Raw genomic sequence first — 47,274 nt, forward strand, 5'->3', positions numbered from 1 at the left:
GAGGCAAAAGCCGTCAGCAACGCGAGCCGCCCGGCGGCTCGGGCCGTGTCGGGCAGATCCGAGACCGGCCCGTCGAGCCAGGCCCGGCTCGGACCGGGCGGGCGCCTGTCCCAGCCCGCAAGCCGTTCGAACACCACGCGCCGCACAACTTCCGGCACGGCCGTCATCCCGGCCGCGTCGATGGCCGCGCCGGCCCGGGCCAACGCCCCCGCGACATGCTCGGTTCCCGCCGCCCAGCGCAGGTCCTCGGGCAGCGCGGCGGCCGGCAGCAGCGGGAGCGAGTCGCCGGGGCGTCGGTCCTGATTGGACAGTGTCGCGGCGAGCCGGGTCAGCAACCGCTTCACGCCATTGCGCACGAACACGGGTACGCCGCCCGGCAGGGGTGAATCGGTGAGGAAGACATTGGTCACGCGGTTCAGGTAGTGAAACGTCACCGCCACGCCGATGAGCTCCGGTACGGCCGGGCCTTCGCGCAGAGCCGTCTCGCGTTCACCGGCGGCTCCGGCCCAGCGCGCCACGGCGTCGAGCTCCGGCCGGGCGGACAGGTCCAGGCCACCGGCGGTCACGACGCGGCTGGACAGCAGGCCGTCGAGGGCCGAGCCGTGCACCTCTACGCAATAAGGGCACCGGTTGGCCAGCGATACCGCGGTCGCGACGGTTTCCTTGGTCTCGCGCGGGGCCGCACCGCACACCAGCAGAGTCTCTCGCAGCATGACCCAGCTCGCGGCGAGCGTCGCCGGCGCCGGCGCATGCAGCGCCACCGGGGGCGCCAGCATGCCGAAGTCGCGTTCCATCGCTCGGTAAACGTGAGCCACCCTGGGATCGGCGCCCTTCTCCGGTACCGCGGCGATGTGGCGGATTTGACTGAGGGCGCCGTTACGGGTCATCGCGGCGAACATCTGACTCATCCGTTGCTCCTCCTGGCGATCAGGTCGCGATCAGGCCGGTTGCGGCACCGGCCGGGCCGCACTGGTCTGCGCCACCGGCGGCGGCGCGCCGAGCTTGACCGGCACGCCCCTTTCCTGTGCGGCGCGGGCGATTCCCGGGATGGCGCGCTCGGCGAGCGCCGCGATGGTGGATGCCGGGTTCACCGTGAGGGCTCCGGGTACAGCAGAACCGTCGGTGACGAAGATTCCCGGGTGGTTACGCAGTTCGTGGCGGTCGTCCAGGGCCGAGGTGGCGGGATCGTCGCCGATGCGGCACGAGGCCAGGGGGTGGACCGTGTACGCGCCCACGAGGTCGTTGGTCCACGGGGCGACCCGGGCCAGCCCGTCTCGCTCGAGAATGTCGCGCACGTCGGCGTCGGCCAGCGCCCAGCCGCGCAGCGTGTTGGGGGAGGGCTGGTAGCTCAGGGTCCCGCGCCCGAGCATCTGCTGGGAGATGCGGTCGGCGTTGCCGGCGGCCGGTGGCGGACCGAAGACGCCCTCGTTGTCGTCCTCGCTCATGATGAACACCGTCAGCCACGACTGCCAGCTGCGCAGCATCTCCTTCTTCTCCAGCCCGAACCAGGCCGGCCCGGTGGCATCGGGCACCTGGGCCAGCACCGTGCCCAGGCCGGGTGGAAAGTAGAGCTGCTCCAGGGAGTACCGGGTGAACTCGGGCAGGTTGCCGTCCAGCCGATCCCAGCTCGCTACGCTCGGTCCCTTGCCGATCTGGTACGCGCGGTACGCGGCCACATCGCGCGGCAGGCCCAGTAGCTCCCGGGCCCGTTCCTCGTCGACGATCGCGTGGTTCAATCGCTCGCCGTTGCCGGAGAAGTAACGGCCGACCGCGTGCGGCATCGCGCCGAGGCCGGGCTCGGAGCGCTTGAGGATGACCGGGGTCGCACCGGCTCCGGCGGCAAGGACGACAAGCTTGGCGTCGATCGCGCCGCTGTCGCCGTAAACGCGGTAGTCCTCGCCGTCCACGAGCCGGTAGTGAACCCGGTACCCGCCATCATCATTGCGTGACAGGCGCTGCACCTCGTGCAGGGCCCGGATCCGCGCGCCGTGCGCCAGCGCGCCGGGCAGGTAGTTGAGCAGCAGCGACTGCTTGGCGTCGAAGCGGCATCCGGCGATCATCCAGTTGCAGTTGGTACAGCGCTCGTAGTCGATGGCGGTGGGCACCGGGTTGGCGGTGCGGCCCGCGCGGTGGCAGGCCGCGGCGAAAAGCCCGCCGGCGTAAGGCACTTCGTCCCAGCTTTGCCGGGTGACCGAGAGTGCCTCGGCAACGCGGTCGTACCAGGGATCGAGCGTGTCGCGGGCGATGCCGGCCGGCCACATCCGCCGGCCGAGGCTGCCCTGCCGTTCGAACACGAACCGGGGTGCCCGGGGCATGGCGGCGAAGTAGACCACGCTGCCCCCGCCGACGCAATTGCCGCCCAGCACGCTCATGCCGTCGCCGATGGTGAAGTCGAAGGCGCGGGTGTAGGACGAGCCGAGCAGGAAGTCGTGGTCGAAATCGTCGCTGGACAGCCAGGGGCCGCGTTCGAGCACCACCACGCGCGCGCCGCCGGCGGCAAGGTAATAGGCGGCGATGGCACCCCCGAAGCCACTCCCGACGACGACGATATCTGTCGATTCGATGCTGGTCATGCCGGGCTCCCGGTGGACGAGGTGAACGGGTGCGGGCGGGCGAGTTCCCGTTGATAGGAATAGCGGGGGAAGCGCCAGAGCCCGTCCGGCTCGGGCCCGGCGAAGCCCATCGCGGTCAGCCCGGGATGGCCGGCGGCCAGCGCCTCGGCGGTTGACAGGTGGGCGGCGCTGTCATAGGCCATGTAGCAGAACAGGGCCAGCCCCACCCACATCTCGTGCTCGGGATGGCCGGGCGTCGTCAGCGCCTGAACCAGGGCGGTACGGTCCGAAAAGGACAGTGCGACGAACGGCGGCAGGGCTTCACCGAGCTCCAGTTCGCGGTCCTGGGCGTACGCGAGAGCGTGGTGGTTGATCCCGTCGGCGAGCGTATCGAGCACCCCGGCGAACCCGGTGGCCTCCCAGCGCAGCAGGTCCAGCGCGCCGGCCGCGACGGCCCCGGGCGTCGCGCAAGCCCCGGCGATGGCGTGGTCGTGCGGCGCGCGCTTGGCCCCGGGAAGGATGGTGTCGGCGTACGCCTCAAGGCTCATGACTTGCGCCGCGTCGAGATCGGGCGATGGTGGCGGCATGTTCACTCCTTGACGGCGAACTGTCCGGGCTTGCGGCCGGCCCCGGCCGGTCCGCGGTAGGCCTGCGCGATCTCCAGCCAGCCCGCCGCCCGGTCTCCCTCCGCGGTCAACGCCAGGTCACGGTGGTGCCGGCGGCGCGTGACCAGCAGGCAGAAGTCGACCGCGGGTCCGCTGACCCGGTCGGCGGCGCCGGGCGGACCGAAATCCCACCGCGCGCCGCTGGGGCCGGTGAGCTCGAAGCGGAACTCCTCGGCCGGCGGGGTGAGGCCGCGGGCCAGGTAACCGAAGTCGCGGGTGCGCACCCCGAACGCGACGATGTGGCGGATCCGGTCGGTGTAGTCAAGCCGCTTGCGCAGCGCGTCGGCGATGTCCCGGCCGTGGGCGAACATTTCCATCAGGCCCGCGGCGGCCAGAACCGCCGGCGGCAGCGGGTTGACCAGCCACGGCACGTGCGCGGTCGCCGGTACCCCCGAAATGGCCTTCACCGCCGTTGCCAGCTGTGTCCGGAAGCGGTCCAAGAGCACCGACGGCGGCTCGGCCAGGTGCTCGGCCATGGCGTTGCGCACGTTGGCATCGAAGTCGTCGCTCAGCTGCGCGGTCAGGGCGCGGAACGCCTCCGGCCGCGCGGCGGATAGCGCCGCCAACCGGAAGTTGGCGATCAGGTGGGCGATCTGGTGCGCGATGCTCCAACCCGGAGCCGGGGTCGGCAATGCCCATTGTTCGGCCGCGAGCGGGCGCACGAGGCGGTAGATCTCGTCGCCCTCCTCCGTCAGCGCGGTAAGGACGTCCAGATTCTCGGTCACACGTGTCAGGGTCCGCCCGCCGGGCGCGCCCGAGCTACTCGCCGCGTGCGGAGTGTGGGTAGCCCACCTACGCACTCTCCGAGCACGGCGCGGGCGGTCACCGGCAGAAGAATCGAGACCGCGTGGACTGATGGAGGGAGCAGCGATGCCAACGGTTCTCGGGTCGATGCGCCGGCTTTTGCTTGCGCCCGAACTGACCGAGGTGGGCTTTCGCCGCCGGGGGTTTCCGCTCGATCCGCCCCAGGTGGTCGAGCAATTGGAGGCGGTACCGCAGGCGGTGGTGTGCGGGTTCGAATGGGGCATCGACGCACGCGGCCTGTGGGAGGTGCAGCGGCGGCTGGAGTTGGTCGATCCACAATTGCGGGGGTACGCGTATGAGGGCGCGACGATGGCGTACACCGTGCTGGACACGATGCGTCCGGGCGCCTCCCGGCACACGGCGGCGCTGCTGGCAGGGCCGGGGCGCAAACACCTGTTCCTGTGCTACATCGGGATCGGCTTCGCCATGGCCCGGCTGCCGCGGCCGTTGTGGCGATCAGTCCTTCCCGAGCTGCCAGGTGTGCCCTACCACCCGACGATGAGCTGGCTCGCCGTCGACGGCTATGGCTTCGACCGGGCGTACTTCGACACGCACAGGTGGGTCGGGCAGCAGCGCCGTCCCCGGCCCTACCCGTGGCTGGGCCACCCCGGCTACTTCGAGCGTGCGTTCGACCAGGGTGTGGGGCGCGCGCTGTGGTTCGTGCACGCGGCCCGGGTACCGGATGTGCTTGCCGCCGTGGCAAAGTTCGCCGCCGGCCGCCGGGCCGACCTGTGGAGTGGGATAGGTCTGGCGGTGGCGTTCGCCGGCGGAGCGGACCGGCAAGGTCTGGCCACCCTTCGCCGCGAGGCGGGTGCGTACTGGCCCGAGCTTGCCCAGGGAGTGCTGTTCGCGGCCAAGGCGCGGGAGTACGCGGGCTACGTGCCGCAGCACGCGGAGCTGGCCACATCGGTGCTGATTGACATGTCCGTGGCTGAGGCGGCGCGGCTGGCCGACGAGGCGGTTGCGCGGCAAGGCGATGAGGTAGGCGTGCCGCGGTATGAGGTCTGGCGGCGGCGGATGCAGGGATACTTCCGCGACGGTTCCGCATATGTGAAGAAGACATTACCCGGCAACGATTGCCATGCTTCAGGCGAGTGAGGGGAGTTGTCAGATGCGGATGCTGCGCAGGCTCCGATGCCGGTTGCTGACCCCGCCGGTTTCCGCGACAAGGCTCGATGCTCGCGGATTTCATGTGAAGAGCGCCGAGGCGCGCGATCGGCTGGAAACCATCGGCGCCACCTTCTTGCGGGGCTTCGGCTATGCGGCGCTGGCGCGGACGGCGGCCGAGGCTGAGGGCTGGCTGGAGCGGGTGCCCGTCCCCGTCCGGGGGTTCGCCTACGAGGGCGCGGCGATGGGGCTCGCGATCCGTGATGCCCTCTCGTTTGGTCGAGCCCGGCACGTGGCGGACCTGCTCGCGGGTCGTGGAGATCAGCACATCTACATGAGTTACATCGGTGTGGGCTGGGCGCTGGCGCGCCTGCCGCGCCGGCGCTGGCACCGGCTCACCGCGCCGGATCCGTTGCTGCGCTGGCTGGCGCTGGACGGGTACGGCTTCCACCAGGCGTACTTCCGCACTGAGCAATACGTCTTGCGTCAGCGGAGGGATGTGTTCCCAGGCTGGCCGAAGGACGGCCCGCGCGACTATGCGGCCCGCGCGATCGACCAGGGCATCGGGCGCGCGCTGTGGTTTGTCGGCGGGACCGACGTCGACGTGGTTGGCCGGCTGGTGAACCGGTTCGCCGACGGCCGCCGAGCCGACCTTTACAGCGGCGTCGGGTTGGCAGCCACCTATGCCGGCGGTGTCGACGCCGGCGAGCTGACCCGGTTGTGGCGCAACGCCGGGCCATACCGCGTCCACATCGCGCAGGGCAGCGCGTTCGCGGCCAAGGCGCGCGTGCGCGCCGGTTTGGTGGTGCCGCACAACGAAATCGCCACCGAGATCTTCTGTGGAATGTCCACACACGACGCCGCGAAGATCACTGACAAGGCCCGTGAAGGGCTCGCCGATACCGGCGCCGTGCCGGCGTACGAGATCTGGCGGCAGCGCATCGCCGATGAGTTGGTGTCCCAAGGCCGGCAATGACGGTTCGCCCCGCCGGTTCGCCGAAGGAGGTCGTCGAGTATGACGAGAATCGCCGTGGTAGGAATGGCGTGCCGCTACCCGGACGCAGCGTCGCCTCTGCAGCTGTGGGAGAACGCGCTTGCGGGGCGGCGGGCGTTCCGGCGGCTGCCGGACGAGCGGATGCGGCTGGACGACTATTGGGACCCTGACCCGGCGGCGCCGGATCGGTTCTACACCCGCCACGCTGCGGTCATCGAGGGCTACCGGTTCGATCGGGTGCGCTACCAGGTTGCCGGGAGCACATACCGGTCAACGGATCTGACCCATTGGCTGGCCCTGGATGTTGCCGCGCAGGCGATCGCCGATGCCGGGTACCCCATGGCCGAAGGGCTGCCCCTGGAACGTACCCAGGTGGTGGTCGGCAACAGCCTCACCGGTGAGTTCACCCGCGCCAACACGATGCGTTTGCGTTGGCCCTATGTGCGCCGGGTGACCGCGGCCGCGTTGCGCCGTCGCGGATGGGACGGCGAGCAGGTGGCCGCGTTCCTCGCCGACCTGGAGGCCGCATACAAGGAGCCGTTTCCGCCGATCGACGAGGACAGCCTCGCGGGTGGCCTGTCCAACACGATCGCCGGGCGGATCTGCAACCACTTCGACTTCAAGGGCGGCGGCTTCACGGTCGACGGCGCCTGTTCGTCCTCCCTGCTTTCGGTGGCCATGGCGAGCAAGGCGTTGCTGACCGGCGACGTCGACGTGGCCATAGCCGGTGGAGTGGACCTGTCGATCGACCCGTTCGAGATCGTCGGTTTCGCCAAGACGGGCGCGCTCGCCACCGGCGAGATGCGGGTCTACGACAGCGGATCCAACGGGTTCTGGCCGGGTGAGGGCTGCGGCATGGTGGTGCTGATGCGGGAGGCCGACGCGGTGGCGCAGGGGCGCAAGCCATACGCGTTGATCGCGGGCTGGGGCATCTCGTCGGACGGCCGCGGCGGTATCACCCGGCCTGAGCTCGGTGGGTACCGGCTGGCGTTGCGCCGCGCGTATGCCCAGGCGGGCTTCGGCATCGACACCGTGTCGCTTTTCGAGGGTCACGGGACGGGGACCAAGGTGGGCGATGACACCGAGTTGCGCGCGCTGTCGAGGGCCCGCGCGGATGCCGGCCCTGGTGTGGCCGGCGCGGCGGCGATCGGCTCCATCAAGGCGATGATCGGTCACACGAAGGCCGCGGCCGGGGTGGCCGGTCTGATCAAGGCGGTGCTGGCCGTGCACCATGCCGTGCTGCCGCCGACCGTCGGCTGTGTGCAGCCGCATCGGATGCTCACCGAAGAGGGCGCCACGCTGCGCGCGCTGCCGAGCGCCGAGCCGTTCCCGCCCGGCGCGCCGGTGCGCGCCGGGGTCACCGCCATGGGGTTCGGCGGCATCAACACGCACGTCGTGCTCGATCGGCCGGACTCGCGCCGGCGCGCGTCACTGGATCACCGCACCCGTACCCTTTCCGCCTCGGCCCAGGACGCGGAGCTGCTGCTGTTCGACGCGACGTCGCCCGGCGAGCTGCGGCAGCGGTTGGTGGAGGTGGCTGACCGGGTGGCCCGGCTGGCCTTCGCCCAGCTGGCGGACCTCGCCGCGACATTGCACGGGCGGATGCGCGGCCGGCCGCACCGGGCGGCCGTGGTGGCGGCCACCCCCGAGGAAGCGGAGCGGTTGCTGCGCAAGCTGATCTCGGAGCTCGACGCCGGTCAGCGGCGGCGGCTCGCGCCGGACGAGTTCGCCTTCCTCGGCAATGCCGGCCAACCGGGGCAGGTCGGTTTCCTGTTCCCGGGGCAGGGCGCAGGCCGCGGCACCTCCGGCGGCGCGCTGCGGCGGCGGTTCGCCGTCGCCGACGAGGTTTACACGATGGCGGCGCTGCCGGTCGGCGGGGACATGGCGGCCACGCAGGTCGCTCAGCCACGGATCGTCGCCGGTTCGCTGGCCGGGCTGCGCGTCTTGTCCACGTTGGACATCAACGCGAGCGTGGCGGTCGGGCACAGCCTCGGTGAGATCACCGCCGTGCACTGGGCCGGCGCATTGGACGCCGCGACGTTGCTGCGCGTCGCCGCCGCGCGTGGCCGCGTCATGAGCGAGCACGGCGTCCCCGGCACCATGGCGAGCCTCGCCGCCGGACCGGACGCGACCGCCCGCCTGCTCGACGGCCTTCCGGTCGTCATCGCCGCCTACAACGGGCCATTGCAGACCGTGGTCTCCGGCACCGAGGCCGACGTGCGGTCGGTGCTCCAGCGCGCCCGCGACGCGGGCATCACCGGGGCACCCATCGCTGTCTCGCACGCCTTCCACTCGCCGCTGGTCGCCCCGGCCGCCGGTGCCTTCGCCGAAGTGCTTGCGGGGGAACGGTTCGCGCGGGTGACTAGCCGGGTCATCTCGACGGTCACCGGCGGCCCGCTGACGGCGGAGACCGACCTGCCCGCCCTGTTGCGCCGGCAGATCACGGATCCGGTGCTGTTCGGCGCCGCGCTCGATCTCGCCGCCAAGGAGGTGGATCTGCTCGTCGAGGTGGGTCCGGGGCGGATCCTCACCGGGCTGGCGCGGGCCGTGACCGACATCCCGGCCTTCGCGCTGGACGCCGGGCACGAGTCGTTGCGCGGGCTGTTGCGGATCGCCGCCGCCGCTTTCGTCACGGGCGTCTGCGACTCGTTCCCGGCGCTGTTCGACGACCGGCTGGTCCGCCCGCTCGACCTGCGTGCCGAGCCGGTGTTTTTCACCAGCCCGTGCGAGACCGTGCCCGTCGACCTGACCGCCTACGAGCCGTCCAAAACGCCGGTACCGGCGGTAAAGACCGCGAGCGCGCCGGCCGTGGTCGGGTCCACGAACGAGTCCACATTGGACCTTCTGCGCCGGCTCGTCGCCGCCCGCGCCGAGCTGCCGGTCGAGATCGTGCGCGCGGACAGCCGGCTGCTCGACGACCTGCACCTGAGTTCCATCACCGTGGGGCAGGTGGTAAACGAGGCGGCGCAACAGGTAGGGGCCCCCGCGGCGCTGCTGCCGACCAACTTCGCCACCGCGTCGCTCCTCGAGCTGGCCGAGGCGATAGATACCATAGCCGCCCACACCGGATCGGGCGACGTCGCGCCGCCGGTGGTTTCCGGTGCCGCGCCCTGGGTGCGCGCCTGGCGGGTGGATGCCGAGGAGTTGCCGGGGGCGACGCCGGTTCTGGGCGACGCGCCGGGGCAGTGGCAGGTTTTCGCCCCGGCCGATGACGAACTGGCCGCCGTGCTGGCCGACCGGTTGAGGGCAGCGCCGGTGGGCGACGGGGTGCTGGTCCGATTGCCCCGAAACGTACAGCGGCGGCATGTCCGGCTGGCTTTCGACGCGGCGCTCGCAGCGATCTCGCGCCCGGAGGTCAACCGGTTTGTGTTGGTGCAATCGGAGTTTGGCGCGGCGGGGCTGGCCAAGACCCTCCGGCTGGAGCAACCGCGGCTGCGTACCACCGTGATATGCCTGCCGCCGGACATGGCCGACCTGACGGCCATGGCCGACAGGATTGTCGCGGAAGTGGCCGGCACCAACGGTTTTACCGAGGTGCACTTTGACACCGGGGGCGCGCGGCGGGTGCCAACGCTACGGGCGTTGCCTATGCATCATGCGGATGCCACGTCGCCGCTGGACGCCGCCGATGTGTTGCTGGTTACCGGCGGCGGCAAGGGCATCACGGCCGAATGCGCCCTGGCGATGGCGCTCGACAGCGGCGCCGCGGTGGGTTTGGTCGGCCGCTCCGATCCGGCGACCGATCCGGAGCTGGCCGCCAACCTGGCCAGGATGACCGCCGCCGGGGTGCGCGTGCGTTATGCCCGCGCCGATGTGACCGACGCCGAGCAGACCAGGCGGGCCATCGCGGAGGTCGCCGCCGATCTGGGGGCGGTCACCGCGATCCTGCACGGCGCGGGCCGCAATGAGCCGGCCGCCTTGCCCAGCCTGGATTTCGCCGCGTTCGAGCAGACGTTCGCCCCGAAGCTTGACGGGCTTCACGCGACGCTGGCCGCGATCGACCCGCAGCGCCTGCGGTTGCTGGTGACCTTCGGCAGCATCATCGGCCGCACCGGCCTGCGCGGGGAGGCGCACTACGCGACCGCGAACGAGTGGCTGGCGGCCGCGACCGCCGAGTTCGGGCGCAAGCATCCCGGATGCCGCACCCTGTGCCTGGAGTGGTCGGTCTGGTCCGGCGTGGGCATGGGCGAGCGGCTGGCGGTGGTGGAAACGCTTGTCCGGCAGGGGATTACTCCAGTGACCCCGGATCAGGGTGTGGCCGTGTTGCGGCGCCTGCTCGCCGATCCGCGGGCATCGGGGACCATCGTGGTGACCGGGCGTACCGGAGAGCTCGACACTGTTCGCTACGCCGCGTCCGAGCTGCCGCTGCTGCGCTTCGTGGACCGGCCGCTGGTGCATTACCCGGGCGTCGAGCTGGTTGTCGAGACCAGGCTGGCACTGGGCAGCGACCCGTACCTGGCCGACCATCGGCTCGACGGGAACCTGCTTTTCCCGGCGGTCCTTGGCCTGGAAGCGATGGCTCAGGTCGGGGCGGCGCTGACCGGACGGGACTCACCCCCGGTGATTGACCACGCCGAGTTCGCCCGGCCGATCGTGGTGGCGTCCGAAGGCGGCACCACGATCCGGGTGGCGGCAACGGTGACCGGCGATGACACCGTCGCGGTGGCCATCTCCAGCGAGGAGACCGCCTTCGGCGCCGACCACTTCCGGGCGACATTGCGCTACGGCGCCGAAGAATTCGTTGAAAGTCTTCAGGGGGTACCTGATCAGGCCGCAACCGCGCTTGCCCCGGTGCCGCTGGACACCGCCGACCTATACCGTGATGTGCTTTTCCAAGGTCCCCGGTTCCAGCGGCTGAGCCGGTATCACCGCGTTTCCGCGCACCACGCCGACGCCGAGCTGATCGCGGACCCGGCGGTGGACTGGTTCGCCGCCTACCTGCCCTCGCGCCTGCTGCTGGGCGACCCCGGCCTGCGGGACGCGCTCATGCACGGCAACCAAATCTGCGTACCCAACGCCACCCTGCTGCCGCAGGGGGTTGGCCGGATCCACCCGGCCGGGTCACGGCTTGTCGAGAATGGACAGTGGCGGTTCAGCTCGGTCCAGCGGCACCAGGAAGGTGACAGTTACGTCTACGATGTCGTCCTGCGCGACGGCGCGGGTGCCGTGGTCGAACGCTGGGAAGGCCTGCGGCTGCGGGCCGTGCGCAAGCGGGACGGCGCCCGCCGCGGTGCCTCGCCGTGGCTGGCCCCGCTGCTCGGGCCGTACCTTGAACGGGCAATGGCCGAACTGATCGGTGCCGGCGTGGCGGTCGCGGTGGAGCCGGACGGGTCGCAGCTGGGGCAACGCCGGTCCCGCACGGCGATCGCGGCGGCCCGAGCGCTGGGGCGCCCGGTGGACGTCCGCTACCGGCCGGATGGCCGTCCGCTGCTCGACGGTGACGGTACCGTCTCGGCTTCGCACGCTGCCGGGCTCACGCTGTGCGCCGCCACCGATGAAGGCAACCGGGTCGTCGCGTGCGACGTGGAACCGGTCGTGCGGCGCGCGGATGGGGTCTGGCGACGGCTGCTGGGCGCGCGCGTGGAGCTGGCCGGAACCGTTGCGGCGCAAGCATCCGACGATGCGGACGCCGCGGCGACAAGGGTCTGGGCCGCGCTGGAGTGCCTGCAGAAGGCCGGGCAATCCCCAAGTGGTCCGCTGGTGCTGGCGTCCGCCGATCCGGGCGGGTGGGTGGTGTTCGCCTCCGGTGAGTTGCGGATCGCGACCCTGGTCACCGCCGTGCAGGGCAGCCAGACGCCGGTGGCACTCGCTGTTCTCGCGACCCGGGACCGGTAGGGATGGCCGGCTACTACGAGTACCGCCACCGGGTGGGGTTCGAGGAGACCAACCTCGTCGGAAACGTGTATTACGTGAACTATTTGCGTTGGCAAGGGCGTTGCCGCGAGCTGTTTCTGGCCGAACGCGCCCAGGACGTCCTGCGGGAGCTGCGCGAGGACCTCAAACTGTTCACATTGCGGGTCGACTGCGAGTTCTTCGCCGAGATCACGGCCTTCGACGAGGTGGCGGTGCGCATGCGCCTGGCCGACCTCACCCAGACCCAGCTGGAATTCACCTTCGACTACTGGCGGCTCGATGCCGCGGGGCCGGAGACGCTGGTGGCCCGGGGGCGCCAGCGGGTGGCGTGCATGCGGGGGCCCAATGGGCGGACCGCTCCGGCGCGGATACCCGAGGCGCTTGTCCGGGCGTTGGCGCCCTACCAGACGGTGCGAGCTTGAGGAGGCGCTGCGTGGAAGTCGTTCGGCAATCACCGCCAATTCAGGGCACGGCTGCGGCCGTGGACCCGCTGGCGCTGCGCCGTGCGCTGGGGGCATTTGCCACCGGGGTGACCGTGGTGACCGTGGGCGGAGCGCGACCGCACGGCATGACCGCGAACTCGTTCACCTCGGTGTCGCTGGATCCGCCCTGCATCCTGGTATGCGTGCAGCGCACTGCCACGATGCACGGCTGCCTCTACGACGCCGGCGCCTTCGCGGTGTCGGTGCTCGGCGCGAACCAGGAACCGGTGGCCCGCTACTTCGCCAGCAAATCGCGCCCCATGGGAAACGCTCAGTTCGACACGGTCGGCTGGTATCCCGGGGCACACACCGGCGCACCGCTCATCGTCGGCGCGCTGGCGCATTTCGAATGCGAACTGCGCGGGACCTATGACGGCGGCGACCACACCATCTTCCTCGGCAGGTTGCTGCACCTGCGTCACGGCCCGGTCCGGCCGGCGCTGCTGTTCGTCAATGGACAGTTCGGGTCCACCTCGCTGGGAAGCGAGCTGCTGCCATGACCCGCCAGTTCTCCGGCCCGCCGGTTTGGGCCGCTTTCCGGCAGCTGAGGCTGATGGCACGGGACCGGCTGACGATGATGACCGAGGCGGCGGCCCACGGCGACGCGGTGCGGCTGCCGGTCGGCCACAAGGTGCTGTACCTGTTCAACCATCCCGAACACGCCCGGCACGTGCTCACCGAGCACAGCGCCAACTACCACAAGGGGATCGGCCTGGTCCACGCCCGCCGTGCGCTGGGCGATGGTTTGCTGACCAGTGAAGGCGAGCTGTGGCGCAAGCAGCGCAAGGTCATCGCGCCGGCGTTCGCCGGTAAGCACATCTCCCGCCAGGCAGCCGTGATCGCGCAGGAGGCGGAGAAGCTCATCGAAGAGCTGCGCCGGTGCGCGGGCCGCGGGCCGGTCGACGTGTTAGCCGCGCTGACCCAGCTCACCCTGGGCGTGCTGGGGCGCACGCTGCTCGACGCCGATCTGCGCGCGTTCGCCTCGATCGGGCGCTCCTTCACCGCGATCCAGGATCAGGCGATGTTCGAACTGGTGACGTTGAGCGCGGTGCCGATGTGGATTCCGTTGCCCAGGCAGTTGCGGTTCCGGCGCGCCCGGCGCGATCTGGAGCGGATCGTCGACCGCCTTGTCGCGCAACGGTCAGCGGCCGGGCCGGACGGCGACGACGTGCTCACCCGGCTCATCGAGTCGGCGGGAAGCGAGCCCGATCCCCGGGTGGGGCGCCAGCGCCTGCGCGACGAGCTGGTGACGCTGTTGCTCGCCGGCCACGAGACCACCGCCAGCACGCTGGGGTGGAGCCTGTACTTGATCGATCGCCATCCCGACGTGCGGCAGCGGTTGCACGACGAGGCCGTCGAGGTCCTGGGCGATCGCCGGCCGACCCACGAGGATCTGCGGAGGCTGACCTACACCGGCATGGTCATCCAGGAGGCCATGCGGCTGTACCCACCGGTGTGGATGTTGCCGCGCAAGGCGATCGCCGCCGACAGCATCGCAGGCTATCGGGTACCCGCCGGCGCCGATGTGCTCATCTGCCCCTATACGCTGCACCGGCGCCCCGATATGTGGCCGGAACCGCAAAGGTTCGAGCCGGAGCGGTTCGCCGCCGATCGGTCGTCGGAGCGGTCGCGTTTCGCTTATCTGCCTTTCGGTTCCGGCCCTCGGGTCTGCGTGGGCAGTCACCTGGGCATGGCCGAGGCGACCATAGTGCTGGCCATGATTGCCCGCGAGCTACGGCTGTCGACCGTGCCCGGTTATCCGGTTGTCGCGGAGCCGATGCTGTCGCTGCGGGTGCGCGGTGGCTTGCCGATGTCCGTTCACACGCTCACATGATCGGGCCGGGTGGTTGCCGCGGCGCGGTTGCCGGCGCCCAACGGCCTGGGGAGCGCCAGAACTGCCGGTGGGTCGGTGGGGATGGCCGGCCGTAACCGGAGGTCGACGGTCGCGGCCGTGGCGGGGCGCACGATGATCGGACCCGCGAATGCGATCATGCGGTGGCCGTCCATTGGCAACCCTTCTTCCCCGGCCTTGGTGTGGACCAGCAGGTGCCACCGGCCGCACGGCACCTGCGTGAGCTCGAAACGGTCCGGTTGGTCGAGCATGGCGTAACCCGCCGGGCGGCCCTGGGCGATCCGCTCCGGGAAGAGGCCGATGAAGACCGGGCCGGTAACCTGTTCGTCTGCCGGCGAAAGAAGCCTCCCCTGCACCGTCGCGCCGGACGGCGGGAGGGGAGAGGGTCTTAAATGTAATTCTGAAATCGCGTCGCCTGCCCGCCGGTACATCGTCGGGCTGACGCCCACGCTTGCGGCAAAGCGGGTGCAAAATGTGCTCATGCTCGAATAGCCGACTTGAATACTTATCTCGGTGACGCTCAGACAGGTGGTCTCCAGCAAGTTCTTGGCCTCTTCCATCCGCAGGGCGGACAGAAATTGAGTGGGCGATATCCCGGTGACTCGGCGGAACGTCCGGCAGAAATGGTAGCGACTGAGCATGGCCGTCCGAGCCAGGTCTTCCAATGTGAGCTGGCGATGGAGCTGCTTGCGCATCTGGGCTATCGAAAGCCCGACGAGATACTCAATAGAACGTCCGGACAATTTCGACCCTCGATTCTATTGCCGTAAAACGATGGTCAGAATTCTAACGGCGCGTCGAATGCGCGGCAATATCGCCGGCCCGGCGCCGTCCGCTGACATTAGAACTCCGTAATGCCTAATTCCGGATAGTGTCACTGTTCGATGCGGATTGACTCGCAGAAATACAACATGGAGTTGACCGCACGCGAAAGTGGCCGTGCCCGCGCTGTCATGACGCGGGCACGACTGTTCATCAGGAGGAGATGTTGAGTGTCTTGCTTACTTGGTAAGCGCCGTGACCTGGTCGAACATGGCAGTGGCAACCCGGTTCGCCAGATTGAGGTCGGCCTCCATGGCCACGATCAGCGTGTCGCCGGTCCCGGCGATGTTGACATTTGCGACGCACTCCTGCGCCGTGTCGACGAGGAACTGTGCCGAGGGCGGCATCTCGTAGTTTCTCACGAGCTTGTATCCCTCGGTGCCAGGCGTCTCCGAGAACTGGGTCCGGCCGGTCACCGCCAGCGTGGTGGCACCCGGCAGGCTCAGAGCCTGGCGCTCCGTGTAGGTGATGGCACCGGTGACCCGGCCCTCCAGAGTGAGGGTGCCGGTCTGGCAGCTGAAGATCCTGGAGCGAATCTTCTGCAGCAGGTCCGCGTTCGCACCACCGGGCACGGTGACGACGGCGTGGACGAAGTTGTCGTTGTGGTCGTCGTCGACCCGGCTACCGAACTGGACCCAGCCTCGCAGCGACTCCATCGGGCCGAGCACATCCTCCAGGTAGGTGGCGCAGCTTTGGGGCGAGAACACCATGCTCGGCGGCGCGGCGAACGCGTTGGCGGCCGCGGCCTCGACGAAGGTCATCGGCCCGCTGACGTAGCGGCTTTCCGGCAATTCGCTCTGCGGCACCAGCACCGAGCGCATCTGCTCCATGCTCAGCTGGGTGCTCGCCCCGGGGCCGTCCCCGGAATTCGCCGCAGCGTACACCGTCCCGGCCGCGACGACTGCGACCACTGCGGCCAGGGTGATGCCCCAGCCGAGTGTCTTGGCGTTGTTGCGCATTTCTCCTTCTCCGATCGTCTTGCCCGGTTGGGCAATCCATCTATTGATGTACGGAGGCGTACATCCGAAGGTGGAAGGGGAGCCTGAACGGCTCATCTGAGGTCAATGCTCGGCGTGCCATCCGGGTGCCGCACCTCCCGAAGTGCGTAGGCGTACCGGCCGCGGAGCGCACGATCGCGGCATCAACGCCTGCGCGCGAGGGTGACGCCGTCGGCGATGGGAAGCATCACGGTGTCCAGCCGTTCATCGGCGGCGAGCGCGAGGTTGACTTCCCGCATGACGCGGGCGCAACTGCGCATCAGGCCGTCGTCGGCGAGTTCCGGGTCGATCACGTACCCGTCAAGCAAGACATTGTCCAAAATGAGCAGGCCGCCCGGCCGTAGCAGCGGCACCGCCAGCTCGCAATAGCGTGGGTAGTTCATCTTGTCCGCGTCGATGAAGACGATGTCGGCGACCGGCTCTCCGCCCAGTTCGCCAAGGACGCGCCGGGCCGGGCCCAGGCGAAATTCGATCCGGTCCGCCACCGCGGCTCGTTGCCAATGTTCATGGGCGATGCCCAGCCACGCATCCGTGACGTCGCAAGTGATGACCCGCCCTCCGGCCGGCAGGCCGCGGGCGAGGGCGAGCGCCGACAGCCCGGTGAACGTGCCGACATCCACGGCGACGGTGGCTCGGGCCAGCCGGGCCAGCATCGTCAGCAGCGACGCCTGTTCAAAGGGCACCATCATGCCGGCCTGATCGCCCGCCGCGGCCGTGTACGCGATCAGGCTCTGCACGACCTCATCCGGCGGGGTGCAGGAGCGCAGCAGGTAGCCGCGTAGCGCCTGGCTCATGGGAAGGTGCTTGACGCCGGCGGAGCCGCCTGCGGTCATGCCTGCCCGCCCGCGGCGGCGACCACCATGCGTGCGAACGCGGCCAGGTCCGGATCCTCGAACAGGACGCTGGCATCGACGCTCACCTGTACCTCGTCTTCGATGCGGGCCACGATCCGCACCGCGGCGATCGACTGCCCTTGCAGCTCAAAGAACGTGGCGTCGTCCCGGCCCGGTGGCACACCGAGCACGTCCCGCCAGATCTCGCCAACCCGTTGCTCGATCGTGGCGGCATCCGGCACCAGAGATTTATCGATGTTCATGCCGCCATCGTTGGCGCCGGCCGTGCGCCGGGCATCTCCAGGATTGCGGAGGTGACGCACGCCGGGAGAAGCGCCGCCCGGGCCGGCGGCCACAGACTTCAGGGGTCGATTGGAGGTATCCGTGCACGCCAAGCCCATCATCCCGGTGCACGAGGCGATCGGGCGCCGCGCCGCGCAGGCCCCCGGCGCGATTGCTTTCGCCGATGGGGACGCGACCGTGACGTACCACGAACTCGACCGCGATGCTCATCGGATCGCCGGTGCGCTGCAACGGTTGGGCGGGGTCGCCGAGCGGCCGGTGGCGCTTCGTCTGGCATCCGGCGCCCGCCAGGTGGCCGCCTCGCTGGGTGTTTTGCGCGCTGGCGGTTACCTGCTCTGGTTCGGCGACGGCGAGACGGGCGAGTCGTCTCGGGCGATCCTTGCCGAGTCGCGGCCGGGCATGCTGCTGGTGGACGGCGATCCCGCGGAAGACCCGCTGGCGTCCTGGTACGGCAAGGAGTGCGGGGGACGGGCCGCCGACCTCAGGGCGCTGGAACGCGGCGAGCCGGCGGCGCCGCCCACACTGTCGCGATCGGACCTGAGCCGCCCGGCATACCTGGCCTATACCTCAGGTTCGACCGGTAGGCCGAAGGGGGTCGTGCAGACCCATGAAGCGCTGGCACAGTTCGCCGGCTGGCTGGGCGCGGAGTTCAGGCTCGGGCCCGGCTGCAGGGTGGCCCAGTGGACCGCCGTCGAGCACGATCCCGCGATCTGCGAAATCTTCGCCACCTTGGCCGCCGGGGGAACGGTGTGCCCGGTACCCCCAGGCATCCGGACGAACCCGGAGAGGCTTGTCGCCTGGCTCGGTGCCCGCGGGATAACGTTCCTGCAGACCGTTCCGACTGTGGCCCGCGAGATCCTCAGGGTGGTTACCGGCCTGCCTGCGCCGTGGGGTTCGCTGGAGTGCCTGGTTCTCATGGGTGAGGCGGTGCCCGTGCGCCTGGCGACGAGCCTGCGTGCCGCGCTGCCGTCGGTGCGGCTGGCCAATATCTATGGCCCCACCGAGACGATCGCCGCCACCTGGTATGACATCACCGGCGCCGAGTCGGGCACGGTACCGATCGGGCGGCCGATCCCGGGACGCCAGGTGTTCGTGGTCGACGACGGCGACCGGCCGTGCCCGCCGGGCGTCATCGGGCAGATTGTGGTGCGCAGCCGTTACGTCGGCGACGGGTACCTGGGCGGCAGGGCCGGCGCCGAGGCGTTCCGGCCGTTGGACGGCGTGGATCCGGTGCCGGGTCACCGTTTCTATCGGACCGGTGACCTCGGTTGCCACCGCGCCGACGGGTTGCTCGAGTTCCGTGGTCGCGCGGACCTGCAGGTCAAGCTGGCCGGGACGCGGGTGGAACTGACCGACGTCGAAACCGTTCTGGCCGAGCACGAGACCGTCGCCGAGTGCGCCGTAGTTGCGGGGGTGGACGCCGATGGCCTGGTGACCCACTTGACGGCCTACGTGGTACCGAGCCTGCGGCCACCGCCGGACAGCGCGGTCTGGCGCGCGCATCTGCGCCGTCGTTTCGGTACGAAGCTGCGGCTGGTGTCGTTCGTGGCGCTTGATGAACCGTTGCCCCGCAACGTCAGTGGCAAGGTGGACCGCCGTCGCCTGAGGGTGACGCCGCATGTTGGGAGTAAATGACGTGACGTTGCTCGAGACCGTAACACATTCGATGATCTTCGATGGGGAGAGCATGGACATCGCGGCGATCCGCCACATCGCCGAACAGCGACCGCCATGCCGCGTGGCCGCCGGGTCCCTGGCCAAGGCGGCCCGGAGCCGTGCGCAGTTCGAGGACCTGGTCAGGCAAGGCGTTCCGGTGTACGGAGTGACGACCGGCTATGGCGAGATGATCTACATGATCGTGGACTCCGCCAACGAGGTGGAGCTTCAGACCAACCTCGTGCGCAGCCACAGTGCCGGCGTGGGGCCGCTGTTCGCCGAGGACGAGGCCCGGGCGATCCTGGCCACCCGGCTCAACGCGCTCGCCAAGGGCCACTCCGCCGTCCGGCCACAGCTGCTGGAAAGGCTGGCGCTGTATCTGAATCGTGGCATCACCCCGGCGATCCCCGAGATCGGCTCGCTGGGTGCCAGCGGTGATCTGGCGCCGCTGTCCCACATCGCCAGCACCGTGATCGGCGAAGGCTACGTGCTGCGCGACGGCTGGCCGGTCGAGACCTCGTTGGTGCTGCGGCAGATGGGCATCGTGCCGATGGAACTGCGCTTCAAGGAAGGGCTGGCGCTCATCAACGGCACGTCCGCGATGACCGGGCTGGGTTCCCTGGTGGTGGCGCGGGCCCTGGACCAGGTCCGGCAGGCCGAGATCGTCTCCGCCCTGGTGATTGAGGCATTGCAGGGTTCCACCAGTCCGTTCCTGGCCGAGGGGCACAACATCGCCCGCCCGCACGCCGGGCAGGTCGACTCGGCCGCGAACATGCGCGCGCTCATGCTCGGCAGCCAAGCCACATTGCCGCACGCCAAACTGCGCCAAATGCTGGCGGCCCGGAAACAGGATGGCCACAGCGTGCAGCGCACCGACGTCTACATGCAGAAGGCGTACTCGTTGCGGGCCATACCGCAGGTGCTGGGCGCGGTGCGGGACACGCTCTACCACGCCACAGAGAAACTCAACATCGAAATCAACTCGGCCAACGACAACCCGTTGTTCTTTGACGGGCAGGAGGTCTTCCACGGGGCGAACTTCCACGGCCAGCCCATCGCCTGCGTGATGGACTTCGTCACGATCGCGCTGACCCAGCTGGGGGTGCTGTCCGAACGCCGCACCAACCGGATGCTCAACCGCCATCTCAGTTGCGGGCTGCCGGAGTTTCTCGTCGCCGCCGATCCAGGCCTGCACAGCGGGTTCGCCGGCGCCCAGTACACAGCCACCGCACTGGTCGCGGAGAACCGCACCATCGGCGCGGCCAGCACGCAAAGCATCCCGTCCAACGGCGACAACCAGGACGTTGTGAGCATGGGGCTGATCGCGGCCCGCAATGCCCGGCGCGTGTTGAACAACAACAACACCATCCTTGCTCTCGAGTACCTGGCCGCAGCCCAGGCGGTGGAACTGTCGGGAAGGCGCGACGGCCTCAGCCCGGGGGCGCGCGTGACCTACGAGACGGTGCGATCACTGGTGCCGTCATTGGACCGCGACCGCTACATGGCCGACGACATCGAGCTGGTCGCGTCGGCCCTGGCACGGGGCGAGTTTCTCCAGGCGGCCAAGCGCAACGGCATCAGCCTGCTCTAAAGGGGAGGGGTAAATCATGCGTCCTGAACTCGAGGCCGATGTCGTGGTGGTCGGAGGCGGGCCGGCGGGCGCGACCCTGTCAACGCTCGTGGCAATGCAGGGACACCGGGTGCTGCTGCTGGAGAAGGCGCGCTTTCCCCGGTACCAGATCGGTGAGTCGCTGCTCCCGTCCACTGTGCACGGGATCTGCCGCCTGCTCGGGGTGAGCGGCAAGCTAGAGCGAGCCGGGTTCCCAGTCAAGCGGGGCGGGACCTTCCGATGGGGCAGCGATCCGACGCCGTGGACCTTCGCGTTCGCCATCTCACCGGCTTTCGGTGGCGGCGCCACCGCGTACCAGGTGGAGCGGATGCACTTCGACCAGATCCTGCTGGACAACGCCCGCGAACACGGCGTGGACGTGCGGGAGCAGTGCACCGTCAGCGACGTGGTCGAAGCCGGCGACGGCCGGGTCGCCGGGGTGCGGTTCACCGGCCCGGACGGTGCGCCACAGCTGGCCCATTGCCGGTATGTCGTGGACGCCTCCGGCAACGGCAGCCGGATCCACGAACGAGCCGGTGGCCGGCGGCACTACTCGAAGTTCTTCCGCAATCTGGCGCTGTTCGGGTACTTCAAGGGCGGCAAGCGATTGCCCCCACCGAACGAGGGCAACATATTGGCCGTGGCGTTCGACGCGGGCTGGTTCTGGTACATCCCGCTGCGCGACGATCTGACCAGTGTGGGCGCGGTGCTGCTGCCGGACGCGCTGGACCACGTGAGAGGTGATCGTGAGGCGGCACTGCTGGGGCTGATCCGCCGCTGCCCGCTGATCGCCGAGTACCTGAGCGGCGCCGAGCGGGTCACGGCCGGCCCCTATGGCGAGATCCGGGTACGCAAGGACTACTCCTATTTTCAGGAGACGTTCTGGCGGCCAGGCATGCTCCTGATCGGTGACGCGGCATGTTTCATCGATCCGGTGTTCTCCTCCGGGGTACACCTGGCGACCTACAGCGCCTTGCTGGGCGCGCGTTCGATCAACACCGCGCTGCGCGATCCCGGCGCCGAGAACCGGGCTTTTGAGGAGTTCGAGGTACGCTACCGCCGGGAGTACTGGGCTTTTCACGACTTCCTGGTCGCCTTCTACGACATGCACGCCGACGAGCAGTCGTACTTCTGGCAGGCGAAGAAGGTCACGGCCAGCACCGCGCCCGAGTTCGAGGCGTTCGTGAACCTGGTGGGTGGCGTGGCCTCCCGCGAGGGCGCGCTCACCGATCCCGGCGCCTACCTGCGCCGGCGGGCGGAGGCCTTCCGCGAGCTGGCCACGGCCGTGCAAACACCGGTCGGCTCCGAGGGCGCCGACCGCAACCTGCTCGGCGTGTCCCTGGCCCGGTCCGTGGCCCGCGAAGGAACCCGGATCCAGGTGCAGGCGGCAGTGGGCGGTAACGCCGACGAGGTGATCCCGGTGCGCGAAGGCGGGCTCGTGCCCTCAGCCGACGGTATGCATTGGACAGCACCGTCGTGAAAGGAGAATCCATGGTTCACCTGGCGGAAAAGGCGGCGGCCGGCGACGGCCTCGACGGCCGGTTCCCGCTGTCGCTCCAGCAGGAGTTCATGCGGCTGATCGACCACGGCGACGACTACGGCCCGTTCGGGCCGTACTACCACATCGTCGGCGGCTGGCGGCTGCTCGGGCGGCTGGACCTCACTGCCCTCCAGACCGCCCTGGACGATGTGGTAGTCAGGCACGAGGCGCTACGCACGTCGATCGTGCGCTCCGACGATCACGCCTACCAGCGGGTGCACCCGCCGGCCCGGGTGCCGTTGGAGGTGCGCGACTTCGCACCCGACGACAGTTCCCGGGACCGGCGGGCCGAGGAACTGATCAACGAGGTCGAGACGGGCACCTTCGACATCCATCAGCTGCCGCTTCTCAGCGCCGTGCTGGGCCGGTTCGATGAGCGAGACGCCGTCCTCGTACTTGTCGCGCACCACACCGCCGTCGACGGCTGGTCCATGCAACTGATCATGCGGGACCTGGCCGCGTGCTACGCCGCCCGTCGTCGCGGGCGGGTCCCGGAACTGTCGGAGCCGCACCAGTTCCGGACGTTTGTGGCCGCGCAACTGGCGGAGATGAACTCCGCCGCGGCACAGCGGGCGCGGGACTTCTGGCGCCAGAAGCTCAGGGGAGCGCGGATCACCCCGATCCCCACCGACCGCCCGCGCAGCGCCGGGGCCCCGGCCATCACGGCCTACCACCGCTTCCTGTGGCCGGACCGGTTGCGCACCGCGATCCTGGCGCTGGCCGCCGAGACCCGCAGCTCACCGTTCATGGTGACCTTCGCCGCCTACGTGCTGATGCTGCACCGCAGGACGGGACTGACCGACGTCGTGGCGCCCACCTTCACTCCCGGCCGCCAGCGGATCGAGGCCCAGGACACGATCGGGTCGTTCTACAACTTCATTCCGTTGCGCATCAATGTCGCCGGCTGCGCGACCTTCCGTGATCTCGTGGCGCGGACCCGATCGGTGTGCCTGGCCGCGTACGCGCACGAGATCCCGTTCAACGAGATCATCATGGAGGCACCGGATTTGTTGCAGTCGATCGAGACCGACAACGCCGCGTGTGTGCTGCTCCAGGTGGTCCAATCGCCGTTCATCATGCGCGAGCGGATCGTGGGGGATCTCACCTACACAGCGATCCGGCGCCGGCTGCTCTCCCACGACCTCGGCTCGGCCATTCCGGATGGTGCGCTGTGGAATCTGGAGCTCTATCCACCCGGCATCGTCGGCAGCGTGGGATACGTGACCGGGCTGTTCAACACCGACACGATGGTCGACCTCGTGGCGGCCTTCCGCCAGGTGCTTACCGAGGTGCTCACCGACCCGGACAAGCGCTGGGACCGAACCTGAGGAGCACGCGATGGAAAAGAAGCTGGGAAAGCGAGCGGTGATCCTGGGCGGCAGTGTCGCCGGATTGTTCGCGGCAAGCGCCGTCGAGAAAAGCTTTGACGAAGTGGTCATCGTGGACCGGGACAGGCTCGTCGGTGTGCGCGAGGCTCGCCGGGGGGCGCCGCAAGCACGCCACATCAACGGGTTGCTCGCACGCGGAGCACGGGCGATGGAGGACCTGTTCCCGGAAATCACTGCGGAGATGGTGACCGCCGGGTGCCCCATCACCGATCTGGCCGGGACCGTGCGGTGGTACTTCGGCCCACAACCCTTGCGGCAGACCCGTGCGGGGCTGACCAATGTGGCCGCCACCCGGCCGATCCTGGAGTTCCACCTGCGGGAGCGGGTGCAGGCGATGCCGGGCGTGCGTTTCCTGGAGTCACACGACATCACCGGTGTGGAGGCCACACCGGACCGGTCCCGGGTGATTGGTGCTCGCGTGCAACCGCGCAACAAGGACAGCGCCGAGCAGGTGCTGGAGGCCGATCTGGTGATCGACGCGAGCGGGCGCGGGTCACGGGCGGCCATGTGGCTGGAGTCGCTGGGCTGCGGCACGGTCCCGGAAGAGCAGGAGGGCACGCGTATCGGGCTGGGTTACGGCACCCGCCACTACCGGATGGGAGCGACTGATCCCTTCGGCAAGGACCACTCGATTGTCAGCGTGGCCAACCCGATGCTGCCGCGGGGCGCGATCTTCACCAAGACCGACGGCGGCAAGCTGGAGCTGACCACCTACGGCATCCTCGGTGACCATCCACCAACGGACGTCGAGGGCTTCAACGCGTTTGTCAAAACGTTGGCGGCCCAGGAGATTTATCCGGCCATTGTGGACGCCGAGCCGCTCGACGAGCCGGTGCTGTACAAGTTCCCGACCACTATGTGGCGGCGTTTCGACCAGCTGCCCAGCCTTCCCGACGGGCTGCTGCTGATCGGGGACGCGGTCTGTACCCCCAACCCGGTCTTCGCGCAGGCGCAGACTCTCGCGGCGCTTGAAGCGCTGAAACTGCGCGACCACCTGACCGACGGGAGCATCCCGCGGGCCGTCGACTACCAGCGCGATGTGGCCGCCATCATCAAACCGGCCTGGGACATGACGACCGCCATCAACCTGACCTTTCCCGGCGTCGAGGGACACCGGCCACCGGCGATGAAGCTGCTGCAGCGGTACATGATGAAGGTGACCCAGGCGGCCACGCTCGACGCGAGCATCACCGAGGCGTTCATGCGCGCGGCGGGTCTGGTGGATCCGCTGGAGTCGCTGTTGCGTCCGGGTATGGTCTGGCGCGTGTTGCGGACCTCCCGCGTGGCCGCCCGCTTGGCCGGATAGCTTGTCCGGATGCGTCGCCGGCCGTCACGGCCGGCGACGCAGCTGTGTGAAGGACGACAGGTCGCCGGTGGTCCAGCCGTCCAGGTCGTACTCCGCCAGGCATTCGTCGACGAAGGCGCGGCACTGGTCGAGCTGGCCGCCGGCGATCTGGGCCGACAGCAGCTCGACGCGGGTGCTTTCATGGTTGCCGGAGTAGTTGCGTTCGTAGAGCTCGTGCCGGCCGCCGAACTCGGAGCCCACCGCGTCCCACAGCAGCTTCATCACCTTGCTTCGGCCGACGGCGTCGACCCCGTTGGATCCGCGTAGATACTTGTCGAGGTATGGGCGGAGCTCAGGGTTGGCGAAGTCCTCGGCGCCGGAGTTGACGTATATCAGTCCACTCGCGACATCCTGCAACACTATCTCCCGGACACGGGGGTACCCGATCTGCATGAACCACCGGTAGGCCAGGCCGTATTGCGGATTGGGCAGCACGGCGCCGCCGCGCCACGGCACCGGGTTGCGGGCGGCGGCATCCGAGATCGCCCAGAACAGGTTGCGCCAGGCCAGCACCTCGCCGAGCCGGGCCTGTACCCCCCGAAAGTCGCCGGCGCCCGTGATGTCCAGAGCCTTGGCGAGCAATCCGGCGAGGAAGTCGAGTTTGACCGCAAGCCGCGTACAACCGTGAAAGGCGAACCGCTCCACAAAGCCCGACCGTCCGGTGAAGAGCTGGACCTTGCCGATGTCGCCGTAGATGAACACGTTGTCCCACGGGATGAGCACGCGGTCGAGCACCATGACGGTGTCGTTCTCGTCCAGCCGGGAGGACAGCGGGTAGTCGAACGGGGTGCCGACGGCGGCCGCGGCCGCGGCGTAGGACGGCCGGCAGATGAGCTTCAGACCGGGGGTGTCGACGGGTATCGTCGCGACGAGGGCGAACTCGCGCTTCTTGACCGCAAGCCCGTAGTGGGCGATGAACGTGTAGTGGGTGAGCGCGGCACCGGTCGCCACCACCTTGGCGCCGCTGACGATCAGGCCGGCGTCGGTCTCCTTCTCCACGTGGACGAACACGTCGTTGACCTCGTCCGGGGGGCGGGACCGGTCGACCGGTGGATGCACGATGGCGTGGCTCCAGTACAGCACCCGTTCCTGGGCCAGCCGGTACCAGCGGCGGGCGTTGTCCTCGAACGGGCGGTAGAACTCGGCGTTGGCTCCCAGGGTGCCAAGGAACGCGGCCTTGTAGTCCGGGCTGCGGCCCATCCAGCCGTAGGTCAGCCGGGCCCAGGCCGCGATCGCGCGCTGATCGGCGACAAGGTCGCCGGCATGGTGTGGGGTGGTGAAAAACCGATGCGTGACCCCGTTGCTGCCCGCCGCGTCCGTGGGCGCGAGCAGCGTGTCGCGGTGTTCGGGGGAGTGAAGCGCATCGTAAAGCCGTGCCGTCATACGGATCGGGTTGTGGAACGCCGGGTGGCCGGTGACATCCTTGACTCGCTCGCCATAGATGTAGATCTCTCGGCCGTCCCGCAGGCTGTCAACATATTCCTGCCCGGTAAGCGGCATGGTTGCGTGTCCGTCCACCAACCCAGCATGCGGGGCGGGCTGCGAGGCCAACAAGGTTCGTCGATGGATACCGCATTCGGGAAGATGCGGCCGTGATCGGCCCGATGTGACGCTGCTATGCATGAGTCAGGTCGGTAACCGTGCCGTCGTCATCGGTGGGAGCATCGCCGGCGTTTTCGCCGCCCGCGTCCTCGCCGAGTCATACCGCGAAGTGGTGGTCGTGGATCGCGACGTCGTCCTCGGCGTGCGCGAGGCGCGCCGCGGCGCGCCGCACACCCGGCATGCCCACGGTCTGCACGCACGCGGGCACCTCATCGTCGAGGAGTTGTTTCCGGGTATCACCGACGAGCTGATCGAGGCCGGCATACCGACCGGGGATCTCGGCGAGATGCGGTGGTATTTCAACGGGCGCAAGCTGAAGCCGGCCCGTACCGGCCTGATCTCGGTGACCGCGCCTCGGCCGGTCCTGGAGGAGCATGTGCGCGCCCGGGTCGCGGCCCTTCCCCAGGTGGTGTTCTGGCAGGGCTGGGATGTGCTGGGGCTGCTGTCCACAAAGGACCGTGGCCGCGTCACCGGGGTGAAGCTGCAGCAGGGCGCGGATCCCGAGACCTACCGGGAGCTGGAAGCGGATGTCGTCGTCGACGCGGCGGGGCGTGGTTCGCGTACCCCGGCTTGGCTGGCCGAGCTGGGCTACGCGCGTCCGGCCGAGGAACGGGTCAAGGTCGGCCTGGCCTACACCACCCGGCATTACCGCACGAGACCGGAGATGTTCGGCGGCGTGCAGTCGATCAACCCGGTCGCCTCGCCCGCGCACCCTCGCGGCGCCTTCTTCGGCCAGGTCGGCCGCGACATCTGCATCCTGTCGCTGACCGGCGTCCTCGGGGACTACCCGCCGACCGAACCCGGGGCCTTCCTGGAATTCGTGCGGACGCTTCCGGTACCCGATGTCTATGAAGGGGTCAAGGACGCTGAGCCGCTTGACGATCCGGTGTCTTTCCGCTTCCCGGCGAGCGTGCGCCGTCGCTACGAGCGGCTGGCCGGCTTCCCCGCTGGACTGCTCGTGATGGGTGACGCGTACTGCAGCTTCAACCCGGTCTACGGCCAGGGGATGAGCGTGGCGGCGGTCGAGGCCATGACGCTGCGCCGGCACCTGCGGCTCGGGGCCGCCGTCGAGTCCGGGCCGTTCATGAGCGACGTGGCCCGGGTCATCGACACGCCATGGGACATCTCGGCCGGCGGCGACCTCGACTTTCCCGGGGTCGAAGGCCGCCGGACCCTCAAGGTGCTGGTGGGCAACGCCTACATGGCGCGGTTGCAGTACGCGGCGTCGAAGGACGCCAAAGTCACCGACGGGTTCATGCGCGTGGCCGGGTTGATGGATCCGCCGCAGGCGCTCATGCGCCCGGCGATGGCGTGGCGCGTGTTGCGGCACGCCCTGCGCCGCCCGGCCCCTGGGCCCTCCTGGCTGGGTACCGAAGCCACCGCGTGAGCGAGGCGAGTGTTCGAGGAGGATGAGATAGGTGTTGTCTACCGATGTCCCGAGCCGGTCGGAGATCGTCCGCCGGGTCACCGACCTGATTCCGGTGCTGCGCAAGAACGCGGCCTGGTCGGAGGAGAACCGGCGCCTGCATGAGGAGTCGGTCGAGGCGCTGGCGGCGGCGGGCGTGTTCCGGTTGCGGGCGCCCCGGCGCTATGGCGGGTACGAATGTGACACGCGCACCCTGGTCGACGTTTCCGCCGCGCTCAGCCGCGCGGACGGCTCGACCTCGTGGGCCGCCGCCGTGTACTGGATCCCGACCTGGATGGCGTGCATGTTCCCCGACGAGGTCCAGGACGAGGTCTTCGCCACCCCCGATGTCCGCATCTGCGGGACCCTGAGCCCGACGGCCACGGCCGCGCCGGCCCAGGGCGGCGTGGTCATCAACGGCAAGTGGGGTTTCATCACCGGTGCCCTTCACGCCCACTGGCAGGAGGTCATCGCCGTCCTGGTGGCACCGGACAGCGAGCCCATGCCGGTCATGGCCCTGGTACCCATGTCCGACCTGCAGATCGTCGACGACTGGCACACCTACGGGATGCGCGGCACCGGAAGTGTCAGCACCGTGGCGCGGGATGTTTTCGTGCCGCAGGCCCGGGTGCTTCCGCTGGGCGCGGTGCTGCAGGGGCAGACGGCGTCGGCTCGCAATGCCGAGTCGGCGATCTATCGCGCCCCACTGCTGCCGGTGGCGTCGGCGTCGTCGGTCGGCACGGTCCTGGGCTTGGCCCAGGCGGCGCAGGAGGCTTTCCTGGAGCGGCTGCCCGGCCGGAAGATCACTTATACCTCGTACGAGAGCCAGCAGCATGCGCCGCTCACCCACCTGCGGCTGGCGGAAGCCGCGATCCGGGTGGACGAAGCCGAGTTCCACGCCCACCGGCTGGCCGCGCTGGTGGATGGCAAGACAGCCGATGGGTCCGAGTGGACGGTTGCCGAACGCGTGCGGGCCCGGGCCGACCTGGGCGCGGTGTGCGGGCGGGCGCTGGAGGCCGTCGGCACCCTCAACGCGGCCAGCGGTGGCTCCTCCATTTATCAGGAGGTGCCGATCCAACGGATCGCCAGGGACGTGCAAGTCGTGACGCAGCACGCGTTGCTGCATCCGGACACCAACGCCGAGCTTTACGGTCGTGTCCTGTGCGGCCTGGAACCCAACACGCTCTACCTGTGAACATTGACTGAAATGGGTGTGACATGACCAGTCCTGAGCCGACAGTTGTCGGCGCGGCTGATCCGGCCGCCGTCTCGCAGCGCATCGTCAAAGCCTGGGCCGAGGCCGATGCCGACGCCTTCGCGGGCGCGTTCACCGAGGACGGCAGCATGGTCTTGCCGGGTGTGTACCGGAAGGGTCGCACGGAAATCCGCCAGTTCATGGCCAACGGCTTCGCCGGCCCCTACCGCGGGACGCGGGTGACCGGGCAGCCCATCGACACCATGGTGCTCGGCGAGGACGTGGTGGTGATCACCACCACGGGCGGCGTCCTGGCCCCGGACGAACAGGAGGTTGCGGCTGCCCGAGCGATCCGGGCCACCTGGGTGATCGTGCGCCGCGACGGCTCGTGGCAGCTGGCCGCGTACCAGAACAGCCCCCGCGACTGACGCCTCATGCCGGTGCCGCCCCGAGCGCCGGCCCCCCAGCGGCGACCACGCTGCCCGGCACCGGACCGGTGCCGCAAAACGAACGCAGCGCCGGACCCACGAGGTCCTGGTCGTCCGCTCCCGGCGGGACGGGAGCAAGGCTGCGGGCACGACCTTTCGCGTGCCCCGTCCCGTTCCCGCCGGGCCTTGGTGTTCCCTGGGTTCGTCGGGTTTTCGACCAACGGATCATGACCCGTTGACATTGAGAAATATTTAGGTTCACTGGTGGTGTCCGTGCCCAGTCATTACCCTCCGGTCAGGTGAAGCCGAATGAAACTTGGTGCTCGTCAGTTGCCTGGTGGTGCCGATTCGACGGGTGGGCATCCGGGCGCATTCGACATTCACGGGTCAAGTTAGGGCGAAAGGTAGCGTGTGCGAATCTCGGATCTCAGCCGGAGCAGCGGGGTTCCGGTGCCAACGATTAAGTTCTACCTACGCGAAGGACTGCTGGCCCCGGGGAAGTCGACCGCTCGTAACCAAGCGATATACAACGATTCCCACTTACGGCGGATCAGGCTCATCCGTGTCTTTACGGTGATCGCCCAGATGGACCTTTCCTCGGTCCGAAAGCTGCTCAGTGCGATTGACAACAATAAATTGTCGATGCGGCAGTTGTATGGCGTGGTGCATTCAACGCTGTCGACCGGCCGGGTCGAGCATTCCGGCGCCGAGGCCCACGCCGCGGACGTAGATGCCTTCATAAAGGGCCTCGGCTGGAAGGTGCCCGAGCGTTGCCCCGGCAAGGAGATCCTGGCTTCGGTGCTGGCCGCGCTCGCCCGTACCGGTGGCCGCTCCGATGTGGAGCTGCTGGCGCCTTACGCGCAGGCGGTCGAGCAGCTCATCGCCACCGACCTGGCGCTGCTGCCCGAGCAGGGTCAGGGCAACGATCCCAGTTCGGCGGTCGTGACCGCGGTGCTGCTGGAGATCGCGTTTATCGCGTTGCGGCGCATGGCGCTGGAGCATCATCTCGACCTGCGCGGGTGAGCGCCGCTCGCGCGCCGGCCGCGCGGCATTGACGACCTCGCACGGACAAAGAAGACTCTCACCTGCGGATCCAGAGACGATGACATCGACCACCACAACACTGTTGGAGGACCGTTGTCACCGCATCCCGCCGGCCGGCTACGCCGGCTGATTCCATCGTTATTTGTCCTGGTATTGGTTTTCTCGCTGTACCTTGTGGCGCGGCTGCCCGTGGCATCGGCCGCCGACCAGGCCATCTACGCGGCACGCTTCCGCTTCACGGAGCGGGAGATAGCGTTGCCACCCGGCCTCGCCCAGCGAACCGTCCGTCAGGTGAACCCGGCATACGAAAACATCCGCTCGTGGATCTCGTCGGTCGGCGCCGGCATCGCGGTCAACGACCTCGACGGCGGACGGGTACCCAATGATCTTTGTTTGGTCGATCCGCGCAGCGACAGCGTGGTCGTCACGCCGGTGCCGGGTAGCCAAAATTCCTACCAGCCCTTCGTGCTGGACCCCGCGCCACTGCCGGTGAACTCAGCGATCGCGCCGATGGGTTGCGCGCCCGGCGACTTCAACGGCGATGGCGGTATGGACCTGCTGGTCTACTACTGGGGGCGGACACCGGTGCTGTTCATGAAGCTGCCCGGCACGTCACCGTTGAGCCGGTCGAGCTACCGGGCAATCGAAGTGGTGCAGCAATCGGAGCATCCGGGTGGCGCCTACCAGGGGCCGCTGTGGAACACCAACGCGGTGGCCATCGCGGACTTCGACGGTGACGGCCATCCCGACATCGGGGTGTTCAACTACTTCCCGGACAGCCAGGTGCTCGATCCGAACGGGCTGGCCAACGTCCAGATGAACCACTCGATGTCGACCGCGCGCAACGCGGGCGGCGCGCACATGCTGCGGTGGGTCGGCGCCGTCCGGGGGCCTGCGCCGTCGGCGATGTTCCAGGAACAATCGGCGTTCGAACCTGACGTGGCCACCGGCTGGACCCTCGCCGCCGCGTCGGCCGACCTCGACGGCGACCTGTTGCCGGAGCTCTACGTGGCCAATGACTTTGGCAACGACCGCTTCTTCCACAATGTCTCCCGACCGGGCAACATCCAGTTCCGGCTGGCCGAGGGGCGGCGCGGGCCGTTTACCCCCAAGTCGCTGGTGCTGGGCTGGGACTCGTTCAAGGGGATGGGCGTCGACTTCGCCGATCTGTTCGGCTCCGGCCGCTTCGACATGTTCGTCAGCAACATCACCACCTCCTGGGGCCTGGAGGAGAGCAACCACGTCTGGCGCAACACGGCCGCCGGCGCCGCGGAGGCCGGAAAGCTGATGCGCCAAGGCATCGCGCCCTACGACAACGTGGCGTCGGAGACCAACCTGGCCTGGGCCGGCTGGGCGTGGGACGTGAAGCTGGCCGACTTCGACAACAGCGGGCGGCTGTCGGTGGTGCAGGCCTGCGGGTTCATCGATGGACAGGTCAATCGCTGGCCGTGGCTCCAGGAGTTCGTCATCAGCAACGATCTGCTGCTCAGCGAGCCGGACATGTGGCCGCACATGCGCCCGGGCGACGATGTCGCCGGTGATCAGCCGCTGGCTTTCTGGGTACGGGAGGATAACGGACGCTTCGTCAACCTGAGCCCGCAGCTGGGGATCACCGACACCACACCGACCCGGGGCATCGCCATAGGTGACACCGAAGGCGATGGGGCACAGGATTTCGCGGTCGCGCGGCAATGGGGAGCGCCGGTGTATTACCGCAACGAGCGCGCCAGTGACGGTGCGTTCCTCGGCCTGCGCCTGTTCCGGCCGGCGATCGACGGGACCGGGCACGCGGCGCTCGGCTCGCCCGCCTATGGCGCCCAGGTCCGCATCACCGCGGCCGACGGACGTCAGCAGGTGTCCCAACTGGACGGTGGGAGCGGGCATTCGGGCAAGCGCAGCTTCGATGTCTTCTTCGGACTCGGCGACGCCGGCGGCCCGGTCACGGTGGACCTGTCCTGGCGCGACCTCGACGGCGACCCGCACCGGCAGCGGCTGACCCTGCCGGCCGGATGGCACGACCTCATGCTCACCGACAACGTCCAGGAGGTGTGACGCTCTTGACCCGCGTCGAACAATCCCCCCTCGCACCGCCCCGGGCGCTGCCGGCCCCGCCGCCAATCTTGGCCACGCCCGCACCCGGTGCGGCTGCGCCACCGGCCGCGGGCAAGGACCCTCGCTACCTGGCCCTGCGCAACTTCGCCATCTCCCTGACGGTCTTCAACCTGTTGGGGTATACGGTGCTGGGCTTCGAGCAACCGTGGGCCTGGCCGTTCTTCGCGCTCCTCCTCGGGTACACCCTGGAGCTGGCGATCGAGCGGATCACGGCCTGGGCCCAGCGTCGCGACCCGGCCTACCGAGGCCGGGGAGTGCGTGGCCTTTTCGAGTTCCTGCTGCCGGCGCACATCACCGCGCTCGCGGCCAACATGCTGTTGTACGCCAACGACGTGTTCTGGCCGATCGCTTTCGCGGTGGCCGTCGCCATCGGGCAGAAGGCCGTGCTCCGCGCCCCGATCAAGGGACGGATGCGGCACTTCATGAACCCGTCCAACTTCGGCATCTCGGTGACGCTGGTCGCCTTCTCGTGGGTGAACATCGCACCGCCTTACCATTTCACCGAGCACGTCCCGGATGCGATCCGCATCGCCATCCCGATGCTGATCGCGACCGCGGGCACGGTGCTCAACGCCATGCTCACCCGAAAGATCCCGCTCATCCTGGGCTGGGTCGGAGCGTTCGTCCTTCAGGCGCTCGTGCGTCACGAGTTCTCGGACGTGGCCCTGTGGGCGGCCCTGGCACCCGTGACCGGCGTGGCGTTCGTCCTGTTCACCAACTACATGATCACCGATCCGGGCACGACGCCTTCCGCGCCCCGGCACCAGTTCCTGTTCGGCGCGTCCGTCGGCGCCGTTTACGGCGTGCTCATGTCCGCCAACGTGGTCTACACGCTGTTCTTCGCCGTGACCCTGGTCTGCCTGGCCAGGGGCGGGTACTGGTGGATCCGCTCGTGGCGGGAACGCTCGCGGATGCCGGCTCCGGCTCGCCCCCGGCTGTGACGAAACCTGCCTGGCAAACCCCCGTTGGCACCCCTTTCCACCGGAGGTTTGCCAGGCCCTTCTGCGCCGGCCCTCACGCGCTGGCTTGCTTGAGCTCCAGATAGTGCTTGCGCTGCTTGGCTTCCAGATGCTCGATGGCGTAGCGCAGGGCCACCCGCGGCATTGTGCCGGCGTGCTTGTCCAGGAATGCCTTCAGACGACCGCGGTCGGTCTTGCCCGCCTCGCGCAGCATCCCGCCGACCACCTTCTGCACCAGGTCGTGCTGGTCGTTGACGAGGATCTCCGCCAGCTCGAACGTGTCATCGAGGTCGCCCTTGCGGACGAAGTGCAAGGTGGCGAACATCGCCAGGCGGCGTTCCCACCAACGCTTGGAGCGAGCGAGCTTGTAGAGCGGATCGCGAGGCTTGTCGAGCAGGTAGCCACCGACGACGTGATGCCCGCTCAGATCCACCAGATCCCAGGTGTTGACCCGATCGGTGCGCCGCATGTAGAGGTCGTAGAGCTCCTTGCGCCGTTGCGCGGTGGTCTTCTTCCAGGTGAACTGCTTTCCCATGATGCTGAGGGCGCCCACCCGCAGCTCGTGAATCGGGCTGGCGAGCAGCTTGTCGATGTCGTCGAGCGGCATGTCGACGAACTCCTTGGCGAGGTTGAATATGTCCCCCATGCGAAAGCCGCCGATGGCGAAGTCGGCCTCGCCGCCCCCGTCCTTGCCAAACTCGAAATAACGCCGGATCGTCGCCCGCTCGGTCGGTGACGTCATGGCCTCCAGGCGCTTCACGAACTCCTCAGCGCTGTGCTTCTCCGCCGACATGCCGTCAAATTACCACCGGCCGGTGCGCGGATGTCCGTAAACCCGCGCACCGGCCGGTGGCCGGCTTTCGTTCGTCATCATCCGATCAGGACTTCGGCTGGCCGTCCATCATGGACTTGCCCAGCCGGTCATGCAGCGCCTTGGCCATCTGGTCGGCCAGCTTCTCGTCGCCACCCTCGTGCACCCACACGAGCAGGCCGTCCTTGAGGACGAACGCGTCGTAGGAGTTGCACGGCCCATCGGTGCATTGCCATGCCTGCCGGATCGTCTGGACCAGCTTGTTGCCCGGCTCGTGGAAGGTGATGCTCTGCGTGATCCCGAACGCGTCGGCCTCGGGCAGCGTCGACACCTTGCGTTCGGTGAAGGCCAGCTTGCTCGTGACGATCTCGCCGCCCCCCGTGGCACTGGGCGGCCAACCCTGGATGGTCTGGAACCCTTCCGGACATCCAGCCACCCGCATGCGGATCATCGTGAGTGCCTGGGGGCGGGGAGCCTTGGCCACGAAGTGGACGAACAGGGCTCCGTTGGGGCGCAAGCCGTACTGGTACCAGCCCTCCAGCGACTCGAAGCCACCGATGGCGGAGAAATAGCTGACGCACCTGGGATAGACGACGATGCCCGACGGCTCTCCGGTACCCGGGAAGAAGCGTGCCCACGCCTCCCATATCGGTATGGTCACGGCGATCTGGGTACCCTCGGGATGCTCGGCATTGGTCAGCAACACCGATCTGAGGTCCGCCGTGCCCACCTCACCCGGCTTCTGAAGCGACGCCGACGCGGGCGGCTCGGAGTCCGACACGCATCCGGCGAGCATGACGGTGGCAAGCGCGGCGGCGGCGAGGCCCAGCAGATTGTTTCGACTCCGCATTTCCATTGGTCTCCGATCCATTCAGGTACACAATTCAATGCCTCGATCACGCTAACAATCAGCTGGCAACTGCGGTTCTCCGCAAGTGCTGAATGAGCGCATTCGGCGGCCCGGAAACCGCAATTCGAAAGATGCGCCAGGCGACCGGCAATCGTGATGATGGGCGGGCAAAAGCGGGTACCCGAATCGAGGGAGAGCCATGCGCGTTCTGTTTACCGTCTACCCGTCGCACGCCCATTTCTGGCCCGCGGTGCCGTGCGCCTGGGCTTTGCAAAGCGCCGGGCACGAGGTCCGGGTCGCCACGCACGCGAGCTTCACAGGTTCCATCGCCGCCGCCGGGCTCACCCCGGTGGGTCTGGGAGATCCACAGGCGCCCGAGGCGCGCACGAGGACGGACGCGCGGGCACCGGCGCGCCCCGAGGAGGTCCTGCGCTACGCCGAGGTGCTCGGCCTGGACGAGGCCGAGCGGGAACACTGGATCGCCTATTACCAGTACCTGCTCAACCCCATCTCCGACTACATCCGCACCGATCTGCCGTACGCCGACGAGCTGGTCGAGCTGGCGAAGGCTTGGCAGCCCGACCTGATGCTGTGGGACCCCACGTTCGCCTGCAGCCCGGTCGCTGCCAAGGTCTGTGGCGCCGCCCACGCCCGGCTGGCGCTGGGTCCCGACTATCTGGTGTGGAGCTTCGACCGGCTGGCGGAGCGCAGGGAGCAGCTGCGGGCCGCCGGCCTGAGCGATAGCCCGCAGGGTGACCTGCTGCGGCCGCTGGCCGAGCGGCACGGCGTCGAGGTCGACCGCGAGTTGCTATATGGACAGTGGTCGCTCGACCCCATACCGAACGGGTTGGCGCTACCGGTGAGCGGGACCCGGCTGCCGATGCGCCACGTGCCCTTCGCCGGGGTGGAGGAGTTCCCCGTCTGGTTGCATTCACGCCCGCGGCGGCCGCGAGTGGCGCTGACCCTGGGCGAGTCGACCCGCCGCTATATCAAGGGGGACTGGGGCCGTACCCCCAAAATCATCGAAGCGGTGGCGGAGATGGACGTCGAGCTTGTCGCCACGTTGAACGGTCTGCAGCTGGAGGGGATCGAACGCCTTCCGGACAACGTGCGGGTGATCGATTTCGTGCCGCTGACCCAGCTTTTGCCGACCTGTTCGGCGGTCATCCACCACGGCGGCATCGGGACGTTCGCGGCCGCCTGCGCGGCCAACATTCCGCAGATCGTGTGTGACACCGGGGAGTCGGTCATGCTGCGCCCAGTCGAGGTCGATCCGCGCACCATGCAGGACGGCACCTACCGGATCGGCTTCGAGTTCGGGGTGAGCGAGGAGGTCGTTGAAACCGTCACCACGTGGCAGCTGCCCGCCAAGAAGCTTGAGGCCACCCCCACTTCGGAATACGTGGTCAGCCGGGGCGCCGGGGAGCGGCTGGACCACCACCGCCAGTCGGCCGGAGAAATCCGCAAGATGATCGCCGATGTGCTGTTCGACGAACGGTACCGTGCGGGCGCTCAGGCGGTGTTCGACGACTGGCTGGCCATGCCGAGCCCGGCCGCGATCGTCCCGCAGTTGGAGCGGCTGACGGCCGAGCACCGTCGCCACTGAACGACCGCCGGCGGCAGGGAGGATCGATGCGTGAGCCCACAATCGGCCGGCTGGCCGTGCCCGGCGCCGAACTGCACTACGAGGTCCGCGGCGCCGGTCCGCCCCTGCTCATCATCCCCACCGGCAACGGCGACGCGACACCGTTCGAGCCGCTGGCCAACCTGATCGCCGACCGGTACACGGTTATCACCTACGACCGGCGCGGCTTCTCCCGCAGCCCGCTGCTGAGCCGGGTTGAGACGCACCGCCGGCTGGCCGACGACGTCGCCGACGCGCGCCGGTTGCTGGAACGGCTGGCCGGCACCCACGCCTACGTCTTCGGCAGCAGCTCCGGCGCGATCATCGCGTTGGCCCTGCTGGAACACCATCCGCGGCACGTGCGAGCCCTCGTCTGCCACGAGCCGCCGCTGGCGTCGGTCCTGCCCGACGCGACGCGGTGGCTCGACTTCTACGCGGACCTCTACATCGTCTACCGCGACCGCGGCCCGGACGAGGCTCGCCGGATGTTCCGCTCCCGGATGGGCATGCAAGAGTCCACCCGGCCGCCCAAGGCGTTCGAGCAGCCGCCCGCGCGGCTGGCGGAGATGCTGGATCGGTTGCGGCGCAATCAGGTTTTCTGGTTCGAACACGAGATCCGTACCTACCCGGCCTACCGTCCGGACCTCGCCAAGCTGGCCGAGGTGGCGGACCGGCTGATCCTGGCCGGCGGCAACACCTCCCGGGAACACTTCCCCTACCGCCCCAACGTCGCGCTGGCCGAACGGCTCGGGCTGCCCATGTGGCACCTGCCGGGTGGGCACGTCGGTTACGTGACCCACCCGGTCGAGTTCGCCGCGGCGCTCACCGGCCGGCTGCCCTCGCCCTGAGGGCCTTCTTGTCCGGCTTGCCGATCGGGGTGTGCGGAAGTTCGTCCACCAGCTCCAGCCGCTCGGGCAACTTGAACACCGCCAGCCCTCGCGCGGTGAGCGCCTCGCGGATCGTGTCCAGCGTGGGCCGGGATCCGGGATGCGGCCGGACGAACGCGCAAACCCGTTCTCCCACTTCGGGATCGGGGATCGCCACCGCAGCCGCCTCAGCGATCCCGGGTAGTTCCTGCATGAGCGCCTCGATCTCGCCGGCCGAGATCTTCTCGCCGGCCCGGTTGATCAGATCCTTGACCCGGCCGCACACCACGACGTACCCGTCGGGCGTGATCCGTACGAGGTCGCCGGTGCGGTACCAGCCGTCGGCGGTGAACGACACCTGGTTTTGCACGAGCGCGCGGAAGTAACCGCGTGGCGTATACGGCCCACGGGTGAGCAGTTCCCCGACCTGGCCGGGGGCCACCGCGTGGCCGTCGGGATCGACCACCCGCAGCTCGTCGTAGGGGCTGATCGGCCTTCCCTGTGTGGCGTGGGCGATGGCGTCGGGGGCGTCGAGCGGCGTGTAGCAGACAAGGCCCTCCGCCATGCCGTAAACCTGCTGTATCCGGCAGCCCAGTGCGGGCCCGATGCGGGCCGCGACCTCGGGCGCCAGCATTGACCCTCCAATGTGGATATATTGCAGGGTGGTCAGGTCGTGCCGGTTTCGTCCGGCCGCTTCCAGCCACTTCAGCGCCACCGCGGGCACCGCGGAGGTGACGGTCACTCTCTCGGCCTCGATCGTCTCGAACACCGCATCGGGCCGCGGGGAGGGCAGCATGACGACCCGGCCGCCCGCATACAGCGCGCCCAAGATGCCCGGGTTGGCCAGCGGAAAGTTGTGCCCCGCGGGGAGGACGGCCAGGTAGCGCGTCTCCGGTCCGAAGCCGCAAGCTTCGACGGCGCGGCGGATGTTGTACGCGTAGTCGTCGTGGGTTCGGGCGATCACCTTCGGTATGCCGGTGGTACCCCCGGAGAGCAGGAACACCGCCACGTCGGCGGCGCCGGGATGGCACGCGTCGAACCGGTCCCGGCGCGCGGCGGCGTCCCGTTCGCCGGCATCGCGGAGCACGGCCCGCACGTCAACGCTGCCGGGATACACCTCGTCGCCCACGACCAGCACATGTGCCGGGCCCGGCAGGCCATCGGCGACGTCACGGGCGAGCCGCTGATGGTCGTACCCGCGCCAGCGGTCGGGAACAAGCACCGCTTTCGCCCCCACATGCGCCCCGACGGCCGACAGCTCGTACTCGCGATGTGCGGGCAGCATCATCACGGGTACGACGCCGGACCGGAAACACGCGAACGTGGCGACCACGAACTCCCAGCAGTTCGGCAACTGGACGATCACCGTGTCGCCCGGGCCCAGCCCCAGCCCGGCGAGTTCGGCGGCCAAGCGGTCCGCGGCGATCGCGAGGTCGCGATAGGACAGCCGGCGGTCCCCGTCGACCACCGCTATCCGGTCCCCGCGCTGCTCGGCCCACTCCCACAGGTAGGAACCCAGCGTCCGCCCGCGCCAGCAGCCCGCTACGCGGTACGCGTACGCCAGGTCGGCCGGCCAAGGCACCACCCCGTCGCGGATCACTTTGTGCTCCCTTCGATCTGTTCGCCCAACCATCCGGCGATCGCATTGACGGTCGGTCGATCCCACAGCAGGGTGGCCGGGATCTGTTGCCGGAACGTCCGTTCCAGCGCGCGCCGGATGCGTACCGTCATCACCGAGTCGACGCCGATCTCGACCAGCGGCCGGCGCGGATCCACCTCGCCCGCCGTGAGTCCGGTCTCGGCGGCAACCTTCCGGCCGACCTCCTCGGCCAGGAAGGCGGATAAATCCGCTCCCGTCAGATCCGCCCACGCCACGGCCTCGGAGGTCGCGGGGCGCTCACCGGCCGGTAGCTCGGACAGCAGCGGCAGCCGGCGCTCACCCGGCTCCTGGGGCAGGGTGCGCAGCACCGCCGCGTACTGCAGGCCGTGCCGCTCGGCGAACTCCCACGCCTGGAACGCCTCCGCCCGGCCGATGTCGGCGACGCCACGGGCAGCCAGCTCGGCGTCGATCACTTCCGATGAGGTCGACATGCCCAGCCCGCGCCATGACGTCCAGCCGAGGCTGATGGTGCCGGTGTCGCCGGCCCGGCGGCGATGCGCGGCAAGCGCGTCCAGAAAGGCGTTGCCGGCGGCGTAGCTTGCCTGACCCGGCAGGCCGAGCAGCTGGCCGCAGGAGGAGAACAGCACGAAGAAATCCACGCTGCCGGGCGGGAACAGCCGGTGTAACGCCAGCGCGCCGGCCACCTTGGGCCGCAGCACCCGGCGTAGCGACTCCTCGTCCAGGGCGCGCACCGTCCGGTTGTCGAGCACTCCGGCCGCGTGGACCACACCCCGGATCGGCGGAAGCCCGGGCGCTGCCACGGACAGCTGACGGGCCACCATATCGGGATCGGTGACGTCCACGGCGACGGGGACGACGGTGACACCTTGCCGCTCAAGCGATCTGACCGCCGCGACCTGTGACAGCACCGTGCGGTCGGTCAGCGAGTCCCACGTATCACGTGGCGGCAGGCCCCGGCGTCCGGCGAGCACCACCCGCCGCATTCCGCGCTCCGCCAGCCAATGCGCCACCTCCAGCCCGAGCGCGCCCAGACCGCCCGTGATCAGGTAGGTGGCGTCGGGGCGGCAACCCATGGCCGGGCGCACCGGCTCGCCGGCCACCCGGGTCAGCCTGGGCACGGCCGGCGCGCCGTCGCGTACCGACACGACATCCTCGCCCCGAACGGTGCCGATGACGTCCAGGAGGCCGTCGATGTCCTGCCCGGACGGTCCAATGTCGACGGTGCCACCCCAGAACTCGGGATGCTCGCCCCCGATGATCCGGCCCAGTCCCCAGAGGGCGGCCTGCCCCAGGGCAGCCGGGTCGGCCGCGTCCCTCACGCCCTGGGTGACGCACCACAACGGTGCCGCGCGGGTGTTGGCAAGCCACTGCGCCGCGCGTGTGAGCAGCCATGCGCCGGCAAGGGCGGTATCGGCGACGCCCTCGCCGTCCACTTCGGACGGTGGGACGACCAGGACCGCGGTGTCGTTGCCGAAACCGCGCTCCGGCAGCTCTTCCGGGGTGGCGAAGGTGTGGACCGGAAAGCTCTTGCGGCCCAGCCGTTGGGCGAGGCTGTCGCGCAGCGCCCCGGCGGGTCCGACCAATGCAACGCCCGAGAAAGGATGTCTTTCCCTGGTACCGCGTACCGGCCGCCAGTCGATCCCGTGCACCAGGCTGCGCGGGCCTGTCGTGCCATCGGCACCGGGCTCCAGGGCCGCGTATCTGACACCGGCAAGCCGGCCCAGCCGATGACCGTCCATATCGGATAGTAGGAGATCGACCGTGTCGTCGCCGGTGACCCGGACGTCAACGATTGCCCGCACGGGCGGGTCCGGCCGCAGAGTCACGCGGCCGATGTGTGCCGGCATCCGCAGGGCCGCCCGCCCCGGCAGCGCCACGGAGGCGGCCGACAGCGCGGCGTCGAGCAGCGGCGCCCAGTTGACCGGCTGATCGCCGACCCGGATCACCAGTCGCAGCAAGCCTTCCCAGCGCCGGATCTGCTCGACCGTCCAAACCAGACCCATGCCTGCCACCCCGACCGCGGCCAGGCGGTCTACGACGAACTCGTTCGGCAGCGGCTCACCGCGACCGTCTGGGGCCTGCGCCCAACGGCCGGAGACGAACCGGTCCGGTGTCACCGCCGCCGTGGCATGGGTGACCCAGCCCTGCTCGTCCGGCTGCTCACCGGTGATCCGCGACGCCAGCCGCAGCGCGCCGCCTTGCCGGATCACCTGCACCTCACGGGCGTGGGTGACGCTGATGGGTACCCGAAGAAGAACATCGGTGATGCCGGAATCGGCAGCCGCCGCCAACAGCGTGTTAAGCACCACGGCGGCGGGCACGGTCTCCGTCCCGAGGATCTGATGGTCGCCGGGATAGGGGCGGGAGTGCCGGTCCAGCACGGTCTGCCAGACCTGGATGGGGCTGGTGGCCGCCACGCTGGTCCATCCACCCAGGAGGGTGTGGCCGGCCGGGTCGTGCGGCGCAATGGCGTTGCGGGCCACCGGCTCCGGCGCCCAATGGGGCTGACGTTGCCATACCGTCGTGGGCAGATCCGCAAGCGCGCCGCCGGGCCACATCGCCGACCAGTCCACGTCCGCGCCGTGGCAGTGCAACCGGCCCAGGTTGAGATAAAGCGTCTCCCGCTCGGGCTGGTGGCGGCGCAGCGAGTGGGTGACGTAGGCGTCGTCAACGCCAAGGGACTCCAGCGTCTCGTTGAGGGACTGCTCCACCACAGGGTGCGGGGAAACCTCCAGGAACAACCGGTATCCGTCCTTGGCCGCCGCGGTGACGGCCTGGGCGAACCGGACCGGCCGGCGCAGGTTGGCCGCCCAGTAGGCGCCGTCGCGCGGCGTTTCGCAGCAAGGATCGCGCAACACGGTGCTGTAGACGGGAAGTCGCGCTGGGCTCGGCGACAGGCCGGCCGCGGCGGCGGCGAGCGCGCCGGTGATCGGATCCATGTGCGGGCTGTGGAACGCCACATCGGAGGCGACCGGGCGGACTGTGAGTCCGTCCGTCCGCCAGCGCTCGGTGAGCTCCTGTACGGCTGTCACATCACCGGAGAGCACCGAGGAGCGCGGGGAGGCGGCCACCGCCACGGTCACGTCGGTGCGCCCGCCGAGCCGCCGTTCGGCCTCCTCGGCGGCGAGGTTCACCATCACCATGGCCCCCTTGCCGGCGACTTGGCGCAGCAGAGCGGAGCGACGGCACACCAACCGGGCACCGTCGTCGAAGCGGAGCATCCCGGCCGCGACCGCCGCGGCGATCTCGCCCACCGAGTGGCCGATCACGGCTGCGGGCCGCAGCCCAGCGGCCCGCCAGACGGCATGGAGTCCCATTTGGACGGCGAAAATCAGCGGTTGCACGACGTCGACCGGGTGCGGCCCGTCGGCACCCAGCATACGGCGCGGCGACCAGCCCAGCTCTGCCAGGAACACCGGCTCCAGGCGGTCGATGACGGCGGCGAAGGCGGGATCGGCGGTGAGCAGCTGCCGGGCCATTCCGGCCCATTGCGAGCCGTGCCCCGAGAAGACCCAGACCACACCGAGGCCGGCCTCGGGTAGCACCCGGCCGGTGGCAGCCGTGGTGCCGGTCGCCGCGTACTCCCGCAGCCGGGCGATCAGCTGCGTGCGGTCGGCGGCGTAAACCGCGGCCCGGCTGGCCAGGTGGGTCCGGCGGCGCGCAAGCGTGTGCCCCACGTCGGTCAGCCCTATCGTGGCGTCCCGTGCGAGCCGGTCGGCCAGGCGCTGGGCCAACTGCATGACGGCTCGGTCGCCGGCTCCCGACAACGGGTACAGGCCGGGACGGTCGGGATTGGACACCGATGCGGCCTCCTCCGCCTGTTCGACGATGACGTGCGCTATCGTGCCGCCGTAGCCGTAGCCTGAAACCCCGGCGCGTCTTGGCCCGTCGCCGTGATCGGGCCACGGCGTCGTTTCGGTGACCACGCGCAGACCGGCGGTATCCCAGGGGATGGCGGGATTCGGGGTCGTGACGTTGATGCTGGGTGGGATCTGCCCGTACCGCAATGCCAGCACGGTCTTGATCAGGCCGGCCACGCCCGCACCGGCCTCCAGGTGCCCGATGTTTGGCTTGACCGAGCCGATCAGCAGCGGCCGTCCCGCCGGGCGAGTGCGCCCGAGGACCTCGGCGATCGCGCCCGCCTCCAGCGGATCACCGGCCCGGGTGCCCGTGCCGTGCGCCTCAACATAGTCCACTGTGGACGGATCGATCCCGGCGTCGGCATAGGCCCGCCGCATCAGGTGTGCCTGGGCCGGGCCGCTGGGCGCCATGATGCCGTTGGTGCGCCCGTCCTGATGTACTGCGCTTCCCCGGACCACCGCCAGGATCCTGTCCCCGGCGCGTCGCGCATCGGCCAGCCGCTTGAGCACGACGACCCCGCCGCCCTCACCGCGCCCGTACCCGTCCGCCTTGGCGTCGAAGGACTTGCTCCGCCCATCCGATGCCGTGGCGCCCGCCGCGTCGAGCACCAGCGACAGTCCCGGCGCCGCCATCACCAGCACCCCACCGGCCAGGGCCACCGCGCACTCACCGGCGCGCAGCGCCTGGGCAGCCAGGTGGATCGCCACCAGCGACGAGGAGCAGGCGGTGTCGACGGCGATGCTCGGGCCGCGCAGATCGAGCACATAGGACACCCGGTTGGCCACGGCGCAGTAGGCGCCGCCGATCCCGGTCCAGGCCTCGATGCGCGGCAGGTCCTCGAGCAACCGGCGGCCGTAGTCGTCCGCGCCGACGCCGATGAATACCCCGGCATCCGACCCGGCGAGGTGATGCGGCGGGATTCCCGCGTGTTCCAACGCCTCCCACGCAAGTTCAAGCACGATCCGTTGCTGCGGATCCATGAGCGCGGCCTCGCGCGGGGTGATGTCGAAGAAGTCGGCGTCAAAACCCTTGACGTCGCTGAGGAACGCGCCCCGCCGGGTCACCCCGCGCATCGCCGCGGCGTCCGCCGGGCTGCGCGAGGCGTACCAATCCCAGCGTCCTGGCGGTAGCTCGCCGATGGTGTCCCGGCCCTCACACAGCAGCTGCCAGAAGCTGTTCAGCGAGTCGATGTCTCCGGCGAACCGGCATGCCATGCCGACGATGGCGATCGGTTCCGGTGCGTTGCCGAGCATGACGGCCCTCCTTCGCCGCTACCGGTGGCCGACGACGAGCGCGTGGCTGAAGCCCAGATCCTGATGGCATTCGACCCGGGAGAATCCCGCGTCGAGAACCGCCCGTCGCACATCGGCGGGGGAGTAGGCCATGCCCTCGCCCGAGGCGATGGTCAGGAAGTACGGCGAGACGAGCCCCGCGGTCAGCGAGCCGGTGCCCGCGTCGTCGGAGACGAAGCTGTAGACCAGGCATACCCCGCCGTCGGCAAGCGCGGCATGGCACTTGCGCAGCAGCTCGGTGTTGCGCTCCGGGGACCAGATTTCAAAGATGTGGAAGTAGAGGATCGCATCCGCGCCTGTGGGCAGCGAGTCGGTGAACAGGTCACCGGGGCGGAAGTGGATCCGCTTGCACAGGTCCGGGTCATCGATGCGCTGGGCCGCGAGTTGGGTCACTGCCTCGTGGTCGAAGACGGTCACCTGTAGGTGCGGGTAGCGCCGCGCGAGCTCGATGCTGTTGGTCCCGTCGCCGCCGCCGATGTCGATGACATGTCGTACCCGGCTGAAGTCATACCGGTCGAGCATCTGGGCAAAAGCGTGCCGGGACGCGTCACTCATGTTGGCGTAGAACACTTGCTGGAGTTGCGGATGCGCGGTGAGCCGTTCGTACAGGGTCGTGCCCGGACCGCCGAGCCGGCGCAGTCCCACGTTGGTGTTGCGCCGCATCGATTCGGCGAAGTCGCCCATGCCCGCATTTATTATCCGGTCCTGGATGTCGACGAGCGGGCCGAGGAAGCGCGGGCTGGAGCGCAACAGTTTGCGCCGGACCACGTCGCTGTTGACATAGCCACCCTCCTGTATTTCCAGCAGCCGCAGGGATGCCAACCCGAGCAGCAGGATCCGGGCGGGCTGCGCATCGACCCGCAAGGCGCTCGCGACCTGCTCGACGGTCGCGGGGCCGCCGCTTTCCAGCTTTTCGAACAGGTCGAACTCCAGGGCCGTGCGGAGCAGTTCGAACGCGGTCGTGCCGTGAATGATGATCCGTAGATAGTCGGCGTCCGCAATGGTGACCTGGCCGCTGGTGGACATGGAATCTCCTTCGCCGCTCCCGATGCGCCTCAACGCAAATCGTGATCGGCGGCGGGCATCCGCGCACCTTCGTCAATGCGCTGTTGGCCGGCGACCGCGCACTGCAGAAGGTGCCCGTCGGCGGCGTTGCTGCAAGGCTCGGGTGAGGAGGAAACATGATGATGGACAACGACTTGGGGCCGCCGGCCGGACGGCGGGAATGGCTGGGCCTGGCGGTGCTGGCCCTGCCCACGATGCTCACGATGATCGATATTGGCGTGCTGTTCCTGGCCTTGCCGGCACTCACCGCCGACCTCGGCGCCACCGCCACCCAGCAGTTGTGGATCACGGACGGGTACGGGTTCCTCATCGCCGCCTTCCTGGTCACCATGGGCACGCTGGGCGACCGGTTCGGCCGGCGGAGAGTGCTGCTGGTCGGGGCGGCGGCGTTCGGGGTGCTCTCGATCACGGCCGCGTATGCGCCGTCGCCCGAGCTGTTGATCGCGACACGTGCGCTGATGGGCATCGCCGGCGCCACCATCATGCCGTCCACGCTCGCTCTGATCATGGGCATGTTCCGCCATCCGCGGCAGCGTGGGCTGGCCATCGCCGTCTGGGCCACGGCACTGACCGCCGGTGTCGCGATGGGCCCGATCCTCGGCGGCGTCCTGCTCCAGTGGTTCTGGTGGGGTTCGGCCTTCCTGGTCGGGGTGCCGATCATGCTGCTGCTTCTGGTGACCGGTCCCGCGCTGCTGCCCGACATGCGCCACCCGGGGCCGGGCCGGCTCGACCCGGTCAGCGTGGTGCTGTCGCTGGCGGCGCTGCTGCCGTTCGTCTATGGCTTCAAGGAGGTGGCGCGTTCCGGATGGCGGCCGCTTCCGGTGCTGATCGCACTGGCCGGGTTGGCCATCGGCGTGTGGTTCGTGCTGCGTCAGCGGAGGCTGGACAATCCGCTGTTGGACCTTCGGCTGTTTCGCATCCGCGCCGTCAGCGGCGCGCTGGTCCTTTCCCTGCTGGTCGCCGCGGTACAGGGCGGCAGCGGATTCTACGTCGCCCAGTACCTGCAACTGGTGGAAGAGTTGACACCGTTGCAGACCGGGCTGTGGTTGCTGGTACCCACGCTCGCCCTGATCGTGGGAATCTTTGTGAGCCAAGGGCTGGCGCAGCGCATCCGGCCGGCACAGATATTGGCGGCGGGCGTGCTGGTGGCCGCCGCGGGCATGCTCGTGCTGACCCGCGTGAGCCCAGCCTCCGGACTGCTGCCGTTGCTTTTCGGCTTCACCATCGTCTACATCGGAGTGAGCCCGATCGGGCCGCTGGTCGGCCAGCTGGTGGTCCCGGCGGCACCGCCGGGGAAGGCCGGCTCGGCCGCGTCGTTGCAATCCACCAGCGGCGAGCTCGGGACCGCGCTCGGCATCGCCATCCTTGGCAGTGTCGGGGTGGCCGTTTACCGTGGTGCGGTGGCGCTGCCGGCCGGCACGCCAGCCGGGTCCGCGGCGGGTGAGACCATGGCGGGAGCGGTTGCCACCGCCCAAAATCTGCCGCCCGAGCTCGCCTCGGCATTGCTCGATTCGGCTCGTTCCGCCTTTGCCGCCGGGCTGAACACCGCCGCCGCCATATGCGCGATCACCTTTACCGTGCTCGCGATGGTGGCCCTCGCGACCCTGCGGCGCGTGCCGCCGACGGGCGCCGCGGCACCAGGCCCGGCCACCGCACCCGCGGCGCCGCGCGAACGGAAGCTGAGCCGGCGGGGTGCATGATGGATGAGATGATCAATGTCTTCCAGCCTTCGCTCG

Annotated in this window: 34 protein-coding genes; 20 read left to right on the forward strand and 14 right to left on the reverse strand. The window is 69.2% G+C overall.

The window, feature by feature from the left end; translation table 11 throughout:
* The 4 genes from DM816_RS11630 to DM816_RS11645 all read right to left on the reverse strand — a co-directional run.
* A partial coding sequence (locus tag DM816_RS11630; protein WP_117210184.1) for a carboxymuconolactone decarboxylase family protein occupies positions 1-908 on the reverse strand: 908 nt, incomplete at its 3' end.
* A 30-nt stretch (positions 909-938) separates the two neighbouring features.
* The gene (locus DM816_RS11635) at positions 939-2,573 is read right to left on the reverse strand and encodes a GMC family oxidoreductase (RefSeq protein WP_117210185.1); all 1,635 of its coding nucleotides are present in this window, start codon (positions 2,571-2,573) and stop codon (positions 939-941) included.
* The gene (locus DM816_RS11640) at positions 2,570-3,139 is read right to left on the reverse strand and encodes a DUF5987 family protein (protein ID WP_117210186.1); all 570 of its coding nucleotides are present in this window, start codon (positions 3,137-3,139) and stop codon (positions 2,570-2,572) included. The genes DM816_RS11635 and DM816_RS11640 overlap by 4 nt, the downstream gene beginning before the upstream one ends.
* A gap of 2 nt (positions 3,140-3,141) precedes the next feature.
* The gene (locus DM816_RS11645) at positions 3,142-3,942 is read right to left on the reverse strand and encodes a TIGR03084 family metal-binding protein (protein ID WP_117210187.1); all 801 of its coding nucleotides are present in this window, start codon (positions 3,940-3,942) and stop codon (positions 3,142-3,144) included.
* A 145-nt stretch (positions 3,943-4,087) separates the two neighbouring features.
* On the opposite strand from DM816_RS11645, the gene DM816_RS11650 reads away from it, so the two are divergent.
* The 6 genes from DM816_RS11650 to DM816_RS11675 are packed head-to-tail and all read left to right on the forward strand — an operon-like array spanning position 4,088 to position 14,291.
* A complete protein-coding gene (locus DM816_RS11650; protein WP_117210188.1) occupies positions 4,088-5,119 on the forward strand; it encodes a DUF1702 family protein in 1,032 nt (343 codons plus the stop codon).
* A gap of 13 nt (positions 5,120-5,132) precedes the next feature.
* Positions 5,133-6,104, forward strand: coding sequence for a DUF1702 family protein (locus DM816_RS11655; RefSeq protein ID WP_117210189.1), 972 nt, complete (start codon positions 5,133-5,135; stop codon positions 6,102-6,104).
* Positions 6,105-6,143: 39 nt separating this feature from the next.
* A complete protein-coding gene (locus DM816_RS11660; RefSeq protein WP_117210190.1) occupies positions 6,144-11,957 on the forward strand; it encodes a type I polyketide synthase in 5,814 nt (1,937 codons plus the stop codon).
* Positions 11,958-11,959: 2 nt separating this feature from the next.
* A complete protein-coding gene (locus DM816_RS11665; protein WP_117210191.1) occupies positions 11,960-12,397 on the forward strand; it encodes an acyl-CoA thioesterase in 438 nt (145 codons plus the stop codon).
* 11 nt (positions 12,398-12,408) lie between these two features.
* Positions 12,409-12,957 carry a flavin reductase family protein gene (locus DM816_RS11670; protein ID WP_425455236.1) on the forward strand — a complete coding sequence of 183 codons (549 nt, stop codon included), beginning with the start codon at positions 12,409-12,411 and terminating at the stop codon, positions 12,955-12,957.
* Positions 12,954-14,291 (forward strand): cytochrome P450, encoded by a 1,338-nt coding sequence (locus DM816_RS11675; protein WP_117210192.1) that lies wholly within the window; start codon positions 12,954-12,956, stop codon positions 14,289-14,291. Before DM816_RS11670 ends, DM816_RS11675 begins: the two co-directional genes overlap by 4 nt.
* On the opposite strand, the gene DM816_RS11680 is transcribed toward DM816_RS11675, so the two are convergent.
* The 4 genes from DM816_RS11680 to DM816_RS11695 all read right to left on the reverse strand — a co-directional run bounded on the left by DM816_RS11680 (position 14,276) and on the right by DM816_RS11695 (position 17,225).
* The gene (locus tag DM816_RS11680) at positions 14,276-15,004 is read right to left on the reverse strand and encodes a helix-turn-helix transcriptional regulator (RefSeq protein WP_117210193.1); all 729 of its coding nucleotides are present in this window, start codon (positions 15,002-15,004) and stop codon (positions 14,276-14,278) included. The two genes, DM816_RS11675 and DM816_RS11680, sit on opposite strands and share 16 nt — an antisense overlap.
* Before the next feature lie 306 nt (positions 15,005-15,310).
* Positions 15,311-16,090 (reverse strand): hypothetical protein, encoded by a 780-nt coding sequence (locus DM816_RS11685; protein ID WP_117210194.1) that lies wholly within the window; start codon positions 16,088-16,090, stop codon positions 15,311-15,313.
* Between the two features lie 182 nt (positions 16,091-16,272).
* Positions 16,273-16,923 (reverse strand): O-methyltransferase, encoded by a 651-nt coding sequence (locus tag DM816_RS11690; protein ID WP_246001888.1) that lies wholly within the window; start codon positions 16,921-16,923, stop codon positions 16,273-16,275.
* A 35-nt stretch (positions 16,924-16,958) separates the two neighbouring features.
* On the reverse strand, positions 16,959-17,225 hold the full coding sequence (locus DM816_RS11695; RefSeq protein WP_117210196.1) for a phosphopantetheine-binding protein: 267 nt from the start codon (positions 17,223-17,225) through the stop codon (positions 16,959-16,961).
* 121 nt (positions 17,226-17,346) lie between these two features.
* Between DM816_RS11695 and DM816_RS11700 the strand changes: the two genes are divergently transcribed.
* Genes DM816_RS11700 through DM816_RS11720 form a run of 5 tightly spaced genes read left to right on the forward strand, consistent with a single transcriptional unit; the run spans position 17,347 to position 24,764 of the window.
* Positions 17,347-18,900: an amino acid adenylation domain-containing protein gene (locus DM816_RS11700; protein WP_162907358.1), complete on the forward strand. Its 1,554-nt coding sequence runs from the start codon at positions 17,347-17,349 to the stop codon at positions 18,898-18,900.
* A 1-nt stretch (position 18,901) separates the two neighbouring features.
* Entirely contained in the window at positions 18,902-20,512 is a 1,611-nt protein-coding gene (gene cmdF / locus DM816_RS11705; RefSeq protein ID WP_117210198.1) for a tyrosine 2,3-aminomutase, read from the forward strand.
* A 16-nt stretch (positions 20,513-20,528) separates the two neighbouring features.
* Positions 20,529-22,010, forward strand: coding sequence for a tryptophan 7-halogenase (locus DM816_RS11710; RefSeq protein ID WP_117210199.1), 1,482 nt, complete (start codon positions 20,529-20,531; stop codon positions 22,008-22,010).
* An 11-nt stretch (positions 22,011-22,021) separates the two neighbouring features.
* Positions 22,022-23,398, forward strand: a complete 1,377-nt coding sequence (locus tag DM816_RS11715) for a condensation domain-containing protein (protein ID WP_117210200.1) — start codon at positions 22,022-22,024, stop codon at positions 23,396-23,398.
* Between the two features lie 10 nt (positions 23,399-23,408).
* Positions 23,409-24,764, forward strand: coding sequence for an FAD-dependent oxidoreductase (locus DM816_RS11720; protein ID WP_117210201.1), 1,356 nt, complete (start codon positions 23,409-23,411; stop codon positions 24,762-24,764).
* Between the two features lie 24 nt (positions 24,765-24,788).
* On the opposite strand, the gene DM816_RS11725 is transcribed toward DM816_RS11720, so the two are convergent.
* Positions 24,789-26,303, reverse strand: a complete 1,515-nt coding sequence (locus tag DM816_RS11725; protein ID WP_117210202.1) for a 4-hydroxyphenylacetate 3-hydroxylase family protein — start codon at positions 26,301-26,303, stop codon at positions 24,789-24,791.
* A gap of 121 nt (positions 26,304-26,424) precedes the next feature.
* Between DM816_RS11725 and DM816_RS11730 the strand changes: the two genes are divergently transcribed.
* The 6 genes from DM816_RS11730 (at position 26,425) to DM816_RS11755 (ending at position 33,530) form a co-directional block, all read left to right on the forward strand.
* A complete protein-coding gene (locus DM816_RS11730) occupies positions 26,425-27,792 on the forward strand; it encodes an FAD-dependent oxidoreductase (protein ID WP_117210203.1) in 1,368 nt (455 codons plus the stop codon).
* A gap of 34 nt (positions 27,793-27,826) precedes the next feature.
* Positions 27,827-29,005, forward strand: coding sequence for an acyl-CoA dehydrogenase family protein (locus DM816_RS11735; protein ID WP_170318805.1), 1,179 nt, complete (start codon positions 27,827-27,829; stop codon positions 29,003-29,005).
* A 23-nt stretch (positions 29,006-29,028) separates the two neighbouring features.
* Positions 29,029-29,433: an SgcJ/EcaC family oxidoreductase gene (locus DM816_RS11740; protein ID WP_117210205.1), complete on the forward strand. Its 405-nt coding sequence runs from the start codon at positions 29,029-29,031 to the stop codon at positions 29,431-29,433.
* Positions 29,434-29,844: 411 nt separating this feature from the next.
* The gene (locus tag DM816_RS11745) at positions 29,845-30,456 is read left to right on the forward strand and encodes a MerR family transcriptional regulator (protein WP_117210206.1); all 612 of its coding nucleotides are present in this window, start codon (positions 29,845-29,847) and stop codon (positions 30,454-30,456) included.
* A 114-nt stretch (positions 30,457-30,570) separates the two neighbouring features.
* On the forward strand, positions 30,571-32,529 hold the full coding sequence (locus tag DM816_RS11750; RefSeq protein ID WP_117210207.1) for a CRTAC1 family protein: 1,959 nt from the start codon (positions 30,571-30,573) through the stop codon (positions 32,527-32,529).
* A gap of 65 nt (positions 32,530-32,594) precedes the next feature.
* Positions 32,595-33,530: an enediyne biosynthesis protein gene (locus DM816_RS11755; protein WP_246001894.1), complete on the forward strand. Its 936-nt coding sequence runs from the start codon at positions 32,595-32,597 to the stop codon at positions 33,528-33,530.
* 73 nt (positions 33,531-33,603) lie between these two features.
* Here DM816_RS11755 and DM816_RS11760 read toward each other — a convergent pair whose 3' ends face one another.
* Both DM816_RS11760 and DM816_RS11765 read right to left on the reverse strand, forming a co-directional pair.
* Entirely contained in the window at positions 33,604-34,341 is a 738-nt protein-coding gene (locus DM816_RS11760; protein WP_117210208.1) for a DNA alkylation repair protein, read from the reverse strand.
* 85 nt (positions 34,342-34,426) lie between these two features.
* Entirely contained in the window at positions 34,427-35,209 is a 783-nt protein-coding gene (locus DM816_RS11765; protein WP_162907360.1) for a hypothetical protein, read from the reverse strand.
* A gap of 199 nt (positions 35,210-35,408) precedes the next feature.
* Between DM816_RS11765 and DM816_RS11770 the strand changes: the two genes are divergently transcribed.
* On the forward strand, positions 35,409-36,815 hold the full coding sequence (locus DM816_RS11770; RefSeq protein ID WP_117210210.1) for a nucleotide disphospho-sugar-binding domain-containing protein: 1,407 nt from the start codon (positions 35,409-35,411) through the stop codon (positions 36,813-36,815).
* A gap of 26 nt (positions 36,816-36,841) precedes the next feature.
* Entirely contained in the window at positions 36,842-37,681 is an 840-nt protein-coding gene (locus tag DM816_RS11775; RefSeq protein ID WP_117210211.1) for an alpha/beta hydrolase, read from the forward strand.
* Here the strand turns inward: DM816_RS11775 and DM816_RS11780 are convergent.
* The 3 genes from DM816_RS11780 to DM816_RS11790 are packed head-to-tail and all read right to left on the reverse strand — an operon-like array spanning position 37,656 to position 45,499.
* Positions 37,656-39,299 (reverse strand): (2,3-dihydroxybenzoyl)adenylate synthase, encoded by a 1,644-nt coding sequence (locus tag DM816_RS11780; protein ID WP_246001890.1) that lies wholly within the window; start codon positions 39,297-39,299, stop codon positions 37,656-37,658. The two genes, DM816_RS11775 and DM816_RS11780, sit on opposite strands and share 26 nt — an antisense overlap.
* Positions 39,296-44,434, reverse strand: a complete 5,139-nt coding sequence (locus tag DM816_RS11785; RefSeq protein ID WP_117210213.1) for a type I polyketide synthase — start codon at positions 44,432-44,434, stop codon at positions 39,296-39,298. Before DM816_RS11785 ends, DM816_RS11780 begins: the two co-directional genes overlap by 4 nt.
* A gap of 18 nt (positions 44,435-44,452) precedes the next feature.
* On the reverse strand, positions 44,453-45,499 hold the full coding sequence (locus DM816_RS11790) for a methyltransferase (protein WP_117210214.1): 1,047 nt from the start codon (positions 45,497-45,499) through the stop codon (positions 44,453-44,455).
* A 161-nt stretch (positions 45,500-45,660) separates the two neighbouring features.
* On the opposite strand from DM816_RS11790, the gene DM816_RS11795 reads away from it, so the two are divergent.
* A complete protein-coding gene (locus tag DM816_RS11795; protein WP_117210217.1) occupies positions 45,661-47,238 on the forward strand; it encodes an MFS transporter in 1,578 nt (525 codons plus the stop codon).
* Positions 47,239-47,274: the final 36 nt, after the last annotated feature.

The sequence above is a fragment of the Allorhizocola rhizosphaerae genome, from assembly GCF_003426775.1.
Taxonomy (GTDB): Bacteria; Actinomycetota; Actinomycetes; order Mycobacteriales; family Micromonosporaceae; genus Allorhizocola; species Allorhizocola rhizosphaerae.

What these genes read in the sequence shown, in the direction of transcription:
- DM816_RS11635 (WP_117210185.1), bottom strand. Translation starts at nt 2,573, where the DNA reads ATGACCAGCATCGAATCGACAGATATCGTCGTCGTCGGGAGTGGCTTC.
- DM816_RS11640 (WP_117210186.1), bottom strand. Translation starts at nt 3,139, where the DNA reads ATGCCGCCACCATCGCCCGATCTCGACGCGGCGCAAGTCATGAGCCTT.
- DM816_RS11650 (WP_117210188.1), top strand. Translation starts at nt 4,088, where the DNA reads ATGCCAACGGTTCTCGGGTCGATGCGCCGGCTTTTGCTTGCGCCCGAA.
- DM816_RS11655 (WP_117210189.1), top strand. Translation starts at nt 5,133, where the DNA reads ATGCGGATGCTGCGCAGGCTCCGATGCCGGTTGCTGACCCCGCCGGTT.
- DM816_RS11660 (WP_117210190.1), top strand. Translation starts at nt 6,144, where the DNA reads ATGACGAGAATCGCCGTGGTAGGAATGGCGTGCCGCTACCCGGACGCA.
- DM816_RS11665 (WP_117210191.1), top strand. Translation starts at nt 11,960, where the DNA reads ATGGCCGGCTACTACGAGTACCGCCACCGGGTGGGGTTCGAGGAGACC.
- DM816_RS11675 (WP_117210192.1), top strand. Translation starts at nt 12,954, where the DNA reads ATGACCCGCCAGTTCTCCGGCCCGCCGGTTTGGGCCGCTTTCCGGCAG.
- DM816_RS11680 (WP_117210193.1), bottom strand. Translation starts at nt 15,004, where the DNA reads ATGCGCAAGCAGCTCCATCGCCAGCTCACATTGGAAGACCTGGCTCGG.
- DM816_RS11685 (WP_117210194.1), bottom strand. Translation starts at nt 16,090, where the DNA reads ATGCGCAACAACGCCAAGACACTCGGCTGGGGCATCACCCTGGCCGCA.
- DM816_RS11690 (WP_246001888.1), bottom strand. Translation starts at nt 16,923, where the DNA reads ATGAGCCAGGCGCTACGCGGCTACCTGCTGCGCTCCTGCACCCCGCCG.
- DM816_RS11695 (WP_117210196.1), bottom strand. Translation starts at nt 17,225, where the DNA reads ATGAACATCGATAAATCTCTGGTGCCGGATGCCGCCACGATCGAGCAA.
- DM816_RS11710 (WP_117210199.1), top strand. Translation starts at nt 20,529, where the DNA reads ATGCGTCCTGAACTCGAGGCCGATGTCGTGGTGGTCGGAGGCGGGCCG.
- DM816_RS11715 (WP_117210200.1), top strand. Translation starts at nt 22,022, where the DNA reads ATGGTTCACCTGGCGGAAAAGGCGGCGGCCGGCGACGGCCTCGACGGC.
- DM816_RS11720 (WP_117210201.1), top strand. Translation starts at nt 23,409, where the DNA reads ATGGAAAAGAAGCTGGGAAAGCGAGCGGTGATCCTGGGCGGCAGTGTC.
- DM816_RS11725 (WP_117210202.1), bottom strand. Translation starts at nt 26,303, where the DNA reads ATGCCGCTTACCGGGCAGGAATATGTTGACAGCCTGCGGGACGGCCGA.
- DM816_RS11730 (WP_117210203.1), top strand. Translation starts at nt 26,425, where the DNA reads ATGAGTCAGGTCGGTAACCGTGCCGTCGTCATCGGTGGGAGCATCGCC.
- DM816_RS11740 (WP_117210205.1), top strand. Translation starts at nt 29,029, where the DNA reads ATGACCAGTCCTGAGCCGACAGTTGTCGGCGCGGCTGATCCGGCCGCC.
- DM816_RS11760 (WP_117210208.1), bottom strand. Translation starts at nt 34,341, where the DNA reads ATGTCGGCGGAGAAGCACAGCGCTGAGGAGTTCGTGAAGCGCCTGGAG.
- DM816_RS11765 (WP_162907360.1), bottom strand. Translation starts at nt 35,209, where the DNA reads ATGCGGAGTCGAAACAATCTGCTGGGCCTCGCCGCCGCCGCGCTTGCC.
- DM816_RS11770 (WP_117210210.1), top strand. Translation starts at nt 35,409, where the DNA reads ATGCGCGTTCTGTTTACCGTCTACCCGTCGCACGCCCATTTCTGGCCC.
- DM816_RS11775 (WP_117210211.1), top strand. Translation starts at nt 36,842, where the DNA reads ATGCGTGAGCCCACAATCGGCCGGCTGGCCGTGCCCGGCGCCGAACTG.
- DM816_RS11785 (WP_117210213.1), bottom strand. Translation starts at nt 44,434, where the DNA reads ATGCTCGGCAACGCACCGGAACCGATCGCCATCGTCGGCATGGCATGC.
- DM816_RS11790 (WP_117210214.1), bottom strand. Translation starts at nt 45,499, where the DNA reads ATGTCCACCAGCGGCCAGGTCACCATTGCGGACGCCGACTATCTACGG.
- DM816_RS11795 (WP_117210217.1), top strand. Translation starts at nt 45,661, where the DNA reads ATGGACAACGACTTGGGGCCGCCGGCCGGACGGCGGGAATGGCTGGGC.